This is a genomic window from Sulfidibacter corallicola (assembly GCF_017498545.1).
Taxonomy (GTDB): Bacteria; Acidobacteriota; Holophagae; order Acanthopleuribacterales; family Acanthopleuribacteraceae; genus Sulfidibacter; species Sulfidibacter corallicola.
In genome coordinates, this window is the sequence record NZ_CP071793.1 from 9309948 (window position 1) to 9367618 (window position 57671).

At 61.4% G+C, this 57671-nt stretch carries 26 protein-coding genes (2 of these 26 cut by a window edge); 23 read left to right on the forward strand and 3 right to left on the reverse strand.

From position 1 onward, the window contains the following. From J3U87_RS28075 to J3U87_RS28120, 10 genes are all read left to right on the forward strand, one after another. Positions 1–4225: the end of a carboxypeptidase regulatory-like domain-containing protein gene (locus J3U87_RS28075; RefSeq protein WP_237379104.1), read on the forward strand. Its footprint begins 16667 nt before the window's first position; only the last 4225 of its 20892 coding nucleotides appear in the window; its start codon lies beyond the left edge, outside the window; the stop codon is at positions 4223–4225. Positions 4226–4350: 125 nt separating this feature from the next. Beyond that, entirely contained in the window at positions 4351–19398 is a 15048-nt protein-coding gene (locus J3U87_RS28080; protein WP_237379105.1) for an Ig-like domain-containing protein, read from the forward strand. 13 nt (positions 19399–19411) lie between these two features. Continuing rightward, positions 19412–19825 (forward strand): hypothetical protein, encoded by a 414-nt coding sequence (locus tag J3U87_RS28085; RefSeq protein WP_237379106.1) that lies wholly within the window; start codon positions 19412–19414, stop codon positions 19823–19825. A gap of 461 nt (positions 19826–20286) precedes the next feature. Beyond that, the gene (locus J3U87_RS28090) at positions 20287–20487 is read left to right on the forward strand and encodes a hypothetical protein (protein WP_237379107.1); all 201 of its coding nucleotides are present in this window, start codon (positions 20287–20289) and stop codon (positions 20485–20487) included. Between the two features lie 296 nt (positions 20488–20783). Then, entirely contained in the window at positions 20784–25349 is a 4566-nt protein-coding gene (locus tag J3U87_RS28095) for a response regulator (protein WP_237379108.1), read from the forward strand. Between the two features lie 26 nt (positions 25350–25375). After that, positions 25376–26233: a CheR family methyltransferase gene (locus J3U87_RS28100; RefSeq protein WP_237379109.1), complete on the forward strand. Its 858-nt coding sequence runs from the start codon at positions 25376–25378 to the stop codon at positions 26231–26233. A gap of 297 nt (positions 26234–26530) precedes the next feature. Then, positions 26531–27682, forward strand: a complete 1152-nt coding sequence (locus J3U87_RS28105; RefSeq protein WP_237379110.1) for a sensor histidine kinase — start codon at positions 26531–26533, stop codon at positions 27680–27682. A gap of 230 nt (positions 27683–27912) precedes the next feature. Next, positions 27913–28386: a response regulator gene (locus J3U87_RS28110; protein WP_237379111.1), complete on the forward strand. Its 474-nt coding sequence runs from the start codon at positions 27913–27915 to the stop codon at positions 28384–28386. Then, positions 28383–29666, forward strand: coding sequence for a hybrid sensor histidine kinase/response regulator (locus J3U87_RS28115; RefSeq protein WP_237379112.1), 1284 nt, complete (start codon positions 28383–28385; stop codon positions 29664–29666). The genes J3U87_RS28110 and J3U87_RS28115 overlap by 4 nt, the downstream gene beginning before the upstream one ends. Before the next feature lie 1547 nt (positions 29667–31213). Then, positions 31214–31834: a hypothetical protein gene (locus J3U87_RS28120; RefSeq protein WP_237379113.1), complete on the forward strand. Its 621-nt coding sequence runs from the start codon at positions 31214–31216 to the stop codon at positions 31832–31834. A gap of 152 nt (positions 31835–31986) precedes the next feature. Here the strand turns inward: J3U87_RS28120 and purE are convergent, their stop codons facing one another. Both purE and J3U87_RS28130 read right to left on the reverse strand, forming a co-directional pair. Then, positions 31987–32517, reverse strand: a complete 531-nt coding sequence (gene purE / locus J3U87_RS28125) for a 5-(carboxyamino)imidazole ribonucleotide mutase (RefSeq protein WP_237379114.1) — start codon at positions 32515–32517, stop codon at positions 31987–31989. 95 nt (positions 32518–32612) lie between these two features. Next, positions 32613–33755 carry a 5-(carboxyamino)imidazole ribonucleotide synthase gene (locus J3U87_RS28130; RefSeq protein WP_237379115.1) on the reverse strand — a complete coding sequence of 381 codons (1143 nt, stop codon included), beginning with the start codon at positions 33753–33755 and terminating at the stop codon, positions 32613–32615. 479 nt (positions 33756–34234) lie between these two features. Here J3U87_RS28130 and J3U87_RS28135 point away from each other — a divergent pair, with 479 nt between their 5' ends. The 10 genes from J3U87_RS28135 to J3U87_RS28180 all read left to right on the forward strand — a co-directional run bounded on the left by J3U87_RS28135 (position 34235) and on the right by J3U87_RS28180 (position 53496). Further along, complete coding sequence (locus J3U87_RS28135) at positions 34235–35494, forward strand: glycosyltransferase (RefSeq protein ID WP_237379116.1); 1260 nt, start codon at positions 34235–34237, stop codon at positions 35492–35494. Positions 35495–35600: 106 nt separating this feature from the next. Then, complete coding sequence (locus tag J3U87_RS28140; RefSeq protein WP_237379117.1) at positions 35601–36743, forward strand: iron-containing alcohol dehydrogenase family protein; 1143 nt, start codon at positions 35601–35603, stop codon at positions 36741–36743. After that, a complete protein-coding gene (locus tag J3U87_RS28145; protein WP_237379118.1) occupies positions 36744–37253 on the forward strand; it encodes a hypothetical protein in 510 nt (169 codons plus the stop codon). Then, on the forward strand, positions 37240–37689 hold the full coding sequence (locus J3U87_RS28150) for a thiamine pyrophosphate-dependent enzyme (protein ID WP_237379119.1): 450 nt from the start codon (positions 37240–37242) through the stop codon (positions 37687–37689). Before J3U87_RS28145 ends, J3U87_RS28150 begins: the two co-directional genes overlap by 14 nt. Positions 37690–37806: 117 nt before the next feature. Continuing rightward, complete coding sequence (locus J3U87_RS28155; RefSeq protein WP_237379120.1) at positions 37807–38874, forward strand: N-acetylneuraminate synthase family protein; 1068 nt, start codon at positions 37807–37809, stop codon at positions 38872–38874. 1109 nt (positions 38875–39983) lie between these two features. Then, positions 39984–41240, forward strand: a complete 1257-nt coding sequence (locus tag J3U87_RS28160) for a tetratricopeptide repeat protein (protein ID WP_237379121.1) — start codon at positions 39984–39986, stop codon at positions 41238–41240. Then, complete coding sequence (locus J3U87_RS28165; RefSeq protein WP_237379122.1) at positions 41237–45784, forward strand: RHS repeat-associated core domain-containing protein; 4548 nt, start codon at positions 41237–41239, stop codon at positions 45782–45784. The genes J3U87_RS28160 and J3U87_RS28165 overlap by 4 nt, the downstream gene beginning before the upstream one ends. 1234 nt (positions 45785–47018) lie before the next feature. Continuing rightward, positions 47019–49883, forward strand: coding sequence for a WD40/YVTN/BNR-like repeat-containing protein (locus J3U87_RS28170; RefSeq protein WP_237379123.1), 2865 nt, complete (start codon positions 47019–47021; stop codon positions 49881–49883). A gap of 677 nt (positions 49884–50560) precedes the next feature. Next, complete coding sequence (locus J3U87_RS28175; protein WP_237379124.1) at positions 50561–51124, forward strand: tetratricopeptide repeat protein; 564 nt, start codon at positions 50561–50563, stop codon at positions 51122–51124. A gap of 392 nt (positions 51125–51516) precedes the next feature. Further along, the gene (locus J3U87_RS28180; protein ID WP_237379125.1) at positions 51517–53496 is read left to right on the forward strand and encodes a sialidase family protein; all 1980 of its coding nucleotides are present in this window, start codon (positions 51517–51519) and stop codon (positions 53494–53496) included. Positions 53497–53574: 78 nt separating this feature from the next. On the opposite strand, the gene htpX is transcribed toward J3U87_RS28180, so the two are convergent. Then, entirely contained in the window at positions 53575–54429 is an 855-nt protein-coding gene (gene htpX / locus J3U87_RS28185; RefSeq protein WP_420038329.1) for a protease HtpX, read from the reverse strand. A 927-nt stretch (positions 54430–55356) separates the two neighbouring features. Here htpX and J3U87_RS28190 point away from each other — a divergent pair. The 3 genes from J3U87_RS28190 to J3U87_RS28200 all read left to right on the forward strand — a co-directional run. Continuing rightward, positions 55357–55848, forward strand: coding sequence for a peroxiredoxin (locus J3U87_RS28190; RefSeq protein WP_237379127.1), 492 nt, complete (start codon positions 55357–55359; stop codon positions 55846–55848). A 288-nt stretch (positions 55849–56136) separates the two neighbouring features. Next, the gene (gene folE, locus J3U87_RS28195; protein WP_237379128.1) at positions 56137–56748 is read left to right on the forward strand and encodes a GTP cyclohydrolase I FolE; all 612 of its coding nucleotides are present in this window, start codon (positions 56137–56139) and stop codon (positions 56746–56748) included. Between the two features lie 705 nt (positions 56749–57453). Continuing rightward, positions 57454–57671, forward strand: the start of a protein-coding gene (locus J3U87_RS28200) for a cation:proton antiporter (protein ID WP_237379129.1). The gene runs 1042 nt beyond the window's last position; 218 of the gene's 1260 nt are visible here — the first part of the coding sequence; the start codon lies at positions 57454–57456; its stop codon lies beyond the right edge, outside the window.

Consider the following 57671-nt stretch of genomic DNA (forward strand, 5'->3'; position numbering starts at 1 on the left):
GCGCATCTTCGAAGGGGCGCTGATCGACGTTTCGGGAGCCGGCTATCCAGCCGGTCAAGCCCACCCCGATGCGGCCACCACCGACAGCCACGGACACGGTGGTTTGGGAGCCGGTGAAGAACGCGGCAGCTACGGCGATATCGCCCAACCGGCCTCGGTGGGATCCAACGGCGGAGGCGGCCACGTGCGGTTGCGCGCCGCCTCACTGCATCTGGACGGCGAGATCCGCGCCGACGGGATTCTGGCGAACGGCAGATTCGGCTCCGGTGGCACCATCGTGCTCGAGGCCACCACCGCCATCACCGGCGCGGGCTCCGCTCAGGCCAACGGGTTCAGCGGTTCGTTCGCCAGCGCGCCAGGCGGTGGCGGCGGCCGCCTGCGCATCAGTGCCCCCGACCTGAGCGGCTTCACCGGTAGCCTGAACGCCTTCGGCGGCTTCGAGGCCGGTGCGGGCACGGTCTATCGCGAAGATCGCGACGGCACCTACGTGGATGTGTTCGGCCGCTCCCAGGAAAACCCCAACCTGACCGAACTTGGCGGGCTCGAAGCCGATCCGCCGACGGGCCTGAACACCCGTCACGCCCACATCACGCTGACCGATCCGCTATCCACCACCCGGTTCCGCTTCGAGAACAGTCGGATCACCTTCGCCACCGGCGATACCGAGGTCGATCTGCGGCAGCGGACCCAGGCCGATCGGTCGCGGATCCTCGGAACCCTGTTCATCGACAGCGAGCTGATCAGCCCGGCGGCCCGCAACGACGCGCACGTTCAATTGGTGGGTGACATCCGCGCCGAGAGCCTGACCCTCGATCGAGACATGGGTTTTGCAGGTACGCTGACCGCGGAGAACCTGGCACTCGTCAGTGGATCCCAGTCCGGGCAGGGCTCCCGCCTCTACGCGCCCGAAGACCTGCCCAACGAACCGATGATCTTCCACATCGCCAACCAATTGCGCATCGAGGATTTCGCCAGCGCCATCGAAGCCCTGAACGGGGCCGGCTACCGTGGCAACCGGTTCGCGCACGGCGGCGAGGCGATGACCGCGAGCGGGATCGGAAGCGACCGACCTTACGGGAACCTCTACCGCCCCAATCGACCTGGCGGCCTCGGCGGGGTGATCGAGATCCATGCGGACTCGCTCATGCTCGAAGGAAAAATTCGGGTGGGTCTCGACGACCCTCGCTACGACGACCTTCACTTTCTGGGCTCGGGCGGCTCGATTCTGATCGATGTGGGTCGCATCGAGGGGTACGGCGGTTACCTCATCGCCAAGGGTAGTTCGCGGGTCACCAACGTGGCGCCGGAGGTCACCCCCTCCGGTGGGCGCATCGCGCTGCACGTCCGTGAACCGGATGGCGACCAATTCTTCGGCACCCTGAGTGTCGAGGGCGGCACGGTGAACGCCGCGAGCAATTTCGCCTTGCTGTCCGCCGGGGCCGCGGGAACCATCTTCCGCGTCAACGATCGATATCCCAACGGCCACCTCACCATTCCGTGGATGGAGGAAATGTCCGATCGCGACCTGCCGTTCACTTCGCTCGTCAGCCTTGGCCGCCGCACCGCAGGTACGGACGACACCGACGGCGATACCACGCTGCGCGATCCAGGGCAGGCCTTTCCCGAAGACTTGGCCGGCCGGTTCCTGATACTGCGCGACGAGCCCCCGGTACGAATCACGGACAACAGCGCCGACACCATAACCGGAGATACCGGCTTCGCGACCATGAACACGGGCGACAACTACCACGGGCGCCACGTCTTCAACGCGCTCACCGTGGCATCCAACTTCCGAAGCGCCGACGAAATCGTCACCGAACAGTTCGAACACCAGGGCGGCGAACTGGATATCGACAACTTCACCCCACCGGCGACCAAACGCCTATCGAATTGGCGGCAGGTGCTGAAGGAGGTGCCGCGCGCCGAACGCCTGATCATCGACGGCGGTACGCGGGTGCGCTTGGATAAACCCGCCAACTTCCGCCACCTGGTGCTCGAAGACGGCGCCGTGCTGGAAGTGACGGCCGTCGGCAACGCGGTGATCCCGACCCTGACCGCCCACCGCATCGACTTGCGCGGCGGCAGCCGGCTCAGCGCGGATCACATCCGCGTCAACGGCAGCGTCACGGTCGACGAGACCAGCGTGATCGAGGGCGCCGGCGTACAAACGCCGCTGGAATGGCCCGTAGGTCACCTTTGGGAAAACCCAAATCTGCCAGGAAGTTACGGTGGCGAAGGAGTGGCTTCCGACGGTCGTGCCAACCCGGTGTTCGGCTCCATGACACGGCCTTTCCGCAGCGGGGACGGCCGCAAGTCGGTACGGCTGACCTGTGCGGAGCTGCTGCTCGACGGGCACCTGACAGGATCGGCCGACCCCTGGAGTCATCTGAGCAATGGCGCTGTCCGTCTGGAAACCAACATCCTGCGCGGGTCTGGCCGGATTTCCGCCAATGCCGAGGGGCTGGCCGCCGAGCTGGGCCAGGGAGGCGGCCGCATCGCCGTGACCTTCGCCACCCGAGACCGGTGGCGCGGCAGCATCGAGGCCTTCGGTGCGCCGGCCGAATCCGTGACGCGGCGGACCGAAGCGGGCGCGGGCACGATCTTCCTCAAGGGGACCCGCGCCAAACAGGGTCACCTGATTATCGCCGGCCGCGGGCATGCCGGCCGGACGCCCCTGGTGTCGCTGGGCGTCCGGCAACTTGCGGCAGACGACCTCGACGGAGACAACATACTCCAGCCAGGCGGGTCGCTGCCGCCCGGCCTGACCGGCTCGACCCTGGTCGTCCCCGTCGAAGGTGGTACCCGTCGCGTCAAGATCATCGACAACGACACCCGCCGGCTCGTCCTCGCCCAACCGCTGCCGCCACTGGCCGCGGGCACCGAACTTCGGGCCGAGCTCCACTTGGACCGCCTGGAGTTGCGCGGCGGCGTCCACCTCGTCTCGGCCGATCACCTCGTGATCCATCAGGACATTCTGTTCGACGAGAACCCGCAACAAGCCGTTCACCTCGAGGTCGCGGGCCTGTTCCTGCCCGAGCGGATCTGGCAACCACAAGGCACGCTGCACCTGGACGTCGGCACCGGCTTGGAAGAAACACACCTCGTGATCGACAGCGGCACCACCTTGAGTATCGGACCTCGGGTGGTCCTGGGCGGGATCACCGTTTCGGAACGCGGAGAGTTGGAATTGCCCACCGGCGCTCTGGAAGGTACCGTGCTCGCGATCGGCGACTTGACGCTCCAGGGCCGCCACTATCAACTGCCGGCGCTGCGGACCAAAGGACGGATTTTCCTTCAAAACGCCTCGTTGGACGTCGCGCATCTGCTCGAAGCCAAGAACCTCTCGCTGGCCAATGGTTCACACGTCAGCCATCCGCCGCGCCCGCTGTCCTATCGCTCACCACTTTTCATTCACATTCGCGATACGCTCGCCATCGACGCCGAGTCCAGTATCGCCCTGGACGGGCTCGGCTGGCAGGTACCGCGCGGGGACAAGCGGTTCCACGCGCATCACGGCGGTCTGGCCATCCCGCCCGAGATTCCACGACTCTACGATTCTCCGGTGTGGCCCAGCCTGCCGGGCGGCGGTGAACGCGGTGGCGGATCGGTGGTGATTCGCGCCGGGCAGGTTCGCCTCGACGGCCGAATCAGCGCCCGCGGGGTGGGATTATCGGCCGGCGGATCGATCTGTCTGGTGGCTCGCGAAATCAGCGGACTCGGCCGAATCGACGTTCTGGGCGGCCACGATCAGGACAAGGCCGGCGGTGGCGGTCGCGTGGCGCTTCACCTCTTGGTGGCCAACCGGTTTGCCGGTCAAATCGCGACCGGGGCCGCCCCCCACCACGGCAGCCTCTATCTCGCCGATCCCTCGGGCGTGCGGTTGCTGCACCAGTTGGGCATGCCGCTGCACGAAGCACCGCCTCCGGTTTTCACCCTGCCCCATGCGACGCTGTCGGGTGCGGACCTCAGGCCGTCCGGTCGCGATCCCTCGGGACGTTTCCTCTACGTTTGCGAGCACCAAGCCTCCCTGACCGATTACGTCGGCCTAGGGCTGCAGGGTACGGGCGGCGAGGCCCTGTTGCAGGCCGTGACACCGCTCGAACCGGGCAAGTGGCAGTTGCACCTGAACGCCGAGATCCCTCGCTCGGATACCTACCACTGGTTCCTACCCGTCACCGTGGAGGCGATTACCGCGCCCGGTACCGTTCCGGCGGTGGCCCAATGAACCATGACATTTCCACCCAAGCCCGCGGCCTCGGCCGCATCTCGCCGAGGTCCGTCTCGACACCGGGCTTTTCACGCCCCAAACGCCAACCGACTGTGCTGAAATCGTGGATGGGGGATTGCCGTATGATTCGCCGCTTCATGTTCGCCGCATTGCTGATGTCTTTGGGCTTGGCGAAATCACCACTGACCGCGCAGCCGGAAGCGGTCGTGACTCCCGCGGCGCTGGGTATCCCCGCCACCCTGTTGGCTGGTGGGGCGGAAGACTGCGCCGGCGCGGCTTTGACGATCGATGGTGAGATCCTGGTGGACTTCACCTCGGCGACGGCGACCCTCTCTGACCCCGCGCTCGCCCCCTTTTTCACGTTTACGCGCGAAGGTGAAAACCCTGCGGCTTGGACCGCCAGCTTCGATTTCGGCAACCGCCCCGTGATCATCGGCGGCCAGGCCCGCATCGCGACCTTTGCCGGTCCGGATCGACCCGCGCCCGCGCTCCACATACATTCGCGCTGTTCGATCGCGATCTCGCTCGGCGCCTCGGTCTCGATCGCCGCAAACAACGCGGCCACCGGCAATCTCTGGATCACCTCGTTTGGCTCGATCCGCATCGCAGGCACCGTGGCCAACACAATCACCGGCACCTTCGGCCGCGCGGGCGATCTCGTCGTCGCTTCGCTCGGCCCCTTGACCGTCGAATCCACCGCCTCGATCCGCCTGGCCGGAGCCCAGGAAGGCACCGGTGACTTGAGCCTCGCCAGCTTTGGGCCAGGCGCCGACACCACCATCCTCGGCCTTGTCGACGCGGTCCATTACGCCAACCGCGCGCCTACCGTGCGCCTAGCCAGTTTCGGCGGGAACCTGACCCTGGACGGCACCACCTTCACCGGCCTGGAACGCAGCGGCAGCTCGTTCCTGCGCCGCGGCACCGGCGTCCGGCTCCGCGGTGAAGGGGTGCCCGCGTCGACGGCCCTCCGGGCGCAGGCCGCCGGCAACCTCACGATTCGCGGCCCACGGCCACCCCGGTTCGCGGATGGCGAGGAGCTTTCCTTCCCGCTCGATTTCGAGCGCGACGGCGCCGCTCCCCTTCCGGTCACGGTCACGCTTTCGCAAAGCGGCGAGAACACCGTCAGATTGGCGCTGTCGACCACGACCGCGAACGCCCATTTCCGCGGGTTGTTCCTGAATCTGCCGGCCAGTCTGAACCCCGCCGAGCTGCGTATCGAAAGCACCGACCTGACCCAGCAGATCTACCTGATTCGCGACGGAGTAGACGGCATCTCCGGCGCTTGGATGGCGCCGGTCGGCGGCTGGGACCTGGGATTGGGCATTTTTGACGGCACTTCGGCCGAGCTGCGCCTCATGGCACCCGGGCTACGGCCCATCGACCTGTTGGGCACGCAGCGTGACGGCTGGGCGATGGCCGTCGCGGTCGAGCTGCCCGCGTCCGCGGATTCGTCCGAAAGCGCGACCAAAACGGACCAACTCTACCGCATGTTGCTGCCCGATCCGGGTTTCGATCTCAGTCGAGGTCAAGGTGCCCTGGCGCTCACCAGCAAGGGCATCGGCGGGCAGATAAGTTTGCGGGCGCTGGGCGGCACCATCGAACTGCTCGACCATGCCGTCGACCACCGCAACCCCGACAACAGCGCCAGTCGCGTCTCGATCGAGGCCCAAGGCGCCGTCCGCTTTGCCTCGGCGGCAGACCAACCGGCCATTACGATCGCCAATCCCGGCGGGGTCACTCAGGTTCGCTCCCACGGGGCGGGCGTGGCCGTCGCGGCCGGTATCACCCTCGACGCCACGGGCGGCAGTCATGCGTTGGCCTCCTGCGCGGGCCTGGACATCGCCGGAACCGTGACTCCGGCCGACAGCGACCCCAGCGACGACACCGGCCCCTGCGCGCTCGCCCCGGAAGTGGCCATCACCGAGCCAGAAAACGATGCCCTGGTGACCAGCCAACCCTTCGAGGTCCGCGGCACCGCCTCACCTTCTCGGGCACAACTCACGGTGAACGGCGCGCTCGTCGAGATCGGCGAAGACGGGTCATGGCAGACTCAGCTCAGCGGCGAAGAAGGCCTCTTCACCATCGTCGCCGAATCGAGCCTGGATCAAGCCAGCGCCACCGACACGCGCACCGTCCGCATCGACACGATGCCGCCCCTCGTGACCATCCAGGCACCCGAACGCCTGATCCGCGGTGGTCGTCACGACATCGGCGTCCTCGCGGCGGATCCCTCTCCGATTCAGGCCATCACCCTTCAGGCCGGCAGGCAGACATATCCGGTCGTCCATGACCGCGACCGGGCTTCGTTCACCTTGGACATCGCCGATGACGATCCAAACCCCACCATGGTGTTGCGTGCCCAGGCCTCGGATCGCGCCGGTCACGTGGGACTTGCCGAGTTGACGCTGCCGATCGTCGATCCCGCCGACCTGCCGGACATCGCGCTGACGGTCAACGCGCCCGACACCGAATCGGCCTTCCGCGAACCGGGCCAAACCCTTCGGGGCAGCGTGGTGCCTGCAGGTGCCGAGGTGCGCGTCAACGGTGTGCCCATCACCGTCGACCCGGGCGGGACCTTCGAACACGCGGTTACCTTGGGCGACGGCGTCAATACCTACCTCTTTAGAGCCACCCACGGCGGTTATCGCCCGGCCACGGCCAAACGCGACCTCTATTTGGACCTGGAGCCGCCGAGCATCGTCATCCTCCGCCCCGAGGACCCTCACGAAACCAACCTGCCGGAAATCGAAGTCGCCGGTCGCGTGGCCGACCGGTACGCCGACATTGCGTCATTCACCCGTGTCGGCGAGGACGTGCCCCTAACCGACGGCACCTTCCGCGAAACGGTTCCGCTCACCCCGGGCACCCAGTCGCTGACCTACCGGGCCGTCGACACCATGGGCAACAGCGCCGAGGTGACCTTGCACGTCACACGACAAACCGAACCGCCGCGCATCACCCTCAGCCATCCGGTTACCGTTCTGCCAGGAGGCTCGTTTGCCCTCGCCGCGACGCCCGAGCCATCCGCCAACATCACCCGGTTCGAAGTGTCGCTCAACGGTGTGCCGATCCACCAGGCCGCCGACGGCACGCCCTTCCTGGGCGAACAGCGCCACGACGGAACCAGCGACGAGATTCTCGTGCAGGCTCGGGCCGTCGACCGCTTCGGCAACCGAGCGGAGCAGACCGGCCGGGTCACCGTAGCCCGCGCCCACCGACTCCATGGAACCCTGCTGTTCGACGCCACCAGCCATCCCGCCGCCAATCTGCCCGTTCGCGTGACCACGCCCCACGAAACCCGCGACCTGACTTCGGATTCGGACGGCAGGTTCGAGGCCTACGTCAACGGCATGCCGGTGACGGTCACGGTCGAGGTGCCCGAGTATCTGACGATGGTTCGCCGAATCGAGACCGATCAGCCCAGCACGCGCCTGGCCGATTTCCGATTGACGTCCAAAGCCGAAGCCAACGGCAGTGGCGATGCGCGTGCCATCAGCGGCTATGCGACGCTGGATTTGATCGGTTTCGGCGGCGAAACCCGGCTCTCCCCCTTTGGCACCCAGGCCCTTCCGGCCTTGTTGCCCATCGGGTTTTCACCCGCCGGAGGATTCAACCTGGAGGCCTCCAGCAACGGTCGCCTGCAATGCCGGCTGGAGCAACTGCCCGAATCTAGCCTTGGCGCCGCGCTGTATGCGCTCCAGCGCGAGAGTCACGCTTGGCGCGTGCTGGCGCGCGAAAACCTGGGCACGTCGTCACTCGATCTCGCCCTCGACGACCTCGGCACCGGAGACTACCTCTTCGCGGTCCGCGACACCTGGAGCCCCCTTCCCGCACCCGAGCCAGGCGCCCTCCTCGAGCGACATGCCTTTCCCCTGGTACCACCCGGCACCCAGGCGACCGCGGGCTGTGATCCCGAGCGGGTCGACTTGCTCCAGGAACCCGCCACCCGGGTCCAGGCCCGTTTCGCCACCGATGGGCATATCCCCTCCGGCGCCCTGGCTCGCCTCACCAGCGCCGAACATCACGAACGTTTCTCCGAAACACTCAATCTGCCCGATGCGCACTTCGACCTCTTCTGTTACAGCCTGGGCTTCGGTGACCAAAACCAGCCCAGCCGCCTGGGCGGCGTCTTGGCGGTTCGTGCTCAAGCCGAGGTCGATCTCGATTTGACCCGCTCCGGTTACTTACATTTCAGTGCCTACCCCGGCGTGTCCGATCCGGCCTCGTTCCTCGCAGATCGACCCCTTCACGATCTGGGTTCGGTCACCCTCGATTTCACCGCAGCCGTAACGCAAAACCTGGTGGTCGACAGCCGCGCCGTCCCGACCGACGGTTTGCCGTTGATCGGCGGGGCCGAATCTCTGGCGGGGTTCGAGCTGCGGGTAGGCGGTACCTTGCCAAACGATCCGATTGTCAGGTTGGATCGGCCATCCGAAAGCCGGCCGCTGGTGCTGTTGCGCCGCGAAACGCGAACCCGTTGGTCCTTCGCGGCCCTGCTCCGGCCGGATCCCGATCGGCCCGGTCAATTGACAGCCCACACCGACGGGAGCATGGCCGCTGGCGGTACCTTCGCGGTCGTGGCCCTCAACGAACCGGTGACGCTGATTTCCGGGCGAGCCACCCTAGACGGATCCGGGATCGAGGGCGTCGAGATCGCCTGCGACCACCATCCCTGGTTCGCCCTCAGTGATGACGACGGGGCCTATCGCCAAGTGGTGTTCCAACGCGATCCCGCCGGAACGATCGAAGCCTACCACGCCGCACGCCACCTCGGCGGTCGATTGGCCCTGTCGTCCACTGTCGGCCGCACCGAGCTGACCGGCCGAGATCTGGACCTGAGTGCGGCAGGTTTTCGCGTCGTCGGCACCGCGCCTCCCCCGGGTGAAACACACGTGCCGCGCAACCACGCCATCGTCATCGCTTTCAACCGGCCAGTGGGTCGCGATAGCGCCAACATCGCCGCCAACCTCCGACTCGCGACCAGCGACGGGAGAGATGTACCGGTCTCGACCCTGGTCTCACCCGGTCGGTTGGAAATCGAGGTGGCGCCGCAAGTCAACTTACAGCCAGGGCGTGGTTACCGCCTGACCGTGGAAGCCGGCCTGCTCGGTTTGCACGGCGACACCTTGGCCGAGTCGCACCAGGTGAATTTCACGACCGCCTTCCCCGAAATTTCCGTCATCGACCTGAGCCGTTTCTACCTGGAACACGAATCCGATCGAACCTACCTGATCGGGCCCGCCGAAACTTACCCTGCCGGAACCCGGCTCACCGCCACCCTGGCCCTCCGCCAAGAGTCGTTCGACTTCACCCTCGCCGGCGGCCCCTTTCGCGGAGAAGTCCGCTACGAGCCCGGGCAAGTGTTGTTGTTGGAGGCCGTGACGCCCGACGGCGCGATCCATCGCCAGACAGTCACGACCCTGCGCGTCGACGGTGGGTGGCAACTCGGCTCCAGTCCGTTCACGATGCGAATCAGCGATCGGCTCGATCTCGCCATCGATGCCGTCGACTACCCCGGCACCGTGATCGTGTCGACACAGCCCACCAGCGCGGCCGACCTGGCTTCCGACCTCGTGGAGGTCTCCGCACTGCATGGGTTCGCAGATTGGGCCCCACTTGCCGGCGTCGACCTGAACTGGCAAGGCCAGGGTGACCGTCCACCGCCGCTCAAAGGACGCATCCTGATCGACCCGGGCGACACGGACGACCTGGCCGACCTGATCTTGACGGCCGTCTTCCCTCCGGTCGCCGCCCCCGCCGATCCAACCCGTCCGGAAGTGCTCAGTCCGATTCCGACCGCGGCCATCCAGGCGACCGTTCGGCGCATCGATGGGCGTTGGGACGGTTTTGAGCCCGAGGCGTCCGGTCGGTTGAGCCTCGCCTTCGATCTCGGTCAATCGCCGGTTCCCGGCCTACCCCCGACGAATCCGGGCAAGGCCAAACGGGCACAAGGTTTCAACCTGGCGCGCATGACGACCATGGTCAAAAGCGGGGCCAATCCCTACACTTATCAATTCCAGCAAGTGGACGTCGCCAGCGTTCCCCATGCCGACATCGAGCGCAGGTCGTTCGAGCCCCATGCCTGGCATGACCGCGTACCCGGGATGGTTCCCGTCGTGGGCGCACCCATCTACCGCGCTTCGCTGCCGGCCGAGGGCATCCCCGAATACCACTTCATGGGCGTCACCGGCGACAACGGCCGGGCGATCGCCCATTACAACGGCATCACGCAGAGCTTCTTCGCCGTCGATCCCGCCACCGGCCAATTGGTCGGGACCGATATCGTCACCGACGCCACCCACCATGACCGCACGGGCCGCGCGGATCGACGCCGCGTGTTGTCCCAGGGTCTTCTCGATCCGGCCGCCTACCTTGCCGAGCAGGCTGGCGACGACCCCCAACCGCCGCGCCTCCAGCTCGACTGGCAGGTCTTCGACACCCGCGAGGGCCAACCGGTCTACAACGCCGGGCAGACCGAACGCCTGCGCGGCAACGTCCTTCTCGCCGCGGACGGCCGCTTCATCCGCCTCACCGTCAACAGCGACCAGCCCGTCACCGCCGCGCGGCTCGACGTCTCGGGGCTGGGTTCGCCACCGCCGCGACCGGCAAACCAACCCAATCGAGTGGTTTTCGACGTCGGCGGCGGTGCCGTGAGCAACCAGGGCCTGATCCATCTGGAGCTGGTGGTCGAGAACGAAGCCGGGTTGTCCGCGACCGTCCAACGCGACATCCTGATCCGGGAAACCGGGCAAACCGTGCGCCCCCTCGACGGCGTGGCGCCGCGCGTCGTGGCGCACGTTCCCGACAAGAACGCGCGCGATATCCCCGTGGATACCCGCTTCTACATCGGTTTCAGCGAACCGGTCACGGGGATCTCCGAATCGCGGGTCACGCTTACCGGGAACCGCGACATCCCGCTGCGGTTCATCGATCACAACGGTGACGAGATCCAGCCCGACAGCATCGTGGACCGCATGTACCTCGAGACCAAGGTGCCAATGTCGCTCGGCGCACAGCACACCCTGACCATCACCGGGCTGCGCGATACCAACCCCGACGATCCGCCGTTTCAACCGTTCACACTGACGTTCACCACGGCGGAGTTGCGCGATTCGGAGGCCATCCAGCCCGACCTCCACACGCCCCATTGGGTTGTCGGTAACGGCGCGGTTACGACGCTGCGCAATCTCGTGCTCTACATCCATCAGGCGCGTGACAACGACACCAATCCGGTGCTCGACCTCTACGACGCGCGCGCGGCGGGACGGCCCATGGCGCTCAAAAGTCGCCATCCCTTGATCATGGACGCCGAGGCCCCCGACTCTCAAACATGGAATTACCGCATCTGCCTGTTCACGCCCGAGGAGCTGGAAATCGGCGATGGGCTCGAAGGCGGTGGGCCCTTGGATTTCGCGCGGCTCGAAGACCGCACGCGCCTGCCCCTCGACGATTTGCCCTCCGGTTCGGTACTCGCCGTAGCGGTCCTGAACCAACACCGCGCCCATTACGACAACCGACCTTTCCTCTTCCTGTTCCGATACGGTGCCGGTGGTTTCGATTTCATCAAGAAGCATCCGTTGGACACCCATCCCGGCGTGCCCTTCGCGCTCGACAAAACCGGCCCCTACCTGTTCGTCGGGTTTCTCGCCGCTCTGGGCCAGAACGGTGGAACCACCGCCTTCGACATGCGCGTGTTGCTCGATCCCAGTCGCCGACCCGAATCCGAAAGCGACCGGCCGCGCGCCGCCGAACTCAGGCAGGAGGGCGTGGCTTCGATGTATCGCTCGCCCGGCAGCGTGACCGGCCTGGTCGCCTTCAATCGCACCGAGGGCGGCGCGCAGGTGCCCACGTTCCTCGCCGCCGGCGCCCAATTCCCCGCGATCTATCATTTCGATCCCGGCATGCCCGCCAGCGTGCACGCCTCGCCCGATCTCGATCAGGTCGTCTACGACACCCGCCTGTTGCACACCACCAACTACCCCAACCTGGGCGATAGAGGTAAACCGTTCGGCACCGATGCCGGGGTGGCCGAAGATCTCAGCTTTGTGGATCCCGCCGACCGCCGGCGCAAGACCCGCGACATCGCCGTGTTCAGCTATTCCCGAATCCAAGAGGGCGGATCCGCGGGAACGCTGCAGGTGTACGTCCTGCCCAGCGGCGGACCCAGCCAGGAACCGTTGGCACCCGTTTTCGAACTGGGATTCGAACCGGGTATCGGGGCCATGGCCGTCGACGCCGAAACCGGGCTTGTCGCGGTGGCCGACGCCGTGGGCCGCTACAGTATTCTGGATCTGCGCGCCTTGCTGGAATCCGGCGATGCCAGCTCCAACCTGGGATTCGCCCACGCCGCCTTCCTGTTCCCGCCGCGGGCCGGTCAGTTCTGGAGCATGACCTTCCACGATGGGAACCTGCTCGCCTTGGATCACCAGGGTCTGCGTCGGATCAACGTGGTGCCCCGACCCTATCGTACCGTCGGTTGGGAAATCCTCGACCTCAAACGCTGGACCCGGAGCCGCGAAAGCACGGTCAGCTTCGACACGGTCGACTTCAACCCCTACATCGTGTTCCACGCCACCGACGACGTCTTTCGGGCGGAGGACGCGATGGCCTTCCACATGGAAGTGGGCAGCTTCGCGGTTCAGATGCTTTCACGCGGCAAGGTCACGCTCACCTTCGAGCGCGACGGCACGACCGCTCTGCCCGAGCTCAGCCAGACCACCCAGCGCGACGCCGCCCACCTACTCACGTTCAACACCCGGTCGTTGGTCGATCACTATCGCGACGGTGCCGCCGACGATCTCCGAAGCAGCGGTGTCCACGCCTGGCAGGTGCGGTACCGCATCGAGGACGAGCTGGGCCAACTGGTGGAGCACAACGCCTTTCCGTTTCTCGTCGCCTACCACCCGCCAGCCACCGACTACCTGGACGGGATGCGCCATATCCAGGGCCTCGACGCGTTGGCGCGCATGCCCGATTTACTGGCAGTCGATCATCGCGATTCGAGCTTGGACGCGCGACTCGACATCTCGCCGCGCCGGGTCTACAACCATCACTTCGCCTACGAACCCCAGCGGTTCGGGGTGGGCATGGCCGACGGGCAACTCCTTTACATGGCCATGCCGGTTTGGTGGGCCCTGTCGGGCGAGCGTGCCCTGCCGGAGGGTTTCCACACCGGTGAGCGGGCCGTGCAGCGGGTCGTCTTCCAGCAGCCGGGGGCGTTTCGCCTTTCGGCCGAGCCTGACCGCGAAGGGCGCGTGCTCGACGTCCGCGACGACCTGCTGACCCAAATCCATCGCGACGAGAACGGGTGGGTGCTCGACCACCGCCAATCGATGATCTACCGCCTGTCCGCCCGGGCCACGACCCTCCCCACCTATCCCGCGCTGTTCGCCCATTGGAACCGTCACTTGGAGGGCCGCGACGATGTGGCCGACCAACTCCGGTATCCTGTCTTCCGTTTCCGAACGGGTATCGATGGGCCCGACAACCTGTTGCATCCCGTGCCACTGGCCGAACAGGTGATGCCGCCCTGGGGCAACCGCATGACCTTCGTGTCGGGAGGAGGCCCCTCCGACGCCCCCAACCAGATCACGGAAGAAGTAGCCGACGCGGGGGGTCGTCGGCACCTGACCACCACCTTTGCAGGCACGGAGGTCGGCTCCCTCGTGGACAGCTTGACGACCGCCCACGGTCTCCAACTGGACTACGATCACGACGACGAAGGCTATCTGACCACGCTGACCACGAACAGCAATGGCCTTTCTCGGCGCCAGATGCGCTACACATGGGAGGCCATCGGCCCGCCGCTCGGATCCTTCCAGCTCAAGCGCTTGACGGCGATGACCGCGGTGGGCGGTGACTCCGGCGATGTTCGGCATGCGTTCAGCTATGAGGGCTCGGGTACGGTCGTTTCGGGTTTGATCGGTCCGTTCGGCTCACAGCCCCTGACCGTCCGCGAAACCAACGGCTTGCCCAGCTCGGTCACCCTCGCCGGCGTGGGCGGTGCGCCCGACGCGGTGGTTACCTTCAGCCTCCAGGAGGGCATGCTCCTCTCCAGCGGCTACCGCCGCGGCAGCACGCCGTTCTCTCTGGCTTGGATGAAACGGGATGGGGACGGTCGCTTTACCTGGCGCCTGAGCGCCGACAGTTATCTCGGTCAGCAGTTCGGTTACGACAATCTAGGCCGCATGACCCGGCACACCCAGTTGGAAGGAAGCGAAAATTGGGCGTTCGACCATGCCGCGCCCTTCCTCGAGTCGCCCAGCAGCTACACCGATCCGTTGCGGATCACCTTCGCTTTGGGCGTCAATGCCCAGCAGCGCGGCATTCAGGTTGGGGAGCGCGGGATCACCACCTTTTTATCCCCGAGCGGCGCTCCGATCAGGCAAAGAAACCTCTTGGGTCACCAACGCAACGTCGAAGGATCGCGTTTCTATGCGCCACACGGTACCGACGTCGAGAGCCATGCCGGTCGGGTCACCACGGTTCGGGTGCCGGGCCGGAGCGTCGCGGCCGAAACGGTCGCCTACAACCGGTTCGGCGAACCCGAGGTCGTCACGAGCATGGGCATCGAGCGGGTGTTGCAGTACGACGACGTGGGCCGGCTCGCCACGGTGACCGACATCAACGACGAGCAGATCGTCTACGACTATAGCTACGAGAACGGCCTGCTGCGAACCGTGGCCACCCACGTCCCTTCAGGACTGGTGGAGACCACCGACCGCGATCTCTTGGGTCGGCTGGTGCACGTGTTCGTCGATCACGACCAGGGCCGCGATGCCGTTCGCTATCGCTACGATCAACTCAGCCGACTCGAAATGATCGAGGACCTCGTCAACGAGGGCCGTGACACTACGTTCGTCTATTACGGGAACACCGATCTGCCCACCCAAGTGATCCAACCCGGCGTGGTCGTGGACTTTCCCTATGACGATACACGTTGGCAGCCAAGGGTTGACGGAGCCACTCTCACGATAGACGGGCTCAGCGAGAGCATCCCCTTCGGCACCGACATCTTCGGTCGGGTTACCCGCACCAGGCTGGACGACGTGGGTGAAGTCGCGATCAGCTACGATGCGTTCGGGGTCGCGAAGACGATCGCGGAAACCGGCGAGGGCGGTGAACGCATCGCGCTGGATTACGGCGCCGGTCAGGTCCACGTCGACAACGGGTTTGCCGACCTCGAGGGAAGCATGACATGGCGCGATCCCGCCGGACTCACCCGCGACATGGTGCTGGAAGGGTCGAGTTTGGATTCCGGACGAATCCAACTGGGACATCGGACGGTGATCCGCGACATGCTGGGTGTGTCCCCGCACGGTCACCATATCGCCACCACCGCCACCAATCCCGAGACGCTGGTGCCACGCGGCGCGGCCATCAACGCCCGCGGCGGATTCGCGGGCGCGGGGTTCGGCCACCTGGCCATCACAGCACCCACCGCCAACACCTACGGCCAGCCCACGACCATCGCCGGCAGTGTGCAGGGCAGCTTGGATTACGACGCCTACGGTCGCGTCACCAAGGTCGATACGGTCCACGGGCACCAGGCCACACTGGGCTACGATGAGCTGGGACGGCTCGGCGACGGCCGCGACGTGCGCGGCAAAATTGTCGCCTTCGATTACGCAGACGCCACGCCCGACCTGGTGCAGGTCACCAAGACCGACGACGCCGCCGACGCCGTCACCGTGCACCACACCCCCGACCGGAACGCATCCGACGACACCACTTGGCTGGATCAGACCACCTCCGTGCGAACCGAGACGCCAGGCGAGGTGTACACCATCCGCCGCGACGACAAAACGGCGACGATCCGCTTCGACCTCGATACCGGCCAACTCCTCGAGATCGTCGATTTCGAGCAGCAGGCCACCACGTTCTCGTGGCAGGACTACGGTCGGGGCGTCATCCAAACCCATCCCGATCAGCGCACCGAAACCTATCGCTTCGACGGGCTGGGCAACCTCAAGTCCTGGGAGCACAGCTATGGCGATCGGTTCGAGGCGACCCGCGACAGCGACAACCGGCTGCAGCGCATCCAGACGCGGGAATACGCCTACGACTTCGCCTGGACCGGCACCATCCTGACCGGCATCACCGGCGGCCGTGAGGACCTTCGCCTCCGCGATCACAACCTGCTCGGCCTGCCGGAGCGGATCGAGGTGGGCGACGTCGCCACCTACGACATCGATTACCACCGCGGCGGGCGGGTGCGCTGCATCATCACCCGACCCAAGGGCGGCCTGCCCACCGAGCGTCGCTACAACAGTTTCGGCGATTTGACCTTCCTGCGCCGCCACCACCAATTCGTCAGTTACAGCTACAACCAGTGGGGATACCCCGTCAGCATGACGCTCGGCACGGGCGAGACCTACGAGTTGCACCAGGACAAGCAGCGCATGAACCTGCCAGGGGTGGTCTTGCACAACGACGAGGCGGGCCAAGTGGTGCGGGTCGAGCAGGCGGGCATGCAGGACAAGCTGTTGACCCACGACGGCAACGGCCAGGTGACGAACATCACGATCGGTGGCGAGACCCAGCAAACGTTTCACCGTGAGGCCGGCCAGGTCCGCGAGATCACCACGCACGCCGCGGATTTCCAGGCCGAACACTACCGCATCGACTGGACGGACGGGAAGCCCCGCCAAATCCTGAAAGACCAACTGGTGATGGAGCGGTTCCAATATTTCGAGGCTCAGGAGAGCCGCGCCAACCCGGCCCAGACGGGCCAGCTCAAGAGTCACCAGGACCCGAACGGTATTTGGACCGATTTCCGCTACGACGCACAGGGCCACCTACGGCAGCTCTCGATCCGGGAAGGGCCGACGATCGATTATCGCTACGATGCCGCCGGCAACGTCACCTCGGTCCAGGCAATGGGCATGGGCACGCGCTTCGACAACTACGAAAACGGCATACCGGCCGGGATGACCTGGGGCAATGGTACTCGGTTCCGGGTGGATCAGACGGAGGGCCGGCTGACGGGCATCGAGGAAGAAGGCGGCGAGCTGGGGATCCGTCTGAACTGGGACAACCTGGACACCTCGGGCCCGATCTGTACCGATCCCGAGGGAACGGCCTACCACGGCCCGACGATCCGCGGGTTGGAGCGTCTCGGACCGGGCTTCGTCGAGCGGATGAGCCCTCGGTACGACGCGCACGGAAAGCTGACCGGTACGGGGATCGAGCGGGACTTCGGCGGCACGACCCAGACCTTCGACGAGGATTACGGCGAGGTCGTCCACGACATCATGTCCCAACTGGTGCGTACGGCCGGACCGCAGAAGGCGCCACTGGTGAATGCAGCCAATACCCGCGACGGGGCGGCCGACGACCGCCGCATTCTGGAACAGGGCGCGCACCGATTCCACTACGACGCGGCGGTGGGCAACCTGACGGGGCTGGACTACGGCGAGGGGAACCGGCACCAACTCCTCTACGACGGGTTTCGCCGCTTGCGGGAGATCCGCAGCGCGGACGGCGGCATCCAGACCTTCGCCTACGACCTGCGGCACCGGCGGGTCAGCGCCACGTCGCAGGCGACGGACGGTCGCCTGGTGTACGTCTACCAGGGATCGCGGGTGGTGGCGGTCGGTATCCAGCGCGAGGGCGAAGTGGTGCAGTGGACCCACGTCATCGGCCACGGCCCGCTGGGCCCGACGTTCCTGAAGGACCTGACGGGCTCGGGCTACGACGCCTACATCCTGACGGACCACCTGGGCACGCCCTTCGCGTGGCAGAACGCCGCCACGGGGGAGGTCCGCTACACGCCGTACAGCCCGTGGGGCGAGCTGCTGGCGACCGCGCCGGGTCGCGCGCCGCCCTACGCGGGCGGGCAGAGCCTGCCGTCCGAAGGGCTGGCACTCGCGGGAGACGCCCTGTTCCCCACCCCACCGCTGGGCTTGGGCGGGCACCCCTACGACCACGACACCGGGCTGGTGTACATGCACCACCGGTTCTACCACCCGAGGTTGGGTCACTTCTTGAATCCCGACTACCGCGAGCCGGACATCTACGACATCAGCACGATCAACGAACCCTACGCGTACGCCGGCGCCAACCCCTTCCTGTTCTGGGACCCGGATGGGCTGGCCCATCGGACCTCGTACAGAGACGCTGATGACAATGTCTATTGGCAGGAGTATTCAGAAGATCAACGAAAACTCATAGAAATGGGCGGTGATTTCGAGGTCTCAATCAATGGTGAGCTCTATTTAGTAGAAGGATCAAGCATTCCCATAATGGATCCAATCAAAAGGGTTCAATGGGTGAATTCTGGAGGTCCGATCAGATGGTTAACAGGGAGAACCGATCTTAAGCGATTTGATCATGCAGCTTTCACAAGGAGAGCAGCAGCAATCACGGCCAGTACATCTACGGCTGCTGTTGGTGGAAGGGTGATCTCCGGTGCGGGTCGAGCAAGCTTGGCTGCTGGTAGAAATACCTGGTGGTTCCTCAGGAATCCCGTTGTTGGAAGCAAATGGATTTACTACTCGCTGTCCAATATTCTTTTGACGCCACAAGGTGCCTTAATTGGTGAAGAAGCATTACGTGGTACGTTTGAGGCCGTCACGGGTGTGGAGACGGGACTATCGGTCAATGATCTAATACCGGCATACGGAAAGCGGAAGGTAGCTAAGGAAGCTCTCGATACAATGGATGAGCTGCTTGCTCCTTTTAGGTCTAAGGCTGATGAAATAATAGAAAGCGCCCGAATAAACTGGTCTGCACTTGATGGATGGGAGATGACAGTTAGTCCTTCAGGGAACACCGTCATTTCAACCACCATGTTAAATAAAATATTATTCGGAGAAAGAGTTTTACCTGGCAATACATTAAGAGGCGGGCACTCAAGTTTAATAAACGAGATGAATCCAGATTATGCAGTTGAGGTATTAAGCACTAATCCTAATGGAACTCGTGTTGTAAAATTTATTACTCAGTATTCAGATGGCAATTTATCAAAAATCAAAAAAAGCACTCTATTCCCTAACTCTTGGAGTGATAGTGACATTATTCAAGCAATATTGGAAGTAGGTGATTCGCCAGCTATTTTTAGCCAAATAAATAATCAAGCGACAATGCATCGGTTAATTGTAAAGGGTATCGAAGTCGAGGTATTCAAAATTGGCCCTCGGGTAATATCGGCTTATCCAACAGGAAATTAACAAGGAGAAAACCATGGAAAACCATGAGACATTTATCACCTATATCAATAGGAATCACTCAATTGATTTCTGGTCAGATATCGGGATAGATCACGCAATTACTTTGGCAAAACAATTATCCAAAAGCGATTGGGATTTCATATGCAAAACTTGGAAATCTGAAACTAACTTAGTTCAATCAAGAATCGCTGAATTAATTAGTGAAATTTCATTTTGGAACGATGAATTGTTTAACATGCTCTTAGAAATGCTCAGGTCAGACAATCGCGAAGTCTCCGAAGCTAGCCTAGATACTCTTAACTCAATCGTTCAGACCAGCCCAAACAAGCTGGATTATAAGAAAATCGACAAGGCCCTGCAGAACATTAAAGAGCGAGACATTATTTTCAACACAATACTCCGCTCTCTCAAAAAAAACACGCAATAAATCAAGAATCCTCCTTTTCCCTGTTACAAAGAAACACCAAGAGCCAAAAAAAATGGCTTGAATTCCGAGGCAATAGCCAAGATGTAGCTCTACTTTCCGAGAGAACAGGTATCGACACTCAAATTTTATCCAAAGTAAAAGAACATTACTTTTTCACTAAACACAAAATGCCGCTAGGTTCCGGCAACGTCTCAGAGCCATCGTTTTTCACTCCGGTCGAGAAACTCAAGCGAAAAAAACAAAAAAATAATGTCACTATTTATAAATATTTTCATTTGGCACGTCAAACTGCAAGCGTTAAAAAGGCACCACAACATTGATTTGCCAAATATTCACCCCCCCCCTTATCAAATTAATTAACATTTTTTACAGCCCATAATGGAGATATTCAAAATGGGAGGTTATTTCAACACAGATCATGGTTATATAAACGTGGGGTGTGCAGGAGTTCCGCTTCACAAATGGATCCCGTGAAGCTGGAAATTATCTCGGGCAGCGTTGCTCAAGAAAAACACTTTCAGATCGATAGCGAAAGTGAGGTTATTGGTTCGACTATATTCACCTCCGTCCAAACCGAAAAGCCAGGCGCGATGTACACCTTCCGCCGCGATGACAAGCCGGCTACGGTTCGCTTCGACATCGATACCGGCCAACGCCTCTAGATCGTCGACTTCGAGCATTAGGCTTGCCCCCGGCCTGATCGGATCTCGACAGGGCCACCCAACAGGTCCTCTCTCCGCACCCCCGATTCGTAGTCGGGTTTTTCGGCTTCGCCCGGGTTTGGGACCGACTGTTCCCGCCTGACACCAAATGCCTTATCGCTGTGTTAGAATCGGGGTTATCTCGCATTTCGGACCTGAAGTCAGCACGCATCTCGAACCGGGCATCGGTGTTTCGTCCCGGCCGGAATGCGCGTTCCGGAATGACGACACTCGTGCTTGCGACCACGGAGGCCTTTTTGAAACCCAACGAGCCGTTGAAACGCCGCCTGTTCTGGGGGCCGCGTCCCTTGATGTCGCGCCTGGGTATCTCCATCTTCCTGTGGTTCCTGACCATCTCGCTGCTGCCGCTGGCCATCGTCTCGGTCCACCTGGGCCTGAAAACCAACGAGACCCTGACCACCAACGCCAAAGACAGCCTGACGGAAACGATGGCCACGAAAAAGAACGCCATCGAAGGCTTTTTCGAGGAACGCATTCGCGACCTGCAGGTGCAATCGGAACTTCGAGCCAATATCGACTTCCTGATCGCGCTCGACGAAGCGTTCCGTGCCTCGAACATGCCTGCGGCGGATTTCGTGTTGACCACCGAATGGACCGAACTCACCCTCGAAGGCTCCGCCGACCTGCGCAACTTTCAACAAACCTACGGGTACCTCGACGCTTTTCTGATCAATCGCGATGGCACCATTCTGTTCTCGATCATGGGCGGCGACGACATGGGCGCCAATCTCCTCGATGAACCCTACAAAGACACGCAGTTCGCCGAGGCCTGGCGTCGCGCGCGCAATACCAAAGCCCCGACTTGTTCGGATCTGGAAGTGTACGAACCCACCTGGGACGAATTGGCGATGTTCCTCTGCAAACGCTTGGAAAACCAAAATAGCCAGGTGGTCGGCGTGCTCGCCATTCAATTGCCGATCAACCAAATCAAAAAGGTCATGAAACGCCGCTCCACCGACTTCGAAACCCTCGACGCCTATCTGGTCGGCGAGGATCTGCTGATGCGCACCCAGAGTCTGCACGAGAAGGAAAACACCATCCTGGAACGCAAAGTGACCTCCGAAGCGACCCGCGGCTGGATGTTCGAGGCGGAGTCGGCCCGCATCGAAGGTATCGCCGATGTCGAGGAGCGAGAAGAGGCCCTGCAGCAATTGGAAGCGAGCGGAACCGGCCTGCCCATGGGCGAGTCCGGGTTTTATCTGGATCACCAGGACCACGAAGTGCTCGGTGCCTATTCGGAACTGGACAAACTCGAGAAATGGGGCCTGAACTGGATCGTCGTCGCCGAAATCGATAAAAAGGAAGCCCTCGCCGACCTGCGCAACCTGATCAAGGTCACAGCGATCGCGCTGCTGTTCCTGGTGTTCTGTGTGCTGTTCGCCAGCCTCGTGATCACCAACCGCATCGTCGGCCCCATTCGCCACATCTCGCGCCGCGCCAAACAGGCGGCCATCGGCAACCTGCAGACCGCGCGCTTCCTGATGCCGCGCAACGAGATCGGCGAGCTCGCGGAGAGCTTTCACAAGGTCATCATCTCCCTGCAGGATGTGACCGAAGTGTGCAAAGCCATCGCCCTGGGTGATTTCACCCGCACGGTGGTGGTGCGGAGCGAGTACGACGTGCTCGGTCAGGCGGTCAACCAAATGGGCGATACCCTGCGCGAGGTGGTCGCCCAAGCCGAAGGCATCGCGAAAGGGGACTACTCCAGCGTCATCACTCCCAAATCGGACAAGGACGAACTCAGCCTGGCGCTCTCGAACATGACCACGGTGCTGAGCCGGCTGCGCTCGGAGAAAAACCGCCAGGACTGGCAAACCAACGGCGAGGTCCAGCTTCGCGACCAGATGCAGGGCGATCTGGATCTCACCAGCTTGGGCCGCAACATCATCCAGTTCGTGTGCAAATACCTCAACGGCCAAGTCGGTGCCTTCTACATCCTGGGTGAGGACGACATTCTGCGGCTGATCGCGAGCTACGCCTATCGGAAGCGCAAGGAGGTCTCCAACGCGTTCGGCCTGGGCCACGGGATCGTCGGCCAAGCCGCGCTGGAACGTGAAACCATCCTGATCACCCATGTCCCGCCCGACTACGTGCAGGTCTTTTCGGGGATCGGCTCGGCACCGCCCCGTGCCATCCTGGCCGTGCCCTTCCTGTTCGAAGACGAGGTCGTGGGCGTCTTGGAACTGGGCAGTTTCGAAGAGTTCACGGACGAACAGATCAAACTGTTGGAAAAGCTGCGCGAGTACATCGGAATCGCCGTGAATACGGCCACCGCGCGGGCCCGCATGGCCGAGCTGCTGCGCCAGACCCGCGACCAGGCCGACACCCTCCAAACCCAACAGGACGAACTGAAGAAGGCCAACTCGGAACTGGAAGAACAAACCCGTGCCCTGCGCGAATCGGAAGCGGCCCTTCAGGCCGGTCAGGAAGAGCTGCGCAGCACCAACGAAGAGCTGGAAGAACAGACTCGTGCCCTGCGCGAATCGCAGGCGCGCCTACAGGAACAGCAGAGCGAACTACAGCAGATCAACGAGGAGCTGGAGGAACGCTCCCAAGCCCTCGAACGGCAACGGGACGAGGTCCGCCACAAAAACGCCGAACTGGAACGGGCCCGCCAGGAACTGGCGCAAAAGGCCCGCGACCTCACCCAGACCAGTAAGTACAAATCGGAATTCCTGGCCAATATGTCCCACGAGCTGCGCACGCCCCTGAACAGCATGCTGATCCTCTCGCAGCTCCTGGAAAAGAACGAGGCCGGAAACCTTTCGGACAAACAGGTCAGCTTCGCCAAGACCATCTACCAGTCCGGCAGCGATCTGCTGGCCCTGATCAACGAAATCCTCGATCTGTCCAAGGTCGAAGCCGGCAAGATGGACCTGCACCTCACCGCCGTGCCGCTGCAAAAGATGTCGGAGGCGCTGGAACGGAAATTCCGTCCGGTGGCCGAAGAGAAGGGCCTGACCTTCCAGTCCCGGATCGATCCCGATCTTCCGAACACGATCGTAACCGACGACCAGCGGGCCGAGCAAATCTTGCGGAACCTGCTCTCCAACGCCATCAAGTTCACGCAGAAAGGCGAAGTGGGGGTGCGCTTCTACCGGCCGAAGCGGGACGACCTGTCGCCGGAGACGCGGCTCGATCCCCGGCGCACCGTGGCCATCTCGGTCACCGATACCGGTCTGGGCATTCCCTCGGACAAGCGAGCCCTCATCTTCGAGGCCTTTCAGCAGGCCGACGGCACCACGAGTCGCCATTTCGGCGGGACGGGACTCGGCCTGTCGATCTCGCGGGAACTGGCGCGCCTGCTGCGCGGCGAAATCAAATTGGAGAGCGAGGAGAGCTCCGGCAGCGTGTTCACCCTGTTCCTGCCGGAACATCACGGAGACATCGCCGGCGAAGAGCAGATCGTACTCCCCTACCACCCGGAGAAACCTCCGATTTCCGAACCGCTCCCGAAACCGGTCCTAAAGGAGCCCGGCGAAGAGATCGTGGCCAATCCCGCCGGCAACCCGGAACCGAACCCCTCGACCCCGCCGACGGAATCGCCGGCACCGGCCAGCGCTCCCCAAGGCAACCCTTCCCCGCCACCGACCGACGAGGTCGAGGACGACCGCCACAACTTGCGTCGCGGCGACCCGGTCCTGTTGATCATCGAGGACGATCCCGGTTTCCAGAAAACCCTGATGCACCTGGCCCGCGAACGGGGCTTCAAGTGCCTGCTGGCGGGGGACGGCGAATCCGGGCTGCACAAGGCCGATTACTACAAACCGGACGCGATCCTGCTCGACATCGGGCTGCCCCGCATGGACGGGATGGCGGTCATGTCGCGCTTGAAAGACAATCCCGAGACGCGCCACATCCCGGTCCACTTCATCTCGGGTGCCGACCGGAACTTCGAGGCCATGAAGATGGGCGCAGCCGGTTTCCTCAAAAAACCCGCGACCATGGCCGACATGGATCAGGCCTTCAACCGTATCAGCCACATCATCTCGCGGCCGATCAAACACCTGCTGATCGTGGAAGACGACGTCAAGCTGCGCTCCAGCCTGCTGGCCCTGACCGGTGGCAAGGACGTGGAAGTCGTCGGCGTGGGCAGCGCCTCGGAAGCGATCAAGCTGCTTCAGGATTCGCACTACGACTGCATGGTGCTCGACGTCAACCTGCCCGACATCTCGGGCTACGACCTGCTGTCCCAGATCCGCAACGATTCCCGCATCCCCCACCTTCCGATCATCGTCTACACCGGCAAGGACCTGACGGAGGAAGAGAAGGTGAAGCTGGATCAATACGCGGAAAGCGTGGTCTTCAAGACCGCCAATTCCGCCGAACGGTTGCTGGACGAGACCATTCTGTTCCTGCACCGGGTCGAATCGGAGCTGGGCGGGGAACAGCGCCGCCTGCTGAACCTGGTGCACGACAAGGAGTCGATCTTCCGCGACAAGAACATCCTGATCGTGGACGACGACATGCGGAACGTCTTCGCCCTGAGCAGCGTCCTGGAAGAGAAGGGCATGAACGTGATCGTCGGAACCAACGGTCGCGACGGCATCGAAAAACTCGAAGCCTCGCCCGACATCGACCTGGTCCTGATGGATATCATGATGCCGGAAATGGATGGCTACGAGGCGATTCGCGAAATCCGCAAACAGGCCAAATACCGCAAGCTGCCGATCATCGCCCTGACCGCCAAGGCCATGAAGGGCGACCGCCACAAGTGCATCGACGCCGGCGCCAACGACTACATGGCCAAACCCGTCGATAACGTCAAGCTGTTGAGTCTGATGCGGGTATGGCTCTATTGATCGAGACCGCACCCCCTGGAGCGTTCATGAGGAATGCCGAGAACGAAAACATCGAAATCAAACTCCTGAAAGAAGCCATTTTCCTGAAATACGGCTACGATTTCCGCAACTACGCCGAGGCTTCCATTAAACGCCGGATCCTCAACTTCCTCGCCGAGGCCAACCTGGACAGCGTTTCGGAACTGCAACACCGGCTCCTCTACGATCAAACCCTGTTCAAGAAATTGCTGGTGAACCTGTCGGTCAACGTCACGGAAATGTTCCGCGACCCCACCTTCTACCACGCGGTGCGCGAGAAGCTGGTGCCCGAACTGCGCCAATTGCCGTTCTTCAAGATCTGGCACGCGGGCTGTTCCACGGGCATGGAAGTCTACTCCATGGCGATCCTGCTGCACGAGGAGGGCTTGATCGACCGCGCGCGCATCTACGCCACCGACTTCGACGAGTTGGTGCTGAAAAAGGCCAAAGACGGCATCTTTCCGCTGGAGCTGGCTCGCGAATACACCGTCAACTACCAGCGTGCGGGCGGCAACCAGTCCTTTTCCGACTATTACACGGCGCGCTACAACCACGCCATCATCAACAGCAGCCTGCGCCGCAACATCGTGTTCGCCGACCACAACCTGGCCGTCGACGGCGTCTTCGGCGAAATGAACGTCATCTTTTGTCGCAACGTCTTGATCTACTTCAATAAAGAACTGCAGAACCGGGTATTCCGACTCTTTCTCGAGAGCCTCACCGAACGCGGTTTCCTGTGCCTCGGCTCCAAGGAGAGCATTCGCTACTCGGCCTATTCCGACGCCTTCGCAGACGTGGCACCCAAGGAAAAAATCTATCGGAAGACCGGTCATCCCGATCCCGAGGCCCACCAGGAAACCTTCTGAAGTCGGAACGCACTTTTCGCAATTCCGGGAAGAGTCCTGGTCCCACAAGCGAGTGGAAATGGTATCCTGTTGGAGGGAACCCGCTTTGATCGCGCCGTTCTCCCTCACATTCACCGCGGCCGGGAAACCCATCCGGTCCCGAATTCCCGAACCCGCGAATGTCACACAGAATCCAACGTGGTCGAAAACCAGGCGCCTTCTGTGCCGTCGAGTCCAACCGATGCGTCCTCCCGGTTTCCCATTCCGGAGCAACGGCCAACTCGATAACCCAGGCTTGAACCCCATGGATTACGCCTCTTGATTTCCAATCCAAAAGACTCAGATTACGACTACCAGCTCGACACCAAGGTCGAGTTGTTGATCGTGGACGACCGACCCGAGAACTTGCTGGCATTGGAAGCCATCCTGGAGCATCCCAGTCTCGACATCGTGCGGGCGACTTCGGGCAACGAAGCGCTCTCGTTGATGTTGAAGCACGATTTCGCATTGGTCCTGCTGGACGTGCAGATGCCAGGCATGGATGGTTTCGAAACCGCCCAACTCATGCGGGGCTACGAAAAGACCCGCCATATCCCGATCATCTTCGTCACCGCCATCAACAAGGAACAGAAATTCGTCTTCCGCGGCTACGAGGCCGGGGCGGTGGATTACCTGTTCAAACCCCTGGATCCCAACATCCTCAAGGGCAAGGTCAACGTGTTCCTGGACCTGTACCGCCAACGAGAGGCCAAAAAGCACCTGATGGCCGAGTTGGAACGCAGCAACCGCGAACTGCAGGATTTCGCCCACATGACGTCGCACGACCTCAAGGCGCCACTGCGCAGCATGCGGTTCTCGGTGCAAATGCTGGAAGAGGACTACGCCGAGCGCTTGGACGGCGATGCCCGCGAATACCTTCAGACCATCACGACCGCCTGCCGGCGCATGCAGGTGCTCATCGACGACCTGCTCGACTACGCCCGGGTCACCACCCAACCGCGAGACTTCGACACCATCGACCTGACGGATCTGATCGAAGACATTCGCCTCGATCTGCGCGGCCAACTCCAGGATTCGGGGGCGACCCTGCACCTGGACGACCTGCCGGATGTTCGCGGTGACAAGATGCAGATCCAGCGGCTGTTCCAGAACCTGATCAGCAATGCGATCAAATATCGTCGCCAGGACGTCTCTCCCGAAATCCGAATCCGCGCAGACCGCATGGATAGCCAAAACCTGTGTCATCTCCACGTGGAGGACAACGGGATCGGCTTCGACGCCAAACATGCCGAACGCATCTTCCAACCCTTCCAACGTCTCCACTCCCACAAAAAATACGAAGGCAGCGGCATCGGTCTGGCCATCTGTAAAAAAATCGCACAACACCACGGCGGCGACATCGCCGCTTCCTCCGTCGAGGGCCAAGGCTCGCAATTCACGGTGATCCTGCCGATGACGCGCGCCACTTGACGAAAATTCCGAATGCCGCCAGGACGCAAAAACACGACCGATCTACCCAATTCACGACCAGGTGCCAACTTTGCCTTGCATGGGCTGCTGTGGTTGGTGCACATTTTTGAAGACGGAACGCAAGGCAAGTGACTCGTTATCTAACAGTTATCCGTAAGTCCCTCCTTTTGGTCGACGATCTCGCAGGCGTTCCCCGGCTTTTCGTAACCCCATGAGAGAGAGGACCCCGATTGAGCACGTCATCTCGCCGAAGCCGTGTTCTCATCGTGTCGGATCACCCCGATCGGCTCGAGCAGACACACCAGGCGTTGTTGCATAGTTTTCCCCACCTCCACACGGCGACCACCAGTTGCGGTCGCCTGTTGACCGCCGAGCAGGCGCCTCCGCCGCCGGAAATGCGCGGTTTTACGCCGCCGAACCTGGTTTTGCTGGATTTTTCGAACCAAGCCATGGCTTCGACGCCGAGTGCCACCTCGATATTGGAAAAAATCCGCGGACTTCCCGCCATGCGGCACATTCCGATTCTCGTCCTACATCCGAATCCCCTCCCTACCGACATTCACACTAGCTATCAACTTGGTGCTAATGCACTTATTCCCCGCCCCATTCATTTTAATTCACTGGTCAACACCCTGCGAATCATGGGAGAGTATTGGTTGGAAACAGTCATTTTGCCGAAAGCTGCCGGGAGGGGGGCGGTTTGAACGAACACCAAAAGCAGTCTGAAATGGAACTCGAGGAGATCTCGGTTCTGTTGATCGAGGACAGTGAACCCGACTTTTTTATCATCAAAAAGGTGCTTTCCAAGGTCAAAGGGACTCGCTATCGCATCGAATGGGTCGACAATTTCGATGCGGCGGTGCAGGCCGTCCGCAAGGGCAGCTTCGACGTCGTCCTCACTGATTACCAGCTTCCCGACGGCAGCGGCCTGGACATCATTCGCCAGGCCGCCGAAACCAACCACCATTTGCCGCTGATCATGTTGACCGGTCACCAGGACCCCCACATCGACAACGCCTCCATGGACATGGGTGCCGACGACTTCCTTCCCAAGGAGGAGCTCACCCCTTCCCTGCTTTCGCGCACCATCCGTCACAGCATCTTCCGCAAGAAGGCCGAGCAGGAATTGCGGGAAAGCGAAGACCGAAACCGCGAGCTTGCCGAATTCTCCTCCGCAGTGCTGCACAACATCGGCAACGTGCTCAACAGCGTCAATGTCTCCAGCGGGCGCATCAACCGCACCCTGAAGGAATCCAAGATCAACAGTCTCACCAAGACCCGCGAGCTCTTGGAAACCAACCAGGACAACCCCACCTTCTTCACCGAAGATCCCAAGGGCAAGATGTTGCCCCGTTTCCTGATGCGCCTGGCCGATATCCTTCAAAGCGAGCACAACCAGAACCTGGTGGAAACCGAGAAGATTCGCAAGAACCTGGAACTGATGAAGGAAGTCATCAAAACCCAGCAAACCCACGCCAAACACGGCATGGAGCTGGAGGACCTCGACCTGCGCGAGGTGATCAGCGACGCCCTCAACGTCAACATGGCGGCCCTGATGCGCAACCGGATCGAAGTACAGACCCTGTATCACAACGACATCCGGGTTCAGGCCCAAAAGGTCAAGCTGACCCACATCCTGATCAATCTCTTCAAGAACTCGATCGAGGCCATGAACGAGGTTCCGGAGGGGTCGCGGATCCTGACGCTGGAGCTCACCCAGAACAAGCATCACCAACCGGTGGTGATGATCCGCGACCGCGGCCACGGCATCGATCCGGCCAACGTGAACAAAATTTTCGATCACGGGTTCACCACCAAGCAGCGCGGACACGGATTCGGGTTGAACTACTGCTACAAGGCGATGAAGGAAATCGGCGGAACCATCAGCGCGCAGAGCGACGGCATCGGCAAGGGCACCGCGTTCATGTTGACCTTCCCCTACGGAAGCCTGTTCGATGGGCAGTCCAACGGGTTTTCGTCCTAATTCGAGTTGGGAGAGGATTCGGAGTGGGGAGGAATTTACACCACCGAGTCGCTGCCCAGGCCGGGGGCCCGGGTTTCAGGTGGGTAACTAATCGAAGCGAATCGTTTGGGAGTTCCCGCATTTGTGAGAGGGGCGTCGTTGCAGTAAGTTGGCCCGCCGGGCCGACATTTTTCGACGAACTCCCCGCACATTCGCCTTTTTAGGTTTTTATCTTTATCTTCGAGCTTTACAGAGTTTGTTACATAAGAGCCACGCACCAGCGGGCTAACCCGCTCGATTTCGAGAATGAAACAAGGCGAAGTGAGCTAGCATGGTGGTCCCGGCTGCCTGAGAGGGTTGTCATGCCAGGTAGGTGCGACCGCTGGTCGCACATTCCAAAGCTCCTACTTCTATTGGTGCTTCGCTCTTTGGCGTCTCGCATCTGCGGAGTGTGGATCGCTTCGAAGTGTCGGCCGGGCCGGCCAACCTACTGCCGCGCCGATCCTCAAAGCATGCGGGAACTCTGATCATGGATCGCTTCGACAAGTTCATCCGGCGGATGAACCTACCTGGCACGACGAATCTCTCGGCATTCGGGGACTCCAAGCAAGTTTGTTTCAAGAGAGTACGCGGAGTTCGCGGAGACCTTGCAGTTGGTATGGGTTGATCGGCATCAGTGTCTCGCGAACCAGTCAGGAGATCACAGCGACGGGTTGGTGCCCATCCGGAAACGAGAAGATCGTAACAGCCGAGTTGGTTCGCCTGGTTGACCCCGGTGTCAGTTGTCAGGTGCCGGCAAGATATCGTCACCGGGCGATTGGAAAAACCGGTTAGCTGACTGCTGATAAATCGTGTGCATTGGAAATGCGGTCGATGCCGCGCCGCCATTTCGAAAAACTCGGTTTCTGGATGGGTACGAGCGATTCGGTCTCCCGGGAGGGCTCAATCGGGGATTTTCGCCGGTTTACGCCAAGGCGGACCAAACAGGTGGTCGCCCTCCGCCTAGCCGACACACTGGGACAGCATGTGCTGTATTGTAGACGCCAGGACTCTTTTATGATCCGTATCTCCGGGCTTCTCAGGCAAATGTTCGCGAGGCGGTCCCGTGCATGGCTTGGCGAATGCTGGCCGCGCCCTCTCGGCGTCCTCCGCGAACTCGGTGGTGGAAAGATTGACTCATGCTCGCCGCCGGGTAGAGCCGACTCGAAGCACTCATGTCCTGGATCGTTCGGTTTTTTCGCGACGAGGACATAAGGTCAATTTTTCCGCGACAACACCGCTTCAAACCCAAACCTACTTGAAGATAAACTCGTTCTGCCGAAAAAAAGACGAAGTCAATGGTGGATTTTCGGGTTCCAATCTTTTAATCTTAGTGAATCCGAGTTGATCCGCTCCGCTTCTTGGCGAATTCTTGCCCAGTCCCTTTTATTGCCGATGTTTGGGGAGCGGAAACCTGTGATTTCATATTACCTCGAATTTCTTTCATTTTTTTTTGACCCTATTTTCCTTTGTTTCCGACATGTATAGTGCAAGGCTTATTTTCTTCGATCACGGAGGAGGAAACTTATATGAGTCCGCCCCTACCCCGTACTCCACTTCCCAGCGGCCTCTCGAAAAATCCCGCCCATTATCTACTAAAGACCCCTGATACGACCTCGGATACCGATCTCGCCCATTTCGCCTCGGCAGACTTCGACGTGGAAACCCGCCCCCACGAGCTGCTGTTCCGCCGGCACTGGACCTTTCCGCCAGCCTGGGTTCTGTCCGCCTCGCTGCTCGGCGCGGCCAGCTTCGGATCCGCGTTTCTCCTGACACAGCCTTGGCGCGCCGCCGCCGTCGTGCTCGGCCTGGTGCTGACCTACCTGTCGCTTGCGATGTGGCGAAACCGCACCACCCTCCTGATCGGGTGTGGTGTCCTGTCCATCCGCCATCGGCCCTTTTTCTGGCCCGGACGGCATCTGTATTCGTGTGAGGTGGCAGGCTTCTTCTGTCGCGAAATCCGCTTTCTCGGCAAGGGCAGCCTGCAATTGTGCGCCAAACTTACCAACGGGCGCACCGTGACCCTGATCAGCGGCCTTCAACATATCGAACACGTCCACCGCATGATCGACCTGATGCGCGAGTTCCTGGACGTCAAAAACCAATTTCGACGGCGCGCCGGATACGGCGTCGTGCGTTCCCAACGCTGATCATCCCAATTGAGCGAAAGAGCCAGGCATCTGCAAGGTGCCTGGCTCTTTTGCGTTTCTAGGTCCGGCTTTGATCGGACATGGGCTGGCCTTCGACGCAAGCGAAAGGCAACGCCGTTTCGCTCAGGCCCCTTGGGAAACGGCCTCCGGCTTCACAATTGATCGCGGACCTGACGCCACCCCTCGGTCGCGACGCGGTCCACCATGCCGCCAACCTTCTCCTCCAGCTCCCGCTTGTAGGTCGCGACCTTGGCCCTGAGCTCGTCGTCCGCGGCGCCGAGGATCTGCACCGCCAGCAGGCCCGCGTTCTGGGCGTTGTCCAGCGCGACCGTCGCCACCGGAACGCCGCCCGGCATTTGCAGGATCGAAAGAATGGAGTCCCAGCCGTCGATCGAAATCGACGCCTTGACCGGGACGCCGATGACGGGCAGCGGCGTGAGCGAAGCGATCATGCCGGGAAGATGGGCGGCCCCCCCTGCACCGGCGATGATGACCCGAAGTCCACGCGACTCGGCCTCGCGGCCGTAGCGAACCAGTCGCTCGGGGGTGCGATGGGCACTGACGATCGTAACTTCGTGGGGAATCTCGAAACGTTCCATGACTTCGGCCGCCGCGCCCATGACCCGCAGGTCCGACTGGCTTCCCATGATGATACCGACACGTGGCACGCTGCTATTGCGCATTGAAGACATCCTTTCCACGGCTCCCCATCGGGGCCTATCGTTTTTTTGAAAATCGCGACGACGAAACGTCGCGGGAAATCCGGCCAGGAGCGGCTCTAGCCAGCCGTGACCACGAGCCGCTGTTTGACCTTTTCCGCCTTGGCCAAGGCTTCCTCCAGCGTGGCGCCGATCACCGTGATGTGACCCATCTTGCGGAAAGGACGGGTTTCGGCCTTTCCATAGATGTGCGGATAGACGCCCTCTTCACGCAAGATCTCGGTGAGCCCCTCGTAGCGCGGCTTCCCACTTTCGGGACCACCCAGGACGTTCAGCATGACGGCCGGGAACAGCGCGCGCGGCGAACCCAACGGCAAGTCGAGGATGGCGCGAAGATGCTGCTCGTGCTGCGAGGTCAAATGAGATTCGATGGTGTGGTGGCCACTGTTGTGGGGCCGTGGGGCCACTTCGTTGACATAGATCCGGTTGTCCGGTGTCACGAACATCTCCACCGCCATGATGCCGGCCAGGTCGAAAGCCTTCGCCACCGATTCCGCGATCTCCCGAGCGCGGGTCGCGACCTCCGCAGGCAGCGAGGTGGGACTGTGGAGGTGCTCGACCAGATTGGCGGTCGGATGAAACACCATCTCGACGGCCGGGAATGCGGCCAGTTGGCCACTGGGACTGCGCGCGATCAGAATCGAAATCTCGCGTTTGTCTTCCATGTAGGTTTCAATCAGGCCCGGCATGTCGGGAACTTGGTCCAGATCCGCCTGGGTGCGCAACACGGCGACACCGCGGCCGTCGTACCCGCCGGTGGCGGCCTTCCAAACGGCCGGTAACCCTTCCAACCGATCCAGCATCTCCCGTTTGTTCTCAAAACTGAAAAACGGCAACGTGGGAATGTCGTGATCCCGGTAAAACGCCTTCTGCAGGGACTTGTTACCCACCGTACGGAAGATCCCGGGCGAGGGACGCACGATCTTCCCTTCCTTCTCCAATTGCGCGAGGGCGTCGATGTTGATGTGCTCGATCTCGCAGGTGATCATGTCCACCTCGCGACCGAAGGCGAGCACGGTCTCGTAGTCCATCAAATTGCCACGCTGAAAGGTCTCGGTCCGGCCGCGTGCCGGCGCCTCGGCAGAGGGATCCAGCACCGACGTGCGGATATCCAAGCGAGCGGTTTCGTCGAGCAGCATCTTTCCCAATTGACCGCCGCCCAAAATGCCCAGAGTGAACGTTGAAGACCAATATTGCGTCATGTTTCCCCTTCCTGTTCGTTAGACCGAGCCGATTATAACCGAGAACCCGAACGGAAAGGGGGGCGAGCGGGGAGAAACACGGACAATTCCGAGCCGACAAAAAAAATCGCCCGCATCGATAAAATCAATGCGGGCCAACGTAACGCGAATGCGTTTTGGAGTTATTAGCTCCCTTCAAAATGCTCTACCACTTATGCACTCACCAGAATCCCGGGAAGTGTTCGCATTTTTTTAAAAAAAATTCGATCCGCGGGTTCCGAGCCGGCGAGGGTATTTTTCCAACCGCGCTGATCCCTGTGGTTTTCCTTCCCATCTGGATCTCATTTCACACCCGATTGCGCTAGAATGTGCCCATCCAGAAACGGAGTCACCTCCACCCCACGGGATTTGTGGGCCGGATAGCCGCAAGGGCCCTCGAAACGCCCCCGCCACCGCGGCCGGCACGAATCCCCCAATCCAATGCCAAAGGAAACGTCCACATGGAATACCTGTTGGTGGTACCTGTCCCCTTTTACCGAGCACCCGACGGCCGCATTGCCTGCGAGAGCGCCTTTGCCGAGCACTTGCGGCTCTCGCGGCCCATGTTCGCTCCCCGATTCGACCGCATGCGCGTGGCCGCCCCCCGCATGAGCGACGCTCACTACGAGGCCAACAAACATCACCTGGGCCATCTTTCCGAAGACGAGGATCTCATTTACCTGACCGAGCTCCATCCGGTGGAAACAGGGCGATTCGCATTCGCCCTGTTCGTCTGGTTGCCCACCTTTTTCAAGATCATCGGCGCGGTCAAGGGCGCCGGGTTGGTCCACGCCGGGCTCTCCTTCGACATCCTGAAACCCTTTGAAATCTTCTCCCTGTTCGCAGGCTGGCTGATGCGCCGCAAAACCATATTCGTGATCGACATCGACAACCGCAAGAGCGTGGACATGCAGCGCGCGACCGGCGCCATTTCGTACCGCAGCTACCTGATCGCCAAATACCTCTACAACCCGCTGCGTGCCCTTCAAATCCGCTGGGCGGTCCGCTGTTGTTCGCTGCTGATGCTGAAGAGCCAGAGCCTGGTCGACGATTTCGGAGGCGGTCGGTCCCACGTAAAAAACTTCTACGACGTCGCCTTTTCACCCGAATACATGATTCCCTCGGAACGACTCGAATCCAAGATCACCGATTTCGAACGAGGCGAAGCGCCGCTCCACCTGACCTATTTCGGTCGCCTGGTGCCGTACAAGGGAATCGATTACTGCATTCGCGCGGTCCATCAAGCCCACGAACGGGGAGCCGAGGCGGTCCATCTCCACATCCTGGGTGCCGGCGAGCAGGAAGCGGAACTGAAAGCCCTCGCTTCGGAGCTCGGCGCGGAGGACTACATTACCTTTTATGGTGCGGTTCCTTTCGGCCCGGTCTTTTTCGATCAACTCTACGACTATCATCTACTCATGGCCGCACCCATCTCCCAGGACACGCCCCGGAGCGCCTTCGATGCGATGGCCGCCGGCATCCCCCTGCTGGCCTTCGATACCGACTACTACAAGGACCTGACCCATACGGGCGCCTGCACCGTCGTGCCTTGGCGATCGGTGGGCGGCCTGGCGGACAAGATTCTCCACTATTACCGCAACCGCCCCGAACTCAGCGCCCAAATGCGTGCCGGCGTCACCTTCGCCAAAGACAATTCCCAGGAACTTTGGCTGGAACGACGAATCGCTTGGACCAACGCCCTTTTCGAAAAGGAAGCATGACCCTCACCAACTCGCGGGTACACGAACGGGGGCGACGGCGCCCCTCGGCACGGACGTGCGTCGATTTGGCGCGAGGCACGCCTCCTCTCACCACGGAGCAATCATCATGAAAGGGTTCAGTTACTACAATCCAACCCGAATCGTGTTCGGGCGCGGCGTTCTCAACCGGCTTCCCAAGCACATCCCACTGGAAAATTACCAGCACGTCGCCCTGATCAGCGGTGCCTCGGCCCACAAATCGGGGGTGGCCGCAAAGGTCGCAGCGCTGCCCGCCAACTGCTCGGTCCTGACGGAGCCGGTTCCGGAGGAGCCCACCAGCGACGACGTGGACCGGTTCACCCTGCACCTCCGCGAAACCAACGCCGATCTCGTGATCGGCTTGGGCGGCGGATCGGTCATGGACCTGACGAAATTCGCGGCGTACCTGAGTCGCAACGGTGGTCGCTGTGGCGATCACGACCCCACCCCGCATATCGACGCGCCCGCGCTTCCCATCATCCTGATTCCGACGACGGCGGGCACCGGCAGCGAGGTGACACCCTATGCGGTCATCAATCACGCGCAATCGGGCAAGAAGTTCACGGTCAACTCGCCCCACCTGTTCCCGCAATGGGCGGTGGTCGACCCCGACTTGACCCGCACCCTGCCGGAACGCTACCGCCTGGCGACCGGTCTGGACGCCTGGGTCCACAATCTGGAGGCCTTCCTCAGCGCGACCCCCCATCCGATGGCCGACTGCCAGGCCAAGGAAGGCCTGGCCCTCATCTTCAAACACCTGCCGAGGGCGATGGACGACCCGGACGATGGCACGGCCCGCACGGCCCTGGCCAAAGCGGCCCTGTGGGGCGGTCTGGCGATCACCCACGCCCGCACCGGCCTGATCCACACCCTCTCGGTCGCCCTGGCCAAATACAGCAACCTTCCCCACGGGCTGCTCAACGCCACCATCACCCCCCACGTGATCGCCTTCAACCTGGCCCATTACGCGAAAGACCGGATCGAGGCCCTCGGCGAATTGCTCCAAGTGCCCGAAGGCGATCGGGAAGCCGTGCTGGTCGCGATCCACCGCTTCCTGGCCCTGCTCCAGGTCCCCTACCAGGTGCCCCTGACCGGCAAGGCCGATCCCGTGACAGACTCGCTGATCGCCAGGGTCCGCATGGACAAGGGGCTGCCCCTGGTGAATCCGCGGCCGATCACCGATCGGGACCTGGCCGATCTGTTCGGGCGCATCATCCGCATGGAGGACTGAATGTCGCGAGAGCTGTATCCGCAAATCTGCACCGGTGCCGAATTCGCGGCTGAACTCAATCGGCGGGCCACCTTGACGGCCGGTGTGCCCGACAGCGTCATCCGTCAGGTATTGCCGCACTTGAACCACTACCAGGCAGTACCCGGTGAGGAACACGCGATCGCGATCGCCTTCGGGGCCCGCGCCGGCCACGGCTGTCCTGCCGTGCTCATGCAGAACAGCGGACTGGGCCGCGCGCTCGACGCCCTGTTGGGCCTGCAACGCCTCTACGAAACGGGCCTGGTGTTGGTGGTCTCCAATCGCGGCGAGTTGGCGTGGGAAGAACCCCAGCACCAGGATTGGGGCAGCCTCACCCAACCGCTGCTCGACCTGCTCGAGATCGAGGTCGTGGACTTCGGCCAGGAAGGGTTGGCCGGCCTACACCGTTGTTTCGATTTGGCCTATGGCGGCGAGGCCGAACGCATCGCCGTACTGCTCGTTCACCGGGGGAACATCGATGAATCGTCGTGAAGCCATCGAATCGATCTTGGACCGCCACCCGAAGGCGGCTTTCGTGTTCTGCAATGGACTGAACTCGCGCGAGACGGCCCATCGCTTCAAAGCGCCCAACCACCTCTACCTGTTGCACGCGATGGGCGAAGCGCTTGCCGTCGGCGTGGGCCTCAAACTCGCCCAACCGGATCGCGAGGTGGTGGTCGTCGACGGCGACGGCAACGCGTTGATGGGCGCTTCCGCCTCGGTTTTTCTGCCGATGGCGGGCCTGCACCACTACATCCTCGTCAATCGCGGATACGAAACGACCGGTGGACAGCCCATCGACCGACTACCGGATTTTCCCTATTCGCAATGCATCGAAATCGAGGTCGGCAAGATCGCCTCGCCCAACCCGCCTCCCCCACGGGAAATCATGAGGGGCTTCCGAGAATGGTGCGATCCCGGAACCTGACCGGCGCAACCCCACCGGAAGACGCCGGAGGGTCGTCCACCGCGTGATATAAATGAATTCGTTTGAAACCATTACCCCACCCTCGACAACCTATCGCTTTCCAGGAAAGGACCACACATGGAACACTTCAGCATCGGACCCATCGACCTCGGCGACGGCCTCCCCGCCCTGCTCATCGCGGAAATCGGCCTGAACCACAACGGTTCCGCCGAATTGGCGCACCAGCACATCGACGCCGCGGCGCGATCAGGCGCCAATATGGTCAAGTTCCAGAAACGGTGCCCCGATGCGCTGGCCACCGCCGACTTCCTGGACCGACCCTTTCACAAATGTCCCCAGTTCGGTCGAACCCAGCGCCAAGTGCGCGAGCGACTGGAGCTTTCACTGGACGATATGAGGGCGTGCAAGGAGCACGCGGAAGAGCTGGGTTTGCTGTTCACCACCTCCGTCTTCGACATTCCCAGTGTCGAGTTCGCGCTCCAATTGAGCCCCGACGTCCTCAAGGTCGCCAGCCACAGCATTACCAACGGCCCTTTGTTGACAAGATTGGCGGAGACCCGGATTCCGCTGATCGTCAGTGTGGGCGGCGCGGCACCGGAAGAGATCGACCAGGCGTTGGCTCTTCTGAAAGACAGCCCGCTGGTGTTGATGCACTGTGTCAGTGCCTATCCGACCCCCGAAAACCTGGTCTTTCTGGACACCATTCAGGACCTGGCCACGCGCTACGGCAAACACGTCGGGTTTTCCGGCCACGAAGACGGCATCGAAGCCTGCGTCGCGGCGGTGACCCTGGGCGCCAAGTTGATCGAACGCCATTTCACCCTCTCGCGGCAGATGGTGGGCCTGGACCACCGTGTGAGCCTGGAGCCGGCGGAGTTCGCGGAGATGGCGCGCATGATTCGCCGGATCGAACGGATGCGTGGCGTCAAGCCCGGCATCCTGCCGCAGGAACACGCGGCGCGCCTGAACTACCACGTGGCCCTGTGTGCCAACCAGGCACTGCCCGCCGGTACGCGGCTGACGGAAGAAATGCTCACCACCAAGCAGCCGTTGGAGGATCCGGCGGTATTTTTCACGGGGTTGGAGCGCGATCGACTGGTCGGTAAAACGCTCACGCAAACGGTCACGGCGGACACCCGGATCCGGCGCTCCTGGATCGAGGGTGCGGCCGAAGGGCAGGGCTAGATCGGCCCCAGCCGAAACGCCACTTCTAGGAGCCGAGGTTTTTGCCAACCGGTAAGACGCTGTTCGGGTCGAATACCGGTTTGTCGCAAAAGAGCCGCGTACCAGCGGCGATTTCGGGAAAGAAACCACGCGAGGCGAGCCAGCATGCTGTTCCCGGCTGCCAAAGAGGGTCGTCGTGCCAGGTAGGTGCGACCGCTGGTCGCACATTCCGAAGCTCAGGCTTCCATCGGCACTTCGCTCTTTGGCGTTTCGTATCTACGCAGTCTTGATCGCTTCGAAGCGACGTGTTGCACCCGTGTGTAACGGAGGAGAGTCACGCCAAAGGGCGAAGCCGATCCTTTCCCTCGCCATGCGCCCTCGAAACGACCCTGTACAGATCGAAATCGGCCATCGAGAAATCTGAAGGCCGGACTTATCCGCTTCGCTCTTTTACCACTAAATCTTGCGAAGCATGGGCCACTTCGACGTGTCGGCCGGGCCGGCCAACCTACTACAGTTTCGACTCTCAAAGCATGCGGGAACTCCTCACATGGGTCACTCCGAAATGTACATCCGGCGGATGTACCTACCTGGCACGACGATGCTCTCCGCATTCCGGAACTCCTCACATGGGTCACTCCGAAATGTACATCCGGCGGATGTACCTACCTGGCACGACGATGCTCTCCGTATTCCGGAACTCCTCACATGGGTCACTCCGAAATGTACATCCGGCGGATGTACCTACCTGGCACGACGATTCTCTCCGCATTCGGGAACTCCAAACAGATTCGTTTCCAGAGAGCAGCCAGCGAACCCATCCGCGCGAACCAACACGGCATTTGCGATCGTTTCGTTTCTGAATGAGCACTAGATTGCGGAAGGTCACGAAGCTCACAATCTCGACGCTTGCTTTTCCGCATACTCCTGCCCCATAATTTTTCCAATTATGTTTATTTTTCGCCGCCTCATCACTTCTATCGCCAGGTGATATATAAGATGGCAGCGACGTCCCACCCCTCCTATCCCTATTCCAATTAGTCCGAGGTTCACCCTATGAGGATCGCTTTACCGGTATGGTCCGGGGCGCGCATGGAGTTGGCACTCCTGCGTTCGCCGGAGGTTTCCCCATGTTGAAACTGTTCGACGCCATGCGCACCGAATTCCAACACTTCGTCGAAGAAGATCGTCACCGCACCATGGTCATATCCTGTTCGGATACCGACATCGCCTATCCCCTCAAGGTGTTGCGCGATGTGGAGGCCTCCAATCCCTACGACGTGTACATGATCTTCTGTGACAACTTCACCGATCCCCACGCCTTCGCGGACGTGGTCATGGAACGCATTCGCGAAGAACACGCGATTGCCGTGGAGTGGCAGATCAAGGACGGCAGGGTGCCGTTGGGCGACCTTCCCGAATCGCTGTTCGATCCGGAACGCCCGCCCATCGAGCGCATGGCCGAGGCCGTCGACACCGTACGCGCCTGGTTCCCACCGGAAGGCGACAACCGGCTGGTGTGGGTCCTCGCACCGATGGAAATCAAGAACGCGGACACCTGGTCGCAGTGGGGCCAACAATTGACGGCCCATTTCCAGGACGCGTCCTGGTTGCGCCTGATGTTCCGATCCTCGGCCAAGTTGGCCAAATTGGTGGAAAAGGGTGCCGACAACAAAATCCCCGCCTGGGTCAAACAACCCAATGTGCGGGTCTACGGCTGCGACTTCGGACCGGAAACCATCGACCAGAGCCTCGCCGATCAGGCCGAGGACCCGGAGGAACCGGAAGAGAACCGCATGAACGCGACTTTGATGATGGCGATCAAGGATACGGGATACAACCGAAAGGACGCCGCCGAATCCAAGTTCATGGAGTTGCTGGCCTACGGGCAACGCACGGAAAACCACGCCATGCAGGCCATGTCCATGATGGGCATGGGCGACCTGAACCGCCGCAACAACGACCTGGACCAGGCCTGTTACTGGTACGAGTGCGCGGTACCGCCCTCTATCGAGAGCAAGCAGACCTTTACCATGTTCCTGGTGGTCAAGAACCTGGCCGAAACCTACTTCGCCCAAAAGCGCTATCCCGAAGCCGAGGAGGCCTATCTGCAGGCGGCTCGGTTGGCTCAGGCCCACCAGGAGTCGGAATCCTTCGCGCGCATGATCGACGGCAATGCCCGCTCCCGCGCGAAACAGAAGAACATGACCGGCGCGGTCGACCGCTGGGACTCGGCCGCCCTGATCTGTCGCGAATTCGAGCACACGGACTTTTTGAAGGAAGTGCTGAAAGAGCTGAAGAAGGGTTACGAGCAGTTGGGGAACCGTGAGGCCGCGAATCAGGTCGCCGCGGAAATGGCGACCCTGAAGGCGGGAGGTTCGGCATGAGTAATTTCCAAAAACGCCATCCGCGGCCCGCCAGCGCCCAAATGCCGAACCGGCCCACCAACGCGCTCCACAAGGTGGCCGACGGCATCAACACCGTGGTGGGCGCTCCCGCCCGCGTGATGGACAAGGTGAACCTGGGATTCGCCCAAGCCACCAATGTCATCGCCAACGCACTGCCGAAGTTTCCGGCGGCGACGTTCGGCAACATGGCCCTGGGGCTGCCCCACGCCCACATCCTCCACCCACCCAGCGGACCCTTTCCGATTCCGCCGATTCCCCTTCCGCCCCTGGGACCGATCATGCTGGGCAACTGCGTGCAGGTCCTGATCAACGGCAAACCGGCGGCACGTGCCGGCGACATCGGTATCGGCCCCACCTGCTGCGGCCTGCCGCCCTTCTACGAGATCTTCACGGGTTCTTCCAACGTCTTCATCGGCGGATCCCGTGCGGCACGCGTCACCGATGTGACCATGCACTGCACCTTCCTGCCGGCGGGTGGCGCCCAACGGGCGGCCAAAGCCGCCCAAGCCGCCTCGAAAATGGCCAAGATGGCCCAAATCGCCAAGACCGTCTTCGCCGTGGCCCAGACCGGCATCATGGTGGGCGGCTTCGCGGCTCAGGGCCTGTCGGCCATGGGCGACGCGATCGAATCGGTGGAAGCCGACAATTCGGCGATGGCCGACGCCCTGGCCCTGAGCGCGGCCATGGGTGCCGCCCAATTGGCCAACGACGCCGCCGCCATGGCCGCAAGCCTGTTGATGGGTAAGGACCTGTGCGTCTTGCCGGTCAATCCCGGCATGATCCTCGACGGCTCGCCCAACGTCCTGATCGGCGGGTTCCCGATGCCTTCCTGGATGGACATCGCCAAGGGCCTGCTCAAGCTGGTCAAGGGTCTGCGCAATCGCCGCAACCGCCGCAACGGCAATCGCCCCAGCGAAGGCGACAACGGCAGGCCAGCCAGAGACCGCAACGACACCTGTACCAACGGCTGTCCCATCAGCATGGTCAACGGCGAAGAATTACTGGGCCTGACGGACTTCGACATCGACGGCCCGCTGCCCTTCCGTTGGCAACGCACCTACCGCACCAGCCACAACCGCGACCTGAGTCTCGGCCACGGCTGGACCTACCCGGGCTGCGAGCGCATGCGGATCGACGAGCACGACATCGTCTATTTCAACGAGGAAGGTCGCAACATCTTCTTCCCCAAGCTCGTGAGCGTGGGCGACAGCGCCTTCCACGCCTCGGAGAAGACGGAGTTGATCTGGGAGTCCGAAAAGCGGTTGCGCCTGAAGCGCCGCGGCACCCACGACAAGATCTTCGAGCTCTCGGACCAGAGCGGCTACTGGCTGGTCAGCGAATACGTGGATCCGCACCACAACCGCATCACCTTCGAACGCGACGACCAGGACCGCCTGGCCCACGTTTCGAACAACATGGGTCGCGGCTTCCGGGTGATGTACGACGACGCGGGCCGCATGGAACACCTGGTTCCCGAAGGCGATGCGTACGAAGACATGGCTCCGGCCTTCGTGACCTACGGGTACAGCCCCGAAGGCGACCTGGTCGAGGTGCGCAACCGCCTGGACCGCGGCGAACGCTACGGCTATCGCAACCACGTCATCACCGAGCGGGTATTGGCCAGCGGGTTCCGGTTCCAGTTCGAATGGGATCGTTACGACATCTACGGGCGCTGTCTGCGAAACTGGGGCGACGACGGTTTCTACGACTATCGATTCGCCTGGTATCCCGAAGAGAACCGCAGCGAATCGACCGACGGTCGCGGCGTGCGCGTCAGCTACAACTACAACGATTTCGGTCAGTTGACACGCCACACCGACGGCAACGGCCACACCAGCTACTTTTTCTACAACGAGAACGGCGACCTGCGCGAGAAGGTGGGTCCCGGCATCCAGCGCGAGGTCTACGAGTACGATTCGCGCGGCAACTGCACCCAATTCACCAATGCCGGCGGCCAGGTGTTCCGCATGAGCTACGACGGTGAGGATCGGCCCGTCGACTTCACCGATCCCGGCGGCAATACCTGGACGCGCACCTACAACGACCGCGGCTCGGTGGAAGAAATCGTCGATCCGTCCGGCAACGCGACCCGTTTCGAGGTCAACGCCCAGGGCCTGCCCACGCAAATGACCATGGCCGGGGGCGGATCCGTCACACTCGGCTGGAACCCTCGCGGCGACCTGATTTGGAAAAAGGAGTCGTCGGGCCGCAAGGTCGCGTACCGTCACGATGCCGACGGCAACGTCACCCACGTGATTCGGCCGGACGGCGCGCAGTTGGTGTACGAGTACAACGGCCTCGGCCAGCCCGTCTCGCTCATCGACGGCGGCAAGCAACGTCACCGATTCAGCTACGGTCCCCTGGGCGCCATGACCGCCTACACCGATCCGGGCGGGAAGACGACGCGCCAGATCTTCAACCGGTTGGGCCTGTTGACCTCGATGGTGTTGCCAGGGGGTGCCACGCGCGGGTTCACCTACGATGCGGAAACCAACCTGACCGCCGTGGTGAACGAGAAGGGCGAAAAGACCAGCTTCACCTTCGACGGCGAGGGACGCATCCTGCGCCAAACCGGCTTCGACGGTTCGGTCCAGGAATTCATTCGCGATGCCCACGGATTCGTCACCGAGCACCGTTTCGGCGAGCAGCGGTGGGTGCGCTACGTGCGCGATCCCATGGGGCGCGTTCTGAAGAAGATCGGCACGGTGCGCAGCGGCCGCCAGGTCCAGGAGGCCACCTACGGCTACGATCCGGCCGGCAGGATGGTTCGCGCCACCAACGGCCACCAATCGCTGACCTTCGACTACGACGCGTTGGGCAACCTGATCTGCGAGCGCAGCGACGACGGCGAACTGCGCCACGAGTACGACACGACGGGCAAGCGCACCGCGACGGTCTTCCCCTCGGGCGACCGGCTCGATCAGCGCCATGGCGAGGACGGTCTCTCGGCCGGAATGGACTGGAACGGCCAGGGCCTGGTCGATTTCGTGCGCGACGGATTGGGTCGTGTCAACGGCCACCGTCTGGCCAACGGGCTGGAGGTCGGCCTGGCGTTCGACCCGATGGATCGCCTCAAAAACTACCAGGTTCGCCGCCAGGATCATCCCGAACGGAGCGGCGATCCCCTGGTGTTGGATCGGTACTACCAATACGACCATAGCGGCAAGCTGAGTCAGGTGCAGGACAGCCGCCACGGCCTTTCCCTGTTCCGTTACGACCCGCACGGGAAACTGGAGTCGGTCGAAGGGTTTTTGGGAGAGTTGTTCCACTACGACCCGGCCGGCAACCTGATGGGTTCGGGGCAAGCCCCGCCCGAAACCGAGGCCACCGGGAACCGCCTCGCCGGCTTCGAGGGATTCAGGTTCGCCTACGACGCCTGCGGCAACCTCGTCGAACGGGCCGCGACCGACCACAGCGTGACCTTCGAATACAATGGGTTCAACCACCTGACGCGATCCATTCGCGACGGTCGCGAGACCCACTACCACTACGACGCCCTGGGACGGCGCATCGCCAAGGTTTCCGAGGATCGTTCGGTCCGCTTCGTGTGGGACGGCGACCTGATGGTCCAGGAGACCGTGGAAGGCGCGTCACCGACCACCTACCTGTACGAGCCGGGGAGCTTCCGTCCGTTGGCGCGCGCGGTGGCGGGCGAAATCCAGTACTACCACAACGACCATCGCGGCCTACCACGCGAGATGACCGGTCCCGAGGGGACCATCATCTGGTCGGGCAGCCACGGTGTCTACGGCGCCCTGCGCGACGAGGACGTGACGGAGGCAAGCCAGCCGTTGCGCCTGCCGGGCCAATACTTCGACGAAGAGACGGGGCTCCACTACAACCGCCACCGTTACTACGATCCCGAATGTGGCCGCTACACCCAGCCGGATCCGATCGGCCTTCGCGGCGGCATGAATCCCTACCAATACACCGAGGACCCCGTCCGCGAAATCGACCCGCTCGGGCTCGCCAGCCTGCCCTGTCGGAACCTCAACGCGAGCACCTGGGCCGATTTCCGCGCCAAGACCAAGGGGTGGTTCACCAAGGCCATGTCGCTCGCCAATCCCAGCCATCCGATCAAGGATGCGGCGGCGGGTTGGCGCGTCTACCAGGACACCCGCAACCGACCGGAAATGCCGGTCATGGGTCGCCTGCCCGACGTCGGCGCCCATATGGCGGCACACCCGGCGGGCTATCAGCACCTCAACTCCAATCCCTGGACGATTCGGGTGAACGATGCCTGGATCATGGGCGGGGTGGACGACGGCAAGACGTTCCGAGTGGTGAGCAACCTGCACGATCCCGAGACCCGAGTCCGGCGCGACCGGACGACGGGTGCGATCGTGGGCGACAGCGTCACCCACCGCGAGCTGACCATGCTCGACAACTTCGGCTACACCTTCCACCCGGATCGCTCCGACCCGACGGGCGGGACGGGCTGGCTGGTACCGCCGGGCGGCACGCCGCCGGCGGGCGCGGGTCCGGCGACGGCGACACCCAATCCACCGAGGCCCACCTCCTGACGGAAAAGGGGGCCCCATGGCCCCCTTCTTTCGATTTTCATTATGGCCGTCCGCTGTTGTCTTCATGGTCGTCGTTCAGACCGAGGGCCGGATTGCCATCGAGAGTTCTTGACGCTCGACTTCTCCGCTCTTTTGCCACTCGACTTTGCGAGGCGTGGATCACTTCGAACGAAGAGATTCGGCGTGCTATGGGGCATCAGGGGCGGTATGCCGGCCCAACGAACTTGCCGAAGTGATTCATACGAGGAGTTCCCGCATGCTTCGAGGGTCGGCGCAGAAATAAGTTGGTCAGGGGCGGTAAGCCGGCCCGGCCGACACTTCGAAGCAATCGAGGCTTCGCAAGATCGAGTCGTAAAAGAGCGAAGCAGATAGGTCGGACCTCCGATCTCTCGATGGCGCAGAAAATTTCTGCCAAGTCGCTTCGATTGGTTGAGCAGGGCCGGTAAGGCAAGCTGCCATACCGGCCTTACTCAACCCACAGGCTTTACGTCTCTTACGAGCATGGGGGCTCCTCGGATCGGCTCGCTCCGCGTTGTTTCTTTCTCGAATTCGAGCGGGTTTGCCCGCTGGTCCGGAGCTCTCTTAAAACAAATCCGTCTAGAGTTCCCGAATGCCGAGAGATTCGTCGTGCAGGGCCGGTAAGGCCTGGTAGGTTGGGCACGGCCGGTATGGCCGCTGGCCCGACACATCGAAGCGATCCGCGCTTCGCAAGATCGAGTGGTAAAAGAGCGAAGCGGATAAGTCGGGCCTCAAAATCTCTAGATGATCGATTTTGAACCTTTCTAGGTCGCTTCGATTGGTTGAGCAAGCTGCTCAACCTACAGGCTTTGCGTCTCTTACGCGCATGGGGGCTCTCCGAGCCGGCTCACTTCTCGTTGTTTTTTTCTCGAAGTCGAGCTGGGTATGCCCCCTGGTCCGGAGCCCTTATCGAGCAACCAAAAAGGGGCTTTTTTGGAGCGACCAAACCGGAACGCTGGTTTTCGTCTGCGGATGTGCCCGTGGCATCCGAACAAGCCCTCCGCCCAGCGCGGGTCCCATTCGATACGGAACCCCCGCGGGATGCGCCGTGCTGGTCCACGACCGCGGGAAACGTGATAGGCTTGAAGCCGTTTCGCCAGCCCGCAACCTCCGTTGCCCTCCATTGCCTGCGCTTTCGATTCGCGCGCATTGCCGCATGCTCGTTTCCTTCGAGTTCCACTCGAGCTTCATTCGATTAACCCACGAGGAGATCTTCATGTTGCTGCAACTCTGTCTCGCCCTTCTGTTCAGTGGCGAGCTACGCCAAACCACCACGCCGACCCCGGCAGAAGCCCGCCTCGCCAGTTACGAGAAACGCCAGGAACTGGCCGAGGCCTCCCCTTTGGGCGCCTGGCCCTTTCGTTCCGTCGGCCCACGCATCATGGGCGCGCGCATCGTCGACATCATCGGGTTCAGTGACAAACCCGAAACCTATCTCGCCGCCTACGCTTCCGGCGGGCTTTGGCGCACCACCAACAGCGGCACCACCTGGGAACCGCTGTTCGACGACACCCCGAGCATCACCATCGGGGCCATCGCGGTCAACCCCAACGATCCCAACGAGATCTGGGTCGGTACCGGCGAGCACAACTCCAGCCGCAGCTCCTACGCCGGCACCGGGATCCATCTGACCCGCGACGGCGGCCGGACCTGGACCAACATGGGCCTGCACGACAGCCATCACATCAGCCGAATCATCGTCCATCCCGCCGATCCGAACACCCTGTACGTGGCCGTGATCGGTCACCTCTACAGCACCAACGAGGAGCGCGGCCTGTTTCGATCGCGCGACAAGGGAAAAACCTGGAAAAAAATTCTCTATATCGACGAGAAGACCGGGGTCATCGATGTGGAAATGGATCCCACCGATCCCAAACGGCTGTACGCCGCCGCATGGCAGCGTCACCGCCTGGCCTGGGACTTCACGGAGGCCGGCGAGGGATCCGGGCTCTACATCAGCGAAGACGGCGGCGATTCGTGGAAAGAACAGGTCACCGGTCTTCCCAAGGGCGAGCACATGGGCCGCATCGGCCTTTCGATCTCGAAAGCGAACCCCTCGGTGATCTACGCCTGCGTCGACAATCAGGGCACCTACACCAGTCCCGAACCGGATCCCCGGCCGCTCACCAAAAAGAAGCTGGCGACCATGGACAAGGAGGCCTTCCTGGCCCTTGACGACAAGGTCATCTCCGATTTCCTGCGCCAGAACGAGTACCATCGCGACATCACCGTCGAACGCCTGCGCGAACAACTCATGGCCGGTCAGCTCGAAGTGGCCGACCTGCACGGCTACCTCTACGACGGGAACTCGGCCCTGTTCGACCGCGAGGTCTACGGCGTCGAGGTCTACCGCTCCAACGACCGCGGCCTGAGCTGGACCAAGACCCACGAGAAACCGATTCCCGACTTCGCCTGGAGCTACGGCTACTATTTCGGTCTGATCGAGGCCGATCCCGTCGACGTGAACACCTTCTACGTCGGGGCCGTCCCCCTTCTGAAGAGCACCGACGGCGGCAAGACGTTCACCAACATCATGCGCTCCAACGTGCACGTGGATCACCACGCCCTCTGGATCGATCCCAAGAAGCCGAATCACCTGGTGCTCGGCAACGACGGCGGCATCAACATGAGCTGGGACGCCGGACGCGAGTGGCAACGGTTCAACTACCAGGCCGTGGGCCAGTTCTACACCGTAGCCTACGACATGGCCACGCCCTACAACATCTATGGCGGGCTGCAGGACAACGGCGTCTGGTTCGGGTCCAGCTCGGCCCAGGGTCGTTACGACGATCAATGGAACCACATGCACAGCGGCGACGGCGCCTTCGTCCAGGTCGATCCCCGCGACAACACGACGGTGTACAGCGGTTACCAGTTCGGTCACTACTACCGAACCAATCGCCAGACCGGCGAGCGGATCACCATCTTTCCCCGCCATCAACTCAAGGAAAAACCGCTGCGATACAACTGGATGACGCCGCTGGTGCTTTCAAGCCACCATCCCGACATCCTCTACATGGGCGCCAACCGGGTGCTGCGCTCGATGGACATGGGCGAAACCTGGGAACCGATCAGCGACGACCTGACCACCGACCCACAAGGCGTCGGCGACGTCCCCTTCGGCACCCTCACCTGCCTGCGCGAGTCACCGCACACCTTCGGCACGCTCTACGCCGGCAGCGACGACGGACGCCTGTGGGTCACGCGCGGCACCACCTGGACCGAAATCGGGGCGGATATGACCCAAGGCCTGTGGGTCAGCTCGATCGAGACCTCGCCTCACGAGGAAGGCGGCGTGTTCGTCACCCTGACGGGCTACCGCAACGACGATTTCAAGACCTACGTCTTCGCCTCCGACGACTTCGGCGCCACCTGGCGCGACATGCGCGGCAACCTGCCCGACGAACCCTGCAACGTCATCCGCCAGGACCCCAAGAACGACAAGGTGTTCTATCTCGGTACGGATGTGGGCTTCTGGATCACCTTCGACGGCGGCAACAACTGGTATCCCCACCATCAGGACATGCCGAAGGTGCCGGTCTACGCCATGGAAATCCACCCTCGCGAACACGAACTGATCGTGGCCACCCACGGCCGTTCGATCTTCGTGCTGGATCTGGAGCCGACCCAATTCCTCACCGAAGACAACCTGGCCAAGGGCCTGTTCGTGCACGATCCGCCACCGATCCCTTTCTCACGGGGCTGGGGCCAGAAGATGTGGCCCTGGGACTACGCGGGCGAGAAACCGGATCACCTGACACTGACCTTCCTCGCCAGCGAACCGGGAACCGTGGGCGTGGTCATCACGCGGGACGGCGAGAAGGTACACGAACGGGAAGTCCAGGCCACGCGCGGCATCAACTACCTGGATTGGGATTTCCAGGTCACGCCCCAACAGGCCGGGAAAACCACCAAACGCAAGAAAAAGAAATCCAAGAAAGCGGCCGCCGACCAACCGGATGTTCACTTCCACGTGGGCGCCAACGGATCGAGCTACGCAATCGCGGGTGAATACAAGATCGAACTGCGCCGCGGTGACGAGGCAACCTTCACGACCCTGGTCATCACACCCGGATCCTGATCCGGTCGGCTCGGGATCGACGAAAACCCACTGGGTGTTTTCGTCGATCCGCCTCGACGGGGCAGGAAAAGGAAACTCCCGGCATCCTTCGCCAAACTATCCGGGTCGTTCTTGGTCAGCAGGAAAGAACTGTCCACGAATCACACGGATGACACGAATATGCATTCGTTCGAGCATGTCGACCCAAGGGTCCTTTGGCGGTGCTTGAATGGTAAGTATCTTAATTTCTTTGTATTAAACTCGATTTATCTCTGGAAGAGGAAGGGTACAGAATCCCAGGATGATTCCTGATTCGTGTCGATCTGGGTCATTCGTGGACAAGAATGGAACCTCTCGGTGGAGCCACACCGTTGGAGTGGCTTCAACCAGCGTTGTCGTGTCTTTCGTGGCCAAAACACCAAAGGGTCCCCATAGTACCGCCGGTCCTTCAAAACAAGCGAGAATGCGGGATCCGGGGATGCTTTTTTTATGCGTGTCAATCGGTGTGATTCGCGAACGGGCCTTTTTTTGGCCAGAGATGGGTCCAACGTTTCCCGCGCAAGAAACCGGCGTTCCAATCCCACACCGATCGGCCAAAGCGCTTTACTGCGGCGGCCGTCGGGTATAACATTTTTGCAGATTCACCGATTTTCAGAAACTCCGACACCATCGACCACTTCGGTCTTCAGGGAGGCATTGTGACCAGCCAAGTAACCGCCCTGATCGAAAAGGCACGCGCGGCGCGACGAAACGACCGCTTGGACGAAGCTCGGCATGCCGCATGGCAGGCACTGGAGGCGGCGAAAGCCAACGCGGACGGACCGGGTATCTCGTCCGCGCAAGCGATGCTGGGCCAAGTCGCACGGGATTGCGGCGACGCGCCGGAAGCGATTTCATGGTACACCGCTGCCGCCGAAGGTTGCAGGCAGCGAAACGCGACCCGATCACTGGCGCACGCGCTGCGTCATATCGGCGACATCCATCTGGATCTGCAGCAACTGGAAAAGGCCGAACCCCTCTACGAGGAAGCCCTGCAAATCTATCGAACCCAGGACGACCTCTCGCCACTCGAGCTGGCCAACGCGATCCGCAGCGTGGCCCTGCTCAAAAGCCAACAAAACGAGCGTGCTTCGGCGATCGACCTGTGGCGGGAAGCCCGGTCACTCTACGAGGCCACCGGCATCCAACCCGGCGTGGAGGAATGCTCGGACTGGCTGCACCGCCTCGATGGGCGGGAGGATCGCCAACCCGATCCATCCTGATTTCATCGAATTCAGGTCAGAATTCACCAAAACGAGACGCGTGAACGAAACGATAATAAAAGGCACCTCTCCCCCATCGCCGAAAGCCACGACGAAGGATTGCACTCACTCGATGGAACGCTAAATGACCTGAATGCCAACGCCCTCACGACAAAAACGACAGGCCCGACCAAGAAAGTTGGGCAGGCCTAGAAGAGGAGTAGGGCTATTTTTATGGTCCTGCGTATTCGGATTTCATAGTTGACCGTGAGCATCATTATGGACGAGGTAAGGTGATGAACATGTACAAAACGTCGGTTGCCAAGACCGCTTTGGTATTTTGTATAATCGGATTTACCACCCTGGCTTGGACTCAATCAGGCGATTTAAATCGTCTGGGATCCGACCCAAGAGTGGATTACAACCGTCTCTATGCCGATTCCGTGGCGGCAAGCATTCCATGGGACGATCGCAACCTAGGCTTGACCAAGGAACAGTTGGACAAGCTGCCCCCCAAAGACTTCGAAGACCGACAGAACATCCCGATCTTCTATCGCGTGGAGCTGCGCGAAAACAACCCGCAGCTCCTCAAGGCGGGTAAGTGCCAATACCCGCGATCCGGCGCCGAACGGTTCCAGTTGATTTACGGCGGCTTCATTCAGGATGGGAAACGGGTTCTCGAACGGAAAAAGGGCTCGGACATCAACCTGGGCAATGAAGTCGGCGTCTCTTCGCCGGAATACGCCGCCGAAACGGCGATCGCCATCAACCCCGTCAACGACAGCCTGGTGATCGCCGGCGCCAACGGCAACGGCGGGCAATGGCACTACTACTCGAACGACGGCGGCGCGACCTGGACCCCCAGCGGCGGGGCCAACCCGATCGCCGACTCCTGCTGTGACCCGACCATGGCCTGGTCGCCCGACGGCACCCTCGCCTACGGCGTCACGCTCGGGGCCGCAGGCGGTGTCTGGTTCTACCGCAGTACGGACAACGGCATGAACTGGACGCGTACGGCCACCATCTCTTCTTCCGGTGCGGACGACAAGGAATACATTCACGTGGATCACTACAATTGCGGTACGAACCCGAATTGCGGCAACATCTACGTGAGCTGGCACCAGGGCAACGTCATGCGCCTGGCCCGTTCGGTCGACAACGGCCAGAACTTCAGCATCTTCGTGCACAACGATTCGGGCAACGCGATCGGCTCGGACGTGACGTCCGATGCCTCGGGTCACGTCTATCACTTCTGGCCGGAAACCAGCGGCACCATCTACTACGCCAAATCGACGGACGGCGGGGCCAATTTCGGTTCCAAGATCTCGGTTGCGAACACCAACGCCCAGTTCGAATACCCGATCCCGGCCATGGACAGTCGCAACGTGTTCGTCTACGTCTCGGCGACCACCGACCTGACGGGCGGTACCTATCACGACCGCATCTACGCCTGCTGGAGCGATCACGACAACGCCTCCACCGGTTCCGCCACCAACAACCATTCCAAAATCGTGGTGGCCCGGTCCGCCGACAGCGGCCAGAGCTGGCAGTTCTCGTCGCCGCACGAAACGAACGACATCCAGACCGTGGATCGCTTCAATCCCTGGATGGAAGTGGACGGCAACGGCTACCTTCACGTGGTGTACTACGACACGCGCAACGACGCCCAACGCCGCAACCCGGACATGTACCACAGCATTTCCAAGGACGGCGGCCAGACGTTCGAGACACCCACCCGCATCACGTCGGTCAGCTCCAACTATTTCGACGACGGCTTTCAGTGGGGCGACTACAACGGCATGGCCATCGTCGGCAACGAGGTGCGACCCATCTGGACCGACAACCGCCCCGGCGGCAGCACCCTCGCCTATACCCGTGAAATCAACGTGATCTCCGACGACACCGGCGATTTCAGCTTGGAAGGCGGAAACAACACGACCCAAAACATTTGCCGCGGCGGTTCGCTGGATCCGGTGCAAATCACGGTCGGCGCCATCGATGGCTTCAACGATCCGGTGACCTTCGCCTTCGATCCCAGTCCGCTGCCCACCGGGTTCAGCGGTGCCATCGAAAACCAACCGCTCACCCCGCCCGGCACGGTCACGGTCACCATGAACACGACCGAAGCGGCGGCACTCGGCGCCACCGCGATTCGCGTCGTCGGCACTTCGGGAAGCCTGACCCACGACATTACGCTGAACCTGACCGTCCTGGCCGGCTTCACCGAATTCCGCCACCTCTGGCGCGACGCCAACAACTTCGACAGCCGTTTCGACCTCGATGGCAACGGCGTCATCGACGTGCTGGATTTCGTCGATGCGACCAACTGCAACCAGGTTCCCTCCTTCGACAAGGAAGAGGACCCTCTCTCGGACGCGGCGGATCTTCCCTGATCCCCTCGACGACACCGTTAAAAAAGCGGACCTCTCGGGGTCCGCTTCGTTTTATTTAAACATCTAGGATTCAGTGGATTACATCGCGTTCAAGCGGGCGATGCGGTCATCCAGCGAAGGGTGCGTCGCCCACAGGGAAACGCGCTTGGGACTGCTGATTTTCTGCAGCGCCATGGCCGCCGATTCCCGTCCGTAGGGCCTGACGTTCTTGAGACTGGCCAGGGCATTGGCCATGGAACGATTGCTGGTCAATCGCGCGGCGCCTTCATCGGCCCGATACTCGCGCCAACGGCTGAAGGCGGCGATGGGGATGTAGGCCAGCATCATGAATACCGACTCCAGGACCATGACCACGATGATGTAACCGAAGAAGCCCAGACCGCCCTCGTCGTCGTCCCCACTCAGGAACGAATCGATCCCGATGGCCACGATGCGCGCGAAGAACATGACGAATGCGTTGGCGACTCCGGTCAGGAGCGCCATGGTGACCATGTCTCCGTTGGCCACGTGCGATACCTCGTGGGCCGCCACGGCTTCCACTTCCGCATCGCGCATTTGGTCCAGCAGGCCCGTCGAGAAAGCCACGAGCGAACTGCTCTTCGAGGGACCAGTGGCGAACGCGTTCGGTTCGGGCGAGTGATAGACACCCACTTCGGGGACCGGGATGCCGGCCTCGCGAGCGAGACGCGCCACCATGCGCTGCAGGGGATCGCCCTCGGGCAGGATTTCGATGTTGTAGGCCCTTTTCGCCGCCCAGCGGCTGATGAACAGGGAAATCATGGCGCCACTGATGCCGAAAATGCCGCAAAAGATGGCGAGACCCGTCGTGTTTTGTAAACGAATGCCGAACATCGGCAGGACGATATTGAGGATCAGGGAAACGGTGATCACGACCAGGAGGTTTGTCAAGAAAAACAACCCGACTCGTTTCAGCATAATGTGGTGTCCTCCAAGAGATGAGCAACTTGTACGAAAATGTTCCTGGGAGCCATTCTCCCTCGTTTCCGGGGATAAACGAAAGAGGCAACTGCATTGTTCCAGGATCATAGCGCTTTTTACCAAATTTTGTCACGATTCTTTCCAGATCCCACCCAAAACGCACGCCTTCTCTCAAGTAGTTAATTACAAACTGTTTAATCTATAAAAGAAAACACACCGCAAAATAGACTTGACGAGGCCACCGCGTATTGTCTAGCCAATATCAAACATCGATGCCCCGGGCCCCGGTCTCTCGCTCCCAGGCCTTGTTCCCAGGAACGGGAGGCTCCCTCCGTAGCTTGCAGACAGCTTAATGGGCACGATCTCGAGTCTCGTTCGAAAATGAGTCGCCAAGCGATTGGACGAATTTCTACTGCCGATACCGATTCGCATTGGGGTCCCTGCCGATTTTGAGGAGCCGCTCCAAAAAAGACTGTTTCTGGACGGGCACTACGCTATAAATAGGGGATCTTTTGACAACCGTGTTCAGACCCAAGTCGAGCGATCCTCGGCGGCGCACTCGAGCGGCCGAACCCGCACAATCCACTGGGCTGCAACGCATCGTGAAAATGCTCGAGCGGGAGGCCCCCTCCTTTCCAAGCACGCCCCGGAAGGCTGGACCCGCGCATTTCCCAACGCGTTTCGCTTCAGTATATTGGGCGGGATTCGGTTATCCGGTTGCATCCACCCGAATCACACACTTCGGGCCGGACACCCGAACGAGCCCGCCACAAGGCTCCGTATTCGGTCAGGTGCCCCGATTCGTGGCCCCCGGCACGCCGATGTACAGCCGGACGGTCGATCGATCTATTCTTCGGATCGGAAAAACGTCACCGCTCTTTTCTTCGCCCTTTCACAAAACAAGTACAAGAAGGAGTCCCCATGAACGAACCATTGATCGGCACACAACTCCCCGAGCTCCAGCTTTCCCACTCGCAAGGCGGAACCTTGAATTTGCCGCAAGATTTGAAAGGAAAATGGACCGTTCTCTACTTCTATCCCAAAGACGACACGCCTGGCTGCACCAAACAGGCCTGCAGCTATCGCGACAGCATCGAGGATTTTTCCAAGGCGGATATCACCGTCTACGGGGTGAGCATGGACGACCTGGATTCACACGCCGCCTTCCGAGACAAGTTCCAGCTCAATTTCCCGTTGATCGCAGATACGGGCGGCGAGCTGAGCACGGCACTCGGCGTGTACGGCGACCAAGAATGGGCCGGCAAGGTATTCAAGGGGTTGTCCCGCGACAGCTTCGTCATCGATCCGGAAGGCATCATCCGCAAGATCTGGCGTAAAGTCAATCCCACCACCACCATGGCGAGCACCTACGAGGCCGTGCAGGAACTGAAGCAGGCTTCTGCCGCAAGCTGACACCTGCACGCGAAAATCCGCATATAGGGGTTTCGATGCGCCCGACGAGCGGCATCGAAACCCCAGCGGATTTCAGGCCCTCAACCCTGGAAACATCCTGGACAATAGTTCGACCCGACAACCGACCCATCACGAGATCCGGAGACTGCTCGCGGCGAAAATTCGCAAGAATCGACGGCCAAAGGTCGATTTTCTCGGGTTCCGAGTTACAATAGGCCCCTTATTCGAATCGCCGACCCGGAATCGACGTGATCCACAGGCTCCGGGTGGGTTAGCAAGGAGCCCAGTTTGTCGAACAAGAACGATACGGAACGTCGCGAGGCCAGTCAGCAAGACGTTCGCGAAGCCGTGAAAACGATCCTGACCTACATCGGCGAAAACCCGGACCGCGAGGGTTTGCTGGAAACGCCCGATCGCATTTTGCGGAGTTTCGAAGATTTGTACAGCGGATACGCCATCAAACCGGAATCCGTACTCAAGACCTTCAAGGACGGCAGCGAGGAGGTCGACGAAATGATCCTCCAACGCAACATCCCCTTTTTCTCCATGTGTGAGCACCATATGCTGCCATTTTTCGGAGTCGCGCACGTGGCCTACGTTCCGGAATCACGGATTGTGGGCCTTTCCAAACTGGCTCGATTGGTGGAGGTTTTCGCTCGTCGCCTCCAGGTGCAGGAGCGCATGACGACCCAAATTACCGGTTCCCTGATGCGAACCCTCAGCCCACGCGGCGCCGCCTGTGTCATTCAGGCTTCCCATTTGTGCATGTTTCAGCGGGGCATCAAAAAGCACCATAGCGATACCATCACTAGTTCGCTGAAAGGCTGCTTCCGCAATGCGGAGACGCGCGCCGAATTCCTGGAACTCATCAAACTGGACGGCATTCACACGATCATCTGATCCAAAAGAAACCTGGAACCCAGTCATCCGGGTCGCGCCGCGTGGCGGCCCGGAGCGGGACCGGTTTCAGTCGATGCCGGCCATGAACCGTCCCATGTAAGACCCGAAGATAAAGGTAAAAAACCCAACAGGCGAGAATTACGCACATGTCGCCAAATATGTCTGCCCGACTCCCTCGGCGGGTCCGACACATACTTCGGCGACCCCCCTCCGCGAATGCGGGCCTTCCAAGGCGATTCGCTTTGATTCGTTTCTCTCTCGAGACCCTGCCTTGGCCCGAGCAGTGACGCGGCGTTGAACTTCCACAGCCACATCCGATCGGGATCGACGAACTGCCTTTGGGTTCAGGGCGAGATCCTCCCGATTCGATGCTTTCACAAGGCGCCCGACCCCCTCGATCGCCGTCGCCAAGGTGGACAGAGCCTGCTTCGATCGCCAATTCCCGCTAAACCGGACCGCTGGGCACAGGGGTTCATCGAGACAACGAGCCCACACCCGAATGGTTCCCCCAAAACAGTCTGAACATGGCATACTGGCGCTACCCATTCCAACACTCGGTCATCAAGCGGCGCCGGCTCCGGGATCTTTTCGCATGGCGTCGGGAATCGCGACGCCCGCTTCGGCGTTGCCCCATGAAACCTGCCCGCAACCGGAAACGACGCTATCTCCATTTCGGGAAGTACGCGATCGAAGAGGGATTCTCTCATGGAACACCTTTCCTTTTTTGCCGTTGCCTTGTTCATTCTGGCCTTCGGAGCCATTTCCCGACGGATTGAAACCACGGCCATCACGCCGCCCATGTTGTTCGTGCTCTTCGGCTATTTGATCGGGCCGGGCGCCTTGAACCTGATCCACATGGAGAAGGATCACCACTTGATCCACCTCCTGGCCGAATTGACTCTCGTCCTGGTCCTGTTCACCGA

Coding starts and splice junctions, on each gene's coding strand:
- J3U87_RS28100 (WP_237379109.1), top strand. CDS start 25,376: ATGAGGAATGCCGAGAACGAAAACATCGAAATCAAACTCCTGAAAGAA.
- purE (WP_237379114.1), bottom strand. CDS start 32,517: ATGCGCAATAGCAGCGTGCCACGTGTCGGTATCATCATGGGAAGCCAG.
- J3U87_RS28145 (WP_237379118.1), top strand. CDS start 36,744: ATGTCGCGAGAGCTGTATCCGCAAATCTGCACCGGTGCCGAATTCGCG.
- J3U87_RS28190 (WP_237379127.1), top strand. CDS start 55,357: ATGAACGAACCATTGATCGGCACACAACTCCCCGAGCTCCAGCTTTCC.
- J3U87_RS28165 (WP_237379122.1), top strand. CDS start 41,237: ATGAGTAATTTCCAAAAACGCCATCCGCGGCCCGCCAGCGCCCAAATG.
- J3U87_RS28135 (WP_237379116.1), top strand. CDS start 34,235: ATGGAATACCTGTTGGTGGTACCTGTCCCCTTTTACCGAGCACCCGAC.
- J3U87_RS28170 (WP_237379123.1), top strand. CDS start 47,019: ATGTTGCTGCAACTCTGTCTCGCCCTTCTGTTCAGTGGCGAGCTACGC.
- J3U87_RS28090 (WP_237379107.1), top strand. CDS start 20,287: ATGGATCCCGTGAAGCTGGAAATTATCTCGGGCAGCGTTGCTCAAGAA.
- J3U87_RS28155 (WP_237379120.1), top strand. CDS start 37,807: ATGGAACACTTCAGCATCGGACCCATCGACCTCGGCGACGGCCTCCCC.
- J3U87_RS28085 (WP_237379106.1), top strand. CDS start 19,412: ATGGAAAACCATGAGACATTTATCACCTATATCAATAGGAATCACTCA.
- J3U87_RS28150 (WP_237379119.1), top strand. CDS start 37,240: ATGAATCGTCGTGAAGCCATCGAATCGATCTTGGACCGCCACCCGAAG.
- J3U87_RS28080 (WP_237379105.1), top strand. CDS start 4,351: ATGATTCGCCGCTTCATGTTCGCCGCATTGCTGATGTCTTTGGGCTTG.
- J3U87_RS28120 (WP_237379113.1), top strand. CDS start 31,214: ATGAGTCCGCCCCTACCCCGTACTCCACTTCCCAGCGGCCTCTCGAAA.
- J3U87_RS28160 (WP_237379121.1), top strand. CDS start 39,984: ATGTTGAAACTGTTCGACGCCATGCGCACCGAATTCCAACACTTCGTC.
- J3U87_RS28130 (WP_237379115.1), bottom strand. CDS start 33,755: ATGACGCAATATTGGTCTTCAACGTTCACTCTGGGCATTTTGGGCGGC.
- J3U87_RS28140 (WP_237379117.1), top strand. CDS start 35,601: ATGAAAGGGTTCAGTTACTACAATCCAACCCGAATCGTGTTCGGGCGC.